Genomic DNA, 57,671 nt, shown 5'->3' with positions numbered 1-57,671 from the left:
TTCGGTGGTTTACAGGCGCAAACCCGCCTCAACCTGGATCTTACCAAAGGCGTGAACGTAAGTCCGAAGCTTTACGGGCTCATGACCGAGGAGATCAATCATTCCTATGATGGAGGTTTATATGCCGAACTGATCCGTAACCGGGTTTTTAAGGATAACCCCAACCAGCCCGATGGCTGGAGCGTTGTTCAGGATGGCGATAGCAAGGCATCGATACAACTGATTGGTGCCGATCCGGCCAATGTGCCTTTTGATCAGGGGCGCAATGCTATTAATGCAGCACTTACAACCTGCCTTAAGCTTACGGTTAGCCAGGCAAACGGTAACCGCGCGGGTATTGCCAACAATGGCTTTTGGGGTATTCCGGTTACACCGTCAACTACTTATCGCTGCTCGTTTTATATCAAAACCGGCACTGTCAATTTTCCGCGGGGTAACCGGCCCGACGCTGCTCCGCCTGCAACAGCAGTTACAGAAGATGGCCCCGGTATTATCAACATTAGTTTGGAAAGCACCGATGGCAAAACAACTTACGCAAGGGGCACAATCAACCTCGAAAAAAGCACGTACTGGAAAAAGCATGAGTTAACCGTCACAACTGCTGCAAATATCAAACCTACTGCCGACGCGCGTTTTGTTATTTCATCTAACCGCACAGGCACTTACTATTTTAACCTCGTTTCCTTATTTCCCCCAACGTATAAAAACAGGCCAAATGGCAATCGCATTGATTTAATGCAGATGATGGCCGATATGAAACCCACCTTTCTACGTTTTCCGGGCGGCAACTTTTTAGAGGGGCCATACCTGGGTGATGCCTTCCCATGGAAAACAACTTTAGGTCCGCTGGAGCAGCGCCCCGGCCATACAGGCAGCTGGGGTTACCGTGCAAGCGACGGCATGGGCCTATTGGAATTTTTAGAATGGTGTGAAGATTTAAAAATGGAACCGCTTTTAGCAGTCTTTGCCGGTTACTCATTACGTGGTGACCACATAGACGCGGGGCCTTTATTGGAGCCATATGTTAAAGACGCGCTGGATGAAATTGAATATTGTATTGGCGATACCAAAACTTACTGGGGTGCAAAACGGGCTGCCGTCGGTCATCCCGCCCCTTTTAAACTCACAGATATAGAGATAGGCAATGAGGACTGGTTCGACAGGTCGCATAGCTACGATGGGCGCTTTAAACAATTTCAGGCCGCCATTAAAGCCAAATACCCCCAGTTACGCTGCATCTCAACCATTGAAAGTTATAAGCCCGATAAGGTAACCAGTGTTAAACCCGAAATGGTTGATGAGCATTATTACCAATCGGCCTGGCAGATGGAAGAAGACGCGGCGAAGTATGATAGTTATAACCGTGCAACCAGCCCTAAAATATTTGTGGGCGAATGGGCCACCCGCGAAGGCGCGCCTACCACTAACCTGAACGCGGCCCTCGGAGATGCTGCCTGGATGACCGGGATGGAACGCAACAGCGACCTGGTGGAGCGCTCCTGCTATGCACCCTTATTTGTGAACGTAAACCAGGCAGGCAACGGCCAACCTAAAGCCTGGCAATGGGATTCTGACCTCATTGGTTATACAGCCCTTAAAAGTTATGGATCACCATCCTATTACGTACAAAAAATGTTCGGCAGCTACCTTGGCACTAAGGTGGTGCCAATAACAGCCGAAAATGCCCCCTTACGCAAACCGGCAGCCAAAGACACCGCCGGTATAAGCCATTGGCCGGCAAACGCGCGGCGCCCTAAAGCCGAGCGTCCGGCGTTATTTTTTGTTTGTACCCAGGATGCTAAAAATGTATACCTGAAGGTAGTGAATACCGATGATATGGCCCGGGAAATCACCATTAGCCTCAAAGGCGGAGATGTGTCTGCAAATGGCACCCTCGTTGTACTAAAGGGCGATAAACCGGAAGATACCAATACAATTGATGAGCCAACGAAAATCGTCCCGGTTACGTCGACCATAACGGGACTTGGCCGGTCATTCAAACACACCTTCCAGCCTTACTCTGTCAACGTCATCAGGCTGTCGAAGCGTAAATAGGTCATCGCGCTCAAGTTCAATTCAAATATATTATCAAATGCAAAAAGCCGGGCCTCCCGGCTTTTTGCATTTGATTTAAGTTTTCGGGCGAATGGGTTCGCCCCCCCACCCGCCCTGAACCAATAGTTAATTTGATCCGCGATGCATAAGGGACGGAGTTACCTTTGTATATCCATGGTTCCGGAGGGGGGTTAACAGGGTTAACACAATTTCAAAAATTGACTTATAAGTAACTGATAATCAATTAAATAAAATTAACCGGGGTTACACTATTTTTCAGCTAGAAAGCAGATTAACATCTAATACACTGACAATCAATACCATACACTAAACCGCGGGGTTAACACAGGTATTTTTGCTAAAAATATTAGTATATTCATAATAAATTTCCGATCTTTATTCAAAAGATTGCCAAACCTTATGGAACCTGAAAATACCTTATCAAATTTAACGCCTTCAAGAGAGAAGCTCGACCGTGTATTGGGCCTGCAAAAGATCACCTTAGCAGATATTGAAGATTTGAACGATGCTGAACGCAATTACATTGCCGAATTTAGTACCGAAATGCTGCACCGCTTAACGGATGAAGAACGGGACAAGTTTATAGATAAAATAGCGGAGATCATGCTGCCATGCACCAATGAGCAAATCTGGGAACAAAACCACTTACTGATTGGCCGGGCCATCGAAAAGCTGATTGCCCAAAATGGCTCCATGCCCCCTAAATTTGTAATAGCCCGGGAGTGCGGCCTGAGCCGGCAAACTGTTGCCAAACACCTTACAGGCTATAAAACACACCCACAATACCTTGCCGAAATGGAGCAGTTTAAATATATGGTCCCTAAAATACTGGCCAAGGTTTGTAAGCTTGCCTGCAACGGCGATGTAAAGGCCGCCCGGCTTTATTTTGAAACGGTTGGCGCTATAAATAAACGCCGGCCCAACACCGTTATCAACGAACAAAATAACTACCTGCAAATAAACAACACCATATTAAGCCAGGAAAACCTGAAACAGTTGAGTAAGGAACAGCTGAACCAAATTGAGTTGATTGTTAGCGGGATTGGGAGGAAGTGAGGTTTGGGGTTGATGTGGTGGTTGAGTTTTGGAGTGTCAGATATTACTTTAAAATATAAATGATGAAATGTTTATATTTTTGTTTAATCGCATTCAAAAAGTATGTAATATCTGTCTTATCTTGCCGCAGATAGAAACTGAAATTTTTTACCTAATCTTAATCAATTGGCTATTTCTCTAACTGAATTTGTTAAATTTTATCCATTACGAGCAAAAGGGCTGGCTTGGTTATTTGGCGCTGGAAGTTCAGTATCTGCCGGTGTTCCATCGGCCTATGATCTTACTTGGGATTTTAAACGAAGAATATATTGCGCTGAACAATCGTACCCCTTGCATTTATTTAACAATTTAACCGATCACGGTATCAGGGAACAAATCCAAAGTTATTTTGATGCACAAGGTAGCTGCCCACCTCTAAATAGTTCAGAAGAATACTCTTACTATTTTGAACGAGCTTTTTCATCTGCAAGAGATAGAAGCGAATACATAGCTCAACAAACTACAGGGATGCAGTTAACCTATGGCCACAAAATCATGGGTATATTATTAAAAAATCAGTATATAAATCTCATTTTCACTACAAATTTTGACAAAGCTTTTGAAAATATAGCAAGTAATCAGTTTCAAAAACTTGAACACTGGTATTCAGCAGATCTGGATAATGGAGACAATGGAATTAAATATTTCCAATCAGGTAAAAGACCATTAATTGTGAAACTACATGGTGACTACTTTTCCGACAATATAAAAAACACTTCTCAAGAATTACAAAGCCAAGATGAACGGTTAAGAGATATTCTCTCAGTCTCTTTAGATACAAACGGGTTATGCGTCATGGGTTACAGTGGAAGAGATAAATCCATCATGAATGTACTTAATGAAGCTGTCAAAAAATCGACTACTTTTTCTAATGGGTTGTTTTGGTTTAGTAGAGCCGGAAGTACCCCCTTGCCAGAGGTGTTACAACTTGTAGAAAATGCTAAAGCAAATGGAAAACAAGCCGAAGTGGTTGAAATTGAAACATTTGATACGGCTTGGGGCGATATAATTAAAGGGTTCGACAATCTGCCGGCTGAAGACTTAGAAAAATTAAATGAAAGCTATCTAAGGATAAGTAACCAACCATTGCCGGCCCCGGGAAAGAAATTTCCGCTTATTAGATTAAATGCGATACCAATATTAGAATATCCTGCGACAGCGCGATTATACAGATGTAGTGCAGGAAATACACGTGAAATAAAAGACCTTATTAATAAGTCAAAAGTATCTCTTTTTGCAATTAGAAAACAGTCAGGGATTATTGGATTTGGATCTGATGAAGATTTTAAAGTCGCATTTGAAAACTATGGAAGCTATGAGCTTGATTTAGTTCAAATCACAGAGCGGGATTTAATTTACGACGATTCGTCGATGAAGGGATTGATTACGACAGTTTTACTTCAATCCTTAATTGAGGGAAGACCTTTTAGATCGTCCAGGCGTAGAGAAAAACATATTTTGTTTCCTAATCCAAAAAAAATCAATGACCCAATATTCGATTCATTTAAAAAAATATTTGGTAACATTTCAGGCAACATTGCAAAGACAAAAATCACTTGGGTAATTGCTCTTGAAATAAATGTGCAATATGTTTTATCACAACCCTTTATATTATTATCACCAACATTAATCGCTTCAAAGGCATCCGAACGAACCGAAAACTCTTTAGTTGCTCCATTTATAAAAGAATTTACAGCAAGATGGTATAACCAAAAGTATGATGAGATCTTAAATACATGGTTAAATCTTATATTTAATGATAAAAAGGAAATAAAAATTAGTGCATTCACAAACCTTTCAAGTGGGGTAAATGCTTCATTTAAATTATCTCGAACAACCGCATTTACTCGGACAAACTGATTACAATATGGAATTTCCTGCTTATCAAACAATCGCCGAACCTAAGCTAACTTTTGAAGCATTTTCTAATGCTCAAAGCATTCATCCGTTAAAAGGATTAAAAAACTTTAGTCCATATTCAAGTAAATTGAACCCCTTAAAAAAAATAAGGATAGCTGCAATTTATCCCGAAGGAACTTACCAGATACTCGAAAACCTTATTCGGGAATTACATCAAAATCACTTACCAAAAGAACGTCTTAATTATTTAGAAGAATTTACAGGAATTGAAAGTATATTCAAAGTCAAGGCTGAATTAATAGATAAGGATACTTCAATATCATTACGTACAGAAAACATATTTAAATCAGGAATTGAACCCCATATATCGTTAAGTGAAGCTATTAGTGGTGCAATTCGTGAGATGTCAAAAAGGAAACTGGATTACGATATACTGGTGATTTATCTTCCGGAATCGTGGTCGGCAGGATTTGAAAACCATCTAAGCAATTTTGACCTACATGATTTTATAAAGGCCACCACCGCTATGCGTAATATTGCAAGCCAAGTTTTAAGAGAAGGTAGCGCAATAAAGTATAAATGCCGATGCAGTGTAATGTGGCGATTGTCAATAGCTTTATATGTAAAAGCTGGAGGGATACCCTGGAAATTGACATCAATTGATCAAAATACAGCGTTCATAGGGATAAGTTATGCAACAAGATTAAATCCCAACACTAACCAATTTGATTTTACGACCTGCTGTAGCCAAGTATTTGATGCTGATGGAACAGGTTTAGAGTTTGTGGCATATGACGCAACTGAAATCGAGGCGAGAGTCGGAAGTAATCCTTTTTTATCAAGAGGCGAAATGATGAAATTGATGTCTAAAAGTCTGGAACTATATCAAAGGAAACACGCTGGGAGAAGGCCAACAAGATTAATAGTTCACAAAACAACCCATTTCACAAAGAGTGAAATTGATGGAGCTTTTGATGCTATTCCGGGTAATATAAATTTGGAATTGTTGCAAATTGTTCAAGATACAAATTGGAAGGGTATTAGTTATGCTGATCGAAATGGAATTAAAGCCCCTGACTTTTTTCCACTTAATCGTGGCTCATATCTTCAAATAGGGCCACAAGAAATTCTATTATGGACACAGGGTAACGTGGCTCTTAATAACAAAAATTACTTTAAAGAAGGGAAAAACATTCCTTCGCCATTACTTATAAGGAGATTTGCCGGAAATGGCGGTTGGGACGGAAACTGTCAGGCAATATTAGGATTGACAAAAATGAATTGGAATCATGATGCGTTATATGACCGATTGCCTGTAACGCTCGGCTATGCACATTCTTTAGCGACAACCATTAAAAGGATGAATAAACTAATTAATAAACCATACGAGTTTAGGTATTTTATGTAGTTATTTTTTAAAAAAAACTATTTTTAGTTAGTATATTTATTTATTGTAATTACTAAACCTATCAAACAATCGTAATGCAAGAAATAAAGCATTCATCATTAAGAGAAGCAATTCTAACATCCATCGGCGAATTTCTTTATGATGAAGACTTCCAAAAAGATCCTATTACTAAAGAAGGGATTTTAGAGATTTTAAATCTTATTTCGGACTATCATGAAGAAGGACAACCGTTATTTCCGGAAGTTCTAATTACCAATAGCTTGGATTTTTTCAAATCAATACCGAATAAGGAATTAGTTCTCAATGAATCTGTATTATCTGTTGAAGAATTTAAAAATGCTATAAAATTATGTGCCCCCCTTGCAATAAATAACTGGATTATATTTATTGAAGTTAAAGCTGATAAAATAAAATATGGTTTGGTGAGCGCAGAAATGACTGAAACAAGTCCATCAATATACAATCAAACAGTTGGAAAACTAAAAATTGATTTTCCTAATACAACAATAGCCTTTATTAAAAACTGGGGCCAAAAAACCGTTGAACTTTCTGGTTTAAAAAAACGACTGGTAGTATCGCTAAATCTGGAAAAACCTAAAGAGTACACTTCTAACGAACTTAACTTATTGACCGCCTGCATAGCGGAAAAGTGTAATGAAAAAATCAGAGTGAACATAAATACATTCTTTGAAAAAGCAATTGACGAAGCCCTTAAGGCAGGACACGGTAACCTAATTGGTATAATAGAAGACGACGAAGCGGTTATTAATATTCTTAAAGAGAAGTTAAAAGTCAATAGCGGCATCTATCTTCCCAGTCCCATAGATTTTGAAGGATTAATTGTAGATTCTGAAAGTAACAAAGACAGTGAATCATCAATCAATTTAAAAGCCTATGCGTCTATTCTTAAAGCGATGATAAATCATGATGGGATAACTATTATGACAAATAGAGGCAGAGTAATTGGTTATCATTTATTAATTGACCCATATATTAATGATGGCGATGTTTTAAGAGGAGGTGCCAGGTCAAAGGCATATTTATCAATGCAAAACTGCGGGCATTTTAAGTGCTGTTTTTACAAATCTCAGGATGGTAATTTAAAAATTTGGAAAAATGAGTAACATTCAAATATGGCAAGGTCCAAATGGAATTAATTTACCTGTTTCAGCAAAAGAAGCAAAAGAAATCATGCCTCTTGCCGCTTATCTAAGCGAAAAACAAAAGAACCAAATTATTTCTGCTTTTCAAGTAGAAGCATACGATATGGCTGCAGAATATGCTTGGAAAAAGGCGATGGTGAAATTAAAGGAAACTATTGCTACGTTGGGATTAAGATTTATTGGTGAAATGCTAAACAGAGATGACATTGATGAATATACATCGATTGATTCTGTGCTTACAGATTATTCCGCCATACAATTAGCTGAACAGTTGGGCGTAATTGGAAATACGGCTGCATTAAAATTGCGACATTGCAACGAATTAATAACCCATTATTTTTCTAAAAATGCTGAAGAAGAATTGGATTATAATACCGCTTTCTCAATTGTTAAATCAAGTGTCCAGTACATCTTAGGTGAAAGTGATGTTTCTATTGCTCTTGAATTCTCTCAGTTCAGACAAAGATTATTAAATGAATCATTACGGACAGATGACGATCAAGTTGATCAAATAGTAAATTCACCCCTATTTTATTTAAGAACCGTAATGACGATTTTATTGGCATCGGTTAAAAATGATATTGGGGCAAAATTGGAACATGCTATCGCCAATTTAAATCTTTTAATTTCGCCAGTTTGGAAAAAATTGGGTGAAAATGATAAGTGGAATATTGGTACAGCTTATAGAGATGTGACCGCAGCAGGCAACACAGTTGCGGCATCTGGTTTAAAAACGGCTCTTTTAAAAGTCGGGGGATTTGATTATGTTCCCGAGAACTTGCGTTCAATCACATTTATAAAAGCTGCTCAACAAGTCTTGGAAACACATTTTGCATTTAATAATTTTTACAATGAACCGGCGGCGATTAGTAAACTGGCAAATTTAGGATCAACAATTCCATCCCCCGCGTTAATTGAATGTATGCAAGCATACTTAGCTGTTTACTTAGGAAACAATTATGGCGTCTCTAACGGGGCAGCATCAATAGCATATAGGCAACTTTCAAATATATCAGAAGAAAGATGGAATTACTACTTTGAGAAAGTTCTACAAAATGACGATGTTATATTATCCAAAATGAATGATGGTCAAGTAAATAGATTTAGGACTTTCCTGATGGAAAATAATTTCGTGAATTTTACTGGTCTTCCAAAGAAAAACCAGCAACTGTATGATGCAATATTGGCATACAATGTGAGAAAAGCCAGGCTGGTCGCTACCGAATTGTATGAATCTATTAAAAAATAATTTCAGATACGATTATATTCATTAATTGGGTCAAAGAACATTAAATAAATCACTTTTATTTACAACTTAAAACAAAAAAGTGATTTTCCCCCGGCTGCCGCAAGTGTCCTCACTTGTGGCCCGCGTTCAGGCCGAAAGGAAGCAAGGATTTATTTACATAAATATGCGCGACTGCTGGATCACAACACAAGATGTGGAACAAAACAATCAGCATGCCGGTAGTGCATCTTTATGAAAAGGGGTAACAACAGATTTTCTTAAAAAAATTAAAAGTGACTCAAAACATCTTTTAAACGACACTCCGGGCCCTTTTTTGCATTCAGCATTTAAATAATTGTTAAATATTTTGACGAAAAGTAAAATACACCAATAATTATAGTTATATTGCACACTTATTAATAACAATATAATGCAACAAGGAACAGTAAAATTTTTTAATGAAGCCAAAGGTTTCGGATTTATCACACCAAGTAATGGTGGCAGCGAAATCTTCGTTCATTCAACAGGTCTGATTGACAATGTTCGTGAGAACAACACCGTTAGTTATGACGTTGAAGAAGGCCGTAAAGGTCCGAATGCAGTAAATGTAAAAATAGCTTAATCACTATATCATCATTTTAAAAGCATCCTCCCACCCGGGGGGATGCTTTTTTGTTACACTTAATTAAAAATATGGGTAGATCCACCGAAACATTTAACAAGAAAGAGCGCGAAAAGAAAAAGCTCAAAAAACAACAGGACAAAAAAGAAAAGGCCGAAGATCGTAAAGCCAACGCTGTTAAAGGACAGGGTTTTGAAGATATGCTGGCCTATGTTGACGCAAACGGCAACATTACCTCCGTGCCACAAGACCCCGGTAACCGTAAAAAGGTATTGGCGCAGGACATCCGCATCGGTACGCCAAAACAGGAGGAAGTTGAAGTGGAAATTGTAAGGAAAGGCACAGTAACATTCTTTAATGAATCTAAAGGGTTCGGTTTCATCAAAGACCTGCAAACCCAGGAAAGCATCTTTGTTCATGTCAACGCGGCTTCTTTTGCCATCAAAGAAAATGACAAAGTTACCTTTGAAATAGAGCCGGGGCAAAAAGGGCCCACCGCTGTTAAAGTAGCCAAAGCGGGCTAAGGCTTAATTAACCCCTTCAACAATAAACAAGATAAATCCTCATACAATAAATATCAGAATGACCGATAAACAAACAGCACACTACAAAGCCAGCGAATATATTTATGACCTGGGTAATACCGCTTTGGAGAATGGTTTTAAACCCGACGAGCATTGGGAGGTACAAATGGCTACCGCCGCTGAGAAAAAAGCTTTTGAGAAACAGTACTATCCTACAGTAGCGACAAGCGTACTGCCCGAACTGTTAAAAGCGACTTTTGCCCTGGTAAAAACGCGATTAAACCAGGTGATGAAGGCACAAACCCTGATATCGTCAGATCGTTTCGCCCCCGAGCCGGTGTACGAATACCTGGTTGCCTTTAATTTAAACCGCGTAAGGCGTTAACACTGATAGTTTCCCAAACTGGCGCGGGTATGCAGGGCTCGGTTGAGATGCGGCATATTCGTGACTTTCAAAGTAAAAAAGTGATTTTCACCCATATTTTCGCACTTTAAATTGCAAACATCTACCTCAGCCTGATTATCTTACGGGATTATTAGGATTGACTGAATGACCCGTACACTTTTACTCTTTCTACTGGCCCTGTTACCCCTGGGCGGCTTTGCGCAGCAGTTTACGCTGATAGTTGTTAAAGAAAATGCCCAGCCCGCCGATGGCGCTACTGTTAAACTGATGCAGGCCAACCGGCAGGTCAGCATGATCATAACTAACGCCCGCGGCCAGGCCAGGTTTCAGAACATTGCGCAGGGAACATTCAGCTTCTCCGTAACTTATACGGGATATCAGCCACTAACCACCCGCAGCTATACCATTGCGGAGAATATAAAGCAGGATACCATCCGCATACAAGCCCTTAGCACCGCACTGAAAGAGGTGAACATCACCGCCAAAACGCCGCCGGTTGAAGTGAAGCAGGGAAAGGTGATCGTAAACGTGGATGCTTCGGTTACGAATGTGGGGGCCACGGTACTGGAGGTATTGGAGAAATCGCCGGGCGTAATGGTCGACCGTAACGGCGGCATTTCTTTACAGGGCAAGCCCGGGGTGCTGGTGATGATAGACGGCAAACCAACCTACCTCTCCGGTGCCGATCTGAACAACCTGCTCAGCAGTATGAGCTCCACCCAGGTAGCGCAGATTGAGCTGATTGCCAACCCTACGGCCAGGTATGATGCCAGCGGCAATGCGGGGATCATCAACATTAAAACCAAAAAGAACCGGCAAAAGGGTTTCAACGGGTCGGTTACGGCTACGGCGGCGCAGGGTGTTTACTTCAAAACCAATAACACACTCACGCTCAATTACCGCGCCGGCCGCGTCAGCACTTTCTTTAATTACAATATCAGCCGGCAAAAATACCTTACCAACTTGTACGCGCTGCGTAAATACACCGGCGCCGACGGGGCGACCACCGCAACGCTGGACCAGCCATCGCACTTCACCGGCACGCTGCTGAACAATACGGCCAAAGCGGGGCTGGATTATGAAGTTTCGCCTAAAACAACGGTTGGTATTGTGCTTGGCGGAACCATGATCCACCGCGAGGGTAACAATACGGCTTCGGCGCGCTGGCTCAACTCCAGTGGTGCGGCAGACTCCGTGATTGCTACCGATAACGCCAACAACAGCCGGTTTAAAAACGGCCAGCTGAGCCTGAGCCTCCGTCATACCATCAGCAAAACCCAGGACATCAGCGCTGATGCCGACTGGCTGCACTACAACATTACCAGCGACCAAAATTTCAACAACCGCCTGCAAACCACCGGCGGTTATAACGAATCAACCCGCGCCAACATCCCCACCGGCATCAACATATTCACTGGCAAAGCCGACTATACGCTTAAAACCGATAGTGATGGCCAATTTCAAGCGGGCTGGAAATCGGCCCACAGCAGTACCGATAATTCCGCCGGTTATCAAAACCTCAATGCTGACCAATGGACGGACGACCTGACCCGCAGCAACCATTTCCTTTACAGCGAGAACATCCACGCAGTTTACACGCAATGGGAGCGCAAGCGTAAGGCTATTTCCTACCAGTTAGGTTTGCGTTATGAGCATACCGATTATCATGCCCATCAACTGGGTAATGTGCTGCAAAAAGATTCGGCTTTTTCGCGCAACTATGGCAGCTTTTTTCCCAGCGGCTATTTCAGTTACCAGGCTGATACCGCCAACAGCTTTACTTTAACAGTAAGCCGCCGAATTGACCGCCCGGTTTACCAAACGCTTAACCCCTTCTATTTCATCATCAATAAGTACACCTATCAAACCGGCAACCCTTACATTTTACCCCAATACAGCTGGAACCTGGAACTGAGCCATCAATACAAAAACCTGCTCACCACCACCCTGTCTTACAGTAATATCAACAACTACTTTTCGCAGATCTTTTTGAGCGATCCTACCCTTGCGGGTATTCTGCTATACACGCAGGGCAACGTGGGGCGAACGTACATTATCGGCGTATCCGAGGCCATCACGGCATCCCCCACCAACTGGTGGACGCTAACAGCACAGGCGCTGTACAATTACAAAAAGCTGAGCGGTTTTAACGGCAATCATTACACATCAGATATTAACCAGCTTAACCTCAACGCCAGCAACCAGTTCACCATTGGCAAACGTTTTACAGGCGAGCTATCGGGCTTTTACACCACCCGCGCCCGCAACGATGTGCAGGAACGGCTATACCCTACCGGGCAACTATCGGCAGGGCTGGGCATGTCGGTACTTAAAAAGAAGGCCACCCTGAAGTTGAGCATGCGCGATATATTCTATACCAACGCTATGGAGGGCTTAACGCAGTTCCCTAACGCTACCGAATATTTTAAAATTAAGCGCGATAGCCGCGTAGTGGTGCTTGCGTTCACCTATCGTTTCGGCAAAACCTTCAAAACGGCCAAGCGCGACAATGGTGTCACCGATGAAATGCAGCGTGTAGGGAATGGGTAAAAGCCCCACCCAAACCCTCCCCGGAAGGGAGAGCTTAAAAAATGCAGATCAAAAAAGTCTCCCCTTCCGGAGGAGATTTAGCGGGAACTTATTGCTTTAAACTTGCGCTCGTTTACAAACAAGCGCTTAATATGGCTTGGCGATTGCATCGCCTTTGCGTTATAAACGCAAACCCGGGTTACGCACTCGTTACAAACAAGCGCGAGATGATATTAGTAGCAGAAATCAAAAATACGTTTTCCGTCAGCAGGTAAGCTTCGGACGGAAACGGGCAGAACAATGGTGGCCATGAGCGTAGGAAAGGGCATAGCAAGTTTTTGCAGAAGCTTTGGGAATTGTGTGTGAGGGGGCAAAATAATTGCAGCCCGTGGTTCTGACTGTTTTGCAGGGCAAAGGCCGGTGCGAAGGCTACGGGGGGGGTGGCTGAGCGCAAAGAAGCCTCCCTGCTGACTTGATTTTTTGGGTACTTTTGTATCAAGACAAAAGTACCTGGCCCCGCGCGGCCAAGAGCGCGACGATGTAAGTTCAATACCAATAAAGCCCATTACGTGCCTGATGGGGATTCCTTCGTGCCTTATAGTGACGTGATTGGAAGTGGTTGATTATTAAAGGTAGTTTCCGTTTTTAATTACAGTATGGGCGTTGCCTCCGGCCCGGGCTATTCGCTGCAAGTCCTCGCCTTACCTACCCTCAATCCCACCCGCGCTGTGGGCTTTCCGCTGCTATCCCTAACGCTGGCCCACGCACCATAGCTAAATATACAAAGCCGGACATGTCATTACAATTTTTTCAGGAGTTCTACTGATGGTTACTCACAATTCACTTGAGAGATAAAGCTTTAAAGAAATGTAACCTGCTGGCCTGATTGGGCCCATGCGTCAATCCCTCCTACCAAGGGCCGGATGCGCTTCAGGCCAACTTTACGCAATTTCTCAGCATATCTTGCAGCGGTTATTTCATTCGGGCACGAACAGTAAATAACAATCTCCTTATGCCCGGCATATCGGTCGGCAATATCATTAAAACTGCTTTCATCTATGGGAACTGAGCCCGGTATAAATCCATTTCTTGTGCGCTGATCTATCGGACGCGCATCAAGTATCACAGGATTCGATTCTCCATCAATCAGCTCTATCAAATCATTCACAGTTAACCTATCCGTTTCAAACTGCCTGATAAGGCGATACCGCCGAAGCCATTTGAACAAAAGGTATAAACCGAACAGCACAACGACAAATAAACCGCCCATCGTGCCATAATGACTTAATGCAGCGATCAAACCATCAACCTGGTGCCGAAAAACTGCACCCAGCGTCACCGCCGCACCGAGATAGATAAGTGCTGCGACAGATGAAAAAAACACAAATAATGTCACCCGCATTGCATAAACTCCGGCAACAACAGGCGCCAGTGTTGACAGCCCCGGAATAAATTTAACAATGGTTAACGCCGGGGCGCCGTAGCGTTCAAAAATATCGCCGGTGCTGCGAACACAGGTATCCGGTGACATAGAAATTTTACATAATTTCCCAAGGATCCCCGTTCCGTATCTCTTCCCGGCAAAATATAATATGAGGTCGCCTGCTAAGGTACCCAGTGATCCGGTTAAAATGAGTATGATGATATTAGTTTCGGTTGCTGGCGTTACAGCGGTAGTAACAATCAATACTGCAAATGCAGGCAGCGGCAATCCAACACTCTGTAAAAGAGTGATCAAAAATACCAGCCAGAGCCCATAGGTTTGTATTAAATCAACTAATGTGTTCATACTTCAGTTGCAGCTAAGATAAGACACTTATTTTTATTGACCGGCCCGATTTTGCCGATTAACAATTATTTGACATCAGGTTGAGAGTAGTTTATTATTTTATGGATTTGGGTTAAGCTGACGATAATTTGCCTGATGCTTTCAAATTATTTTCGCCGGTATTAACACAATTCAATCGCTTGATATTCAATACACTTACACGTTAAAACAAACTGCCGTCAGTAGCAAGCAGACAGTCTTAACATAAAATTGATTTGGATTAATCAATTTTATTCCTTTAGCTTTACTGCAACTTTAGGGGTGTCCTGACGGACTGAGATAATACCCTTTGAACCTGATCCGGGTAATGCTGGCGAAGGGAAAAGTGACGACGACACTATTGGTGTTGTTTTTTCTTTCCTAATACGGGGACATTCCTACAGTTGAAATTTTTATGCAACGTAATGGAAGTAACCGTTAATCAACAAAATTTTATTGTGCCTGATAACTGCAATGTGCAGGCTTTGCTCGCTGATGTATTGCAGCACCCTGACCGGGGGCTGGCCATTGCCATCAACGAAGCTATTGTTCCCAAAACCCAATGGGAAAACCACAAGCTCAATCAGGGCGATAAGGTCGTCATTATTAAAGCCACCCAGGGAGGATAAACACCCAATAGCCTTTTATGAAAACAGAAAAAACACCTACAGCACAAGCCATCACGCAAACACCGTTTCCGGCGTCGCGTAAGATTTACGTTAAAGGGCAATTGCACGACATTGACGTGGCCATGCGCGAAATAAGCCTGAACGATACCAAACTACATGGCCGTTTTGGCGAAACCGAGCCCAACGCCCCGGTAACTGTTTACGATACCAGCGGCCCTTACACCGATCCCAACATAGTCATCGATGTTAAAAAAGGGTTGCCCCGCCTGCGCGAAAAATGGATCACTTCGCGTGGTGATGTTGAGTTGCTGGATAGCATATCGTCAGCATATGGCCGCGAACGTTTAAACAGTAAAGAGCTTGATCATTTACGTTTTGGTTACCACAGTAAACCTTTACGTGCCAAAGCGGGCATGAATGTGTCGCAACTGCATTACGCTAAAAAGGGCACCATTACACCCGAAATGGAGTACATTGCCATACGCGAAAACCAACGCATCGATTTGCTGAAACAACAGTTGAACGGGCAATATGATGTAATGAGCCAACAGCATCAGGGCCATAGCTTTGGCGCCAACACGCCTAAAGGTTACATTACGCCCGAATTTGTACGACAAGAGGTAGCCGCCGGTCGGGCTGTTATCCCATCAAATATCAATCACCCCGAAAGTGAACCGATGATCATTGGCCGTAATTTTTTGGTTAAGATCAATGCCAATATTGGCAACTCGGCAGTTACCTCGAGTATTGAAGAAGAAGTAGAAAAAGCCGTTTGGGCATGCCGTTGGGGCGCAGATACCATTATGGACCTGTCGACTGGTAAAAACATTCACGAAACCCGCGAATGGATCATCCGCAACACACCTGTGCCCATAGGTACCGTGCCTATTTACCAGGCGCTCGAAAAGGTGAACGGCAAAGCCGAAGACCTGACCTGGGAACTGTTCAGGGATACGCTGATAGAACAGGCAGAGCAGGGTGTTGATTATTTCACTATCCATGCGGGCGTGTTATTGCGCTATGTGCCTTTAACGGCCAAACGTATTACGGGCATCGTATCGCGCGGTGGTTCTATCATGGCCAAATGGTGCCTGGCCCATCATAAAGAAAATTTCCTGTATACGCATTTTGAAGAGATCTGCGAGATCATGAAAGCATATGATGTCGCCTTCTCGTTAGGCGATGGCTTGCGCCCAGGCTGTATTGCCGATGCTAACGATGCCGCGCAGTTTGGCGAGCTGGAAACCCTGGGCGAACTGACCAAAATAGCCTGGAAGCACGATGTGCAAACCATTATTGAAGGCCCCGGCCACGTACCCATGCACCTCATCAAAGAGAACATGGAGAAACAACTGAAACATTGTTCGGAAGCGCCTTTTTACACTTTGGGCCCGTTAACTACCGATATCGCTCCGGGTTATGATCATATTACTTCGGCCATTGGCGCTGCCATGATCGGTTGGTTCGGTACGGCTATGCTGTGCTATGTAACCCCTAAAGAACACCTGGGTTTGCCCAACAAAAAAGATGTTAAAGATGGCGTGATCACCTATAAGATAGCCGCCCATGCTGCCGATCTGGCCAAAGGTCATCCCGGTGCGCAATATCGCGACAATGCGTTGAGCAAAGCACGGTTCGAGTTCAGGTGGGAAGATCAGTTTAACCTGTCGTTAGATCCGGATACGGCTAAAGAATTTCATGATGAAACCCTGCCTGCTGAAGGAGCCAAGATCGCGCACTTTTGCTCGATGTGCGGACCGAACTTCTGCTCGATGAAAATAACCCAGGATGTGCGCGACTTTGCCAAAGAGAACGGTGTTAACGAAGTCGACGCGCTAACCAGGGGCATGGAACAAAAATCGAAGGAGTTTGCCGAAAAAGGCAGCGAAATATACCTGTAATGGAATTGATCGTGATATCGGCCCCGGATACTGTGACGGATGAAGCACAAATAATCAACCGCTTGTTCGGGGCCGGTTTACAGCGTTTCCACCTGCGCAAACCGGATTGGGATCTCGATCAATGTACCAATCTGATTACGAAGATTGACCAGGCCTATCATCATGCTGTAGTTTGTCATCAGCATCATGGGCTGGCCAAAGTTTTTGAGATGCACTATTTACATTATCCCGAAAAGGATCGTATCAAAAGCAACCAGCTGAAGTTAAACATTCAGCTTAAAGAGGGCTACCGGTTGAGTACTTCGATACATGATGTCAGCGCCACATCTTCACTAAATCATTTTGAATACGCGTTTTTAAGCCCGGTGTTTAATAGCATATCAAAACCGGGTTATCAAAGCATGCTGCCTGCCGGTTTTTGTTTAGACAGTAATAAGCCCGGACCAAAAGTAATAGCGCTTGGCGGCGTGGATGCATCCAATCTAAACCTGCTAAAAAAAATGAATTTTGACGGGGCAGCGATTTTGGGTGCTATCTGGCAAGATCCCAAGCAGGCTGTTTCCAATTTTATAAGCATTAAAAAACAAACCGAACAATTAAATCCATGATTGATAAACTGCATTATATCTCTCAACAGCCGCAAAACGGCACTCATGCCGGCGCTATCAAAGCCGCTTTGGATGCCGGTTGTAAATGGGTACAGCTAAGGGTTAAAGATCAACCGGAAGATATCATTCTGCAATATGCCATCGAGGCCGTTAAACTTTGTGAAGGGTACGGCGCCAGATTAATAGTGAACGACCATCCTGAAATTGCAAAAAAGGCGGGCGCGCATGGGCTGCACCTGGGTTTACAGGATATGCCCATACAACAGGCCCGTCAGATTGTTGGCCCTGATATGATCATCGGTGGTACGGCCAATACATTTGCGCATGTAAACCAGCGCGTTACCGAGGGCGCCGACTATATCGGCCTTGGCCCCTACCGTTTTACAACTACCAAACAAAAGCTGAGCCCTATTTTGGGGCTGGACGGTTATCGGGATATTATGGATCAGATGCGTCTTGCAAATATGAGTATCCCGGTAATTGCTATCGGCGGCATTGTGCCGGCCTATATACCGCTGATCATACAAAGCGGCGTATATGGTGTTGCGCTGTCCGGCGCCATCACCCACGCTACCAACGCCAGGCAAGTGGTTTCGGAATTATACCATCATTTAAATCAACCTTCGTTTAACGAAGCTTAAAAATAACATCTATGTTAACCATCGCTGATAAAACTTTTCAGTCGCGCTTATTTACGGGCACCGGCAAATTTAACTCACCTGCCATGATGGAGGAGGCTTTACTGGCCTCAGGCTCCGAGCTGGTAACCGTTGCCCTGAAACGTGTTGATGTAAAAAACAACGACAACGACGATCTGTTGCTGCGTTTAAAATATCCGCATATTAACCTGCTGCCTAATACCTCAGGTGTACGGAATGCTAAAGAGGCGGTATTTGCCGCCCAACTCGCCCGCGAAGCACTGGAAACCAACTGGATAAAACTGGAGATCCATCCCGATCCCAAATACCTGATGCCCGACCCTATAGAAACCCTAAAAGCTACCGAAGAACTGGCGAAACTAGGTTTTACAGTATTGCCCTATATCCATGCCGACCCCGTATTATGCAAAAGGCTTGAAGAAGCCGGTACTGCGGCTGTGATGCCTTTAGGATCGCCGATAGGTAGTAATAAGGGGCTTAAAACCATCGATTTTTTAGAGATCATCATCAGCCAAAGCAGCGTACCAGTTATTGTTGATGCGGGTATAGGTGCTCCGTCTGATGCAGCCAAAGCGCTTGAAATAGGCGCCGACGCCGTACTGGTAAACACCGCCATCGCGGTATCAAGTAATCCTGTACAAATGGCCGAAGCATTTAAACTGGCCGTTGAAGCCGGCCGGATGGCTTTTGAAGCAAAACTGGCTCAACCAGTATCACATGCTATGGCAAGTAGTCCACTAACTTCTTTTTTAGATGAGTAGTTTTAACGACATTTTTGAAACCTATAACTGGGATGATACCAGGGCCAGTATCTACGCTAAAACCAGCGCGGATGTTGAACGCGCCCTGGCCGCCGATAAACGAACTTTGGAGGATTTTAAGGCCCTGGTATCGCCGGCTGCAGCGCCCTACCTGGAGCAAATGGCGCAGATCAGTCAGCGCCTGACCCTGAAACGTTTTGGCAAGGTGCTGCAGATGTATGTACCGCTTTATCTATCCAACGAATGCAGTAATATCTGTACCTATTGCGGCTTTAGTTACGATAACAAGGTAAAACGCAAAACGCTTTCGCCAATGGAAATTATGCAGGAAGTGGCCGTTATTAAAGAGATGGGCTACGAGCATGTTTTACTGGTAACCGGCGAGGACAACGTGAATGTGCATGTTGATTATTTTAAAAAAGTGCTCGAGCTGATCAGGCCGCATTTTGCCCATATCTCGATGGAGGTGCAACCGATGGACCTGGAAGACTATCAGCAGCTAACGCCTTATGGCCTTAACACCGTACTGGTATACCAGGAAACTTATCATAAAGAGGATTACAAAAAGCACCACCCCAAAGGCAAAAAATCAAACTTTAAATACCGGGTGGAAACGCCCGACAGGTTGGGCCAGGCCGGGATCCATAAAATGGGACTGGGCGTTTTAATTGGTTTGGAAGACTGGCGCACTGATTGTTTTTTCACCGCGATGCACCTTAACTACCTTGAGAAAAAATACTGGCAAACTAAATATAGTCTTTCGTTCCCGAGGTTGAGACCTTTTAGCGGCGGCCTTGAGCCAAAGGTAGAAATGAATGACCGCGAACTGGTACAACTGATCTGCGCTTATCGTTTGTTTAACGAAGAGGTTGAACTTTCGATATCTACGCGCGAATCGGCTAACTTTCGTAATAATATCATCAAGCTGGGTATTACCTCTATAAGCGCCGGTTCAAAAACCAATCCGGGCGGGTACGCGGTAGAGCCTGAGTCGCTGGAGCAGTTCGAAATTTCAGACGAGCGCAGTCCTGCCGAAATTGCAGAGATCATTGCCCAACAGGGTTACGAAGCGGTTTGGAAAGATTGGGATAGCTGTTTAAACTAAGGATATGCTGGAACGTGAAGAACTGAAAAGATACAACCGGCAAATGATATTGCCCGAGCTGGGCCTGCACGGACAGGAAAAACTAAAAACCGCCCGGGTGTTGATGATAGGTGCCGGCGGCTTAGGTTGCCCGGTTTTGCAGTACCTGGTAGCAGCCGGTGTGGGCACCATTGGTATTGTGGATGATGACATGGTTGATGTCAGCAACCTGCACCGGCAAATATTATATGCTCCCGCTGATATTGACCAGCCAAAGGCTTTGATAGCCAAACAAAAACTAAACCAGCTTAACCCCTTTGTGGAGCTGATAGCTTATACCGAAAGGATTATTGCTGCCAATGCGCAACAACTGATAAGCAATTTTGATGTGGTGATAGATGGCTCTGATAACTTTACCACCCGCTACCTGGTGAATGATACTTGTGCGGCGCTCAACAAACCGCTGGTGTTTGGATCGATATTTAAATTTGAGGGACAGGTATCGGTGTTTAACCATCAGGGCGGCCCCGGCTATCGTGACCTATTTCCTGAAGCGCCACCCGAAAATGAAGTGCCCAACTGTGCCGAAATTGGTGTTATTGGCGTGTTACCCGGTATAATAGGTACTTATATGGCCAACGAAACCATTAAGTTGATTTGCGGTATTGGGGAGCTATTATCTGGAAAACTATTAACCCTGAATGCGCTTGACAACAGCATCAGTGTTTTCAAAATTTCTGCCGCAACGCCCTCACTCCCGGTTAACACCTCTCAGCCGGTTGAAAGTGATAGGGTAGCCAATGAAATCGACGCCGACACCTTCAAAAAATGGCACGCGGAAACACCCGACGAAATTTACCTGGTTGATGTACGTGAAACTTATGAATTTGACGATGAAAATATAGGAGGAATAAATATCCCGCTTTATGAGCTGGAAGAACACGCTAATATTTTTCCAGGCGGTAAAAAACTGGTATTTATCTGCCAAACCGGGCAACGCAGTAAAATTGCTGCTCAGCAAACCAGGTCTTTTTCGGGGATAGCGGCCTTCAGTTTAAAAGGGGCATTAACGCCTTTAATTTTTAAAACGAAATGATGCAGTATTATCAATATTGTTCGGTATTAACCATCGCCGGCTCCGATAGCGGCGGCGGTGCGGGCATTCAGGCCGACCTGAAGACCTTTGCCGCCCTGGGTTGTTACGGCACCTCAGCCATTACCGCCATTACCGCGCAAAATACCCTGGGGGTAACTAATATTCACGTTGTACCACCGGCAATGGTGCAAAATCAGATCAGCGCAGTAATGAGCGATATCCGGCCTTTGGCGGTGAAAATCGGGATGCTGCCAAATGCGGAAACTGTGCAGGCGGTAACCGATGCTTTAAAAAAATACGAACCGCTACCCATCATCCTCGACCCAGTTATCAGCTCAAGCAGCGGAAAACAACTGGCAAATAACGAAGCATTGCTTGCCATGAAGGAGCTACTTTTTCCAATGGTAACCCTGCTCACGCCAAACCTGAATGAAACAACTCAACTAACGGGCAAACATGCCGGCAATGTTGATGATATGATAAACGCGGCAGAAGCATTGTTAGATTTGGGTAGCCAGGCCGTTCTTGTAAAAGGCGGCCACTTAGAAGGACTTGAACTCTACAACGTATATGCTGATCGGCAAGGTGTAAGAAAAACTTTCGCCTACCCTTTTATAAACTCCTTAAACACACACGGAACAGGTTGTACACTGGCTTCAGCTATCGCAGCTTATATAGCACGAGGGCAATCCATAACCGAAGCCATTGCTTCGGCCGGGGTTTACGTTAACATAGCCATCAAAGAAGGGCAGAATGTAAAAACCGGCGAGGGATCCGGGCCTCTGAATCATTTTTTCAAGCCCCGTAAGTTGGCGAAGCTCGATTTCTGAAGGCATATATATCAGGTTGTTAAAGAATCGGCAATGGTCCGTAATTAAAAGCTACGCTTTGCCTCCACGGTATTTCTAATTTTCATCAGCACGGGCTATTTATATCCTATTAGCTCAACCGATTTAACAACCACATAAAGAGCATTGCTCTGTTTATGTGGTTGTTTCTGTTTCAGGATATGCCTTTTCAATTCAGAAAGATTTTTATGGAGCATTAACAATGAATTAGGTTTAAACTCCAAAAAACAGGTATTAATAAAGTGTAATGGTACATTCCTTACTTCAATTGTTTTGCCTGGAAAAAATGTATGCAACATGGCCGAATGCAAATCTTTTTAAATTTTATCTTTGCCGATGAAATCAAATACTACAAAAGATGAGTGAACTTGCCCCTGCCCAATATGTAAATCTCCCTATGCTTATGAAATGGATAACCTGCTCATATGTCCGGAATGCGGACACGAATGGAACCCGCAAGATAATCCTGTAAGTTCAGATCTGTTTGTGGTGAAAGATAGCAATGGAAATATTCTCCAGAATGGGATACTGTTGTTACCATAAAGAACCTGCCGGTACGTGGTTCCTCTCAAAGTATAAAAGCCGGGACCAAGGTTAAAAACATCCGTTTGGTTGACAGCGATCATAACATCGATTGTAAAATTGATGGGTTTGGCGCTATGGCATTAAAATCAGAGTTTGTTAAGAAAGCATAATTTTTTAAACATACAACCCAAAGCGGGGAAACGCACTTATTTAATGGAAGGAGACCGGCTTTTACGGTATTCTTTGGGGCCGTATCCCATGGTTCTGTTAAACAATCTTGAAAAATAAAGAGGGTCGTCGATGCCAATGCGAAAAGCTATTTCACGGATCCTCAATTCCGTGAACTGCAAGTACTGACAGGCTTTTTGTATTTTAAGATGATTAAAATAATCTATAGGCGAAAATCCTGTGGTTTTCTTAAATAATGCAGAATAATGACTCACCGATAGGTTTACCGAGGCCGCAAGCTCAGCTAAACTTAGGGTCTTATCCAGATTCTTCTGCATGAATAAAATAGATCTGTCCTGCGGCTGGGAGTGTGTGTTTAAATTCGTTTTATAATATTTGTCCCTAAACAAAAAAGAACTTAAATATTGCAGCAGCAGTAAATTGACGTAAGTGAGGTTTTCTGTGCTGTAACCCTGTTCTAAAAATACGTAAAGCTTGTCAAAAAGGGCGATCCGATCACCGTCAAATTCGATGCTGTACCGGAAACTCTGATCCCTTACATAAATTTGCTCTGTTATAGCATCCGCTTGCGGACCTTTAAAGTGGCACCAGTAAATTGTCCAGGGGCTGGTTTCATTTGTTTCATAAAAGTGCTTAACACCATGAGGAATAACAAAAAAGTCGCCGGGCTTGATCTCATAAGTATGGGTGCCTATCTTAACCATCCCTTTTCCGTCAACGCAATAAATCAGGATATTTTGCCCCGCACCTGTATATCGCTCCCTGCGATGGAATTTTGCCTTGGGATAGTATCCAATATCCGTTATAAATGCTCCTTGTATAGCCGCATTTCCCTCACAAAACCGCTGTAATATAGTTTTGGGTATCACGATCGCTCGCTGACCTTCAAATCCATCTTTTTTGTAACTTGCTGAATATGTATTCATTTGATTTATTTAAATCCTATCGCGGGTTACACATGTTCGCGAATGCAGACATGCTGTGTTAAAAGGCGAATAGATACTGTTTTGCCACAGCCGTTATCAATGCCGGATACTGACATTAAAAGTAAAATTTCTGAACGGCTGAATTTCATAAATCCATTAAATTATTATCTTTTAAAATACTGCCCTGCCCCATTTTTTAGGATATGGACAGGATTTGATATTCATTGATGTCAATCTGTAATTGTTAGTCGGTCAACATTGATATTCACAAAAATATTTAATAACAGGGCATTCTATATAGATGAAAAAATTAAAAACATGGACTATATAACTATCGCCGGATCGCTAAAACACTTTACGTTCATTGCGAAAATAAGGTCAGGCTTTTATAGGAAACAAGCCTGATGAGTGCCCGTGATTCGGCTATTTATGGCAAACTTTTATGCTTTTTATCAAACAGAACGAACCGAAATCATTTAACATTTGTTTCATTCCCTTCAATTTTCTCCTTCCTATAATTTAATGCGCCACTACGCATTCATTTTAATCAGCAATGTCACATTCGAAAGGCTCTGACATACCCTATAATTAAATAGTAAAATTATCCATATAGAACAACCAACCTCATGAATGCCCTCCTTCCGTTTTTTAATTAAAAGAATAAAATAACACCCTATGGCTCCAAATGGCAGAAAAAAGGCATAGGTTTTTATTATCCAATAAGCAGCAAAACAGCTAAATACAATAACAATCAGAATATTATCCATGTATTACATCATATCGTCTATACTCAACGATCCGATTGCCATTAGATTTGTCATCCTTAATAACCCAAAATAACCCAATTATGAGAACAAAATTTACACTAACATTAGTGTTATTGTTACCACTTTGCAGCCTGGTTTTCGCCCAAACCAAAGCCGTAAAAGGACGTGTAACAGATAACACGCATCAAACGCTTATTGGCGTAAGCATTTTGCTTAAGGGCACAAAAACCGGTTCTGTAACCGACGCAGCGGGTCAGTTCCAGATCAGAGCAAGCAAAGGTGACATACTGGTATTCTCTTACCTTGGTTTCCAGGCCAAAGAGGTTCCGGTGGATGACAGAGAAACTTATGAGGTAACACTTAGCCCTGCCGACAATCAGCTTAATGAGGCTGTGGTAATTGGATACCAAACCATTACCCGCAAAAGCGTAACTACAGCGGTGTCCTCTGTCGGGACTAAAGACATTGCCCCTACCACCACCAGTAATGTTGCAGATGCTATTCAAGGTAAAGTACCAGGCCTGCAGGTATTTCAGGGGGGCGGCAATCCCGGCGCGCAACCGAAGCTGCTGATCAGGGGCTTCTCCACCATCACAGGGTCCAGCGATCCGCTCATTGTTGTTGACGGCGTGATCACCTCATTCGGCGGCCTTAATGACATCAACCCCTCAGATATTGATAAGATCGACGTGCTGAAAGATGCGGCAGCTACCGCTATTTATGGTTCCCGTGGCGGGGCCGGTGTTTTGTTGGTTACAACAAAAAGAGGGAAAGAGAAAACGCAGATCAATTTTAACGGAACTTCGGGCATGAACTATTGGGTAAATCCGAAACTTGCACAGACAGACGAGTTTGTAAGCCATTACCGCCAGATCTATGCCAATAACAACCAGACCCTTCCGGCCAATGGAGCGGTGACAGGAGTTAATACTGATTGGTGGAATGAGGCAACCAAAAAAGCTTACACACATAACTATAATGTCAGCGCATCCGGATCAAAAAACGGGCTCACCTTTTATGGAAGCGCCGGGTATTTTGATCAAACCAGCAACTTTGCGGCACAGCGTGGTACTGCTGACTATCAAAAAATCACTACCAGGTTTAACATCGATTACGAAATTTCAAAGGTATTCAAATTTGGTGTTAGCCTTGCACCGCGGATGGAGCGATATGGCGACGGTGGCGGCACAAGCCTGTTCAACATCATGTCTATTGCACCTAACGTAGCAGCAACCAGGTCTGCTGCCGAGACGCAAACGGCTGTTAACGCCTATGCAGCAACCAATCCCAGCTGGAGCTTCACTGCCTATAACCCGGTTTACAGTCAGTTTACGCGTTCCAATTTTAATAATATCAATAATCCCCTGGCTGCCGTGGCCCGTGATTTTAACCAATCACGATTATTCGGCACACAGGGTTCCTCCTATCTTGAAATCAAACCAATTAAAGGCCTGACGTTGAGAAGCAGTATTTCCGGCTTTTATAACTCGATAAACCAGACTAATTACCAACCTAAATACTACATCGATCCGCAAGATCGCAGTGATATATCAGGCGCATCCCAAAACTCGGTGATCAACTACCGCTGGCAATTGGATAATACGATCAATTATATCGGAAGTATCAACAAGCATCATTACAATGTTTTGATAGGCCAGTCTGCCGACAATTACACATATAATAACACTTACGTGTACCGCCAGGATATTCCTTATGATGCGGAGCCTTATCACTATATTTCTGCCGGCGCAACGCTTGCCGACGGATCCGGCTCTCATCAACCCGGCGCGGCCCCTTCGGTAAAATGAGCTCTTACTTTGCCCGCGTATCTTATGATTTTAATGAAACCTATTTCATTGCCGGCTCTTTCCGGGCAGATGGTTCATCAATGTTATCACCCGCCAATCGCTGGGTTATTTCCCAACTGTTTCGGGTGCTTATGTAATTTCAAACGAATCATTTATGAAGAACATCAAATGGCTGAACTACCTCAAATTGCGCGGATCATTTGGCCGTGTGGGAGGCAATTTGCCAGGCTCGCCGGGCGCATACGAAAGTACTCTGGGCTTATCAGATTATATCAATGGCGCAAACAGCCGGGTTTATGGTTATGTTCCCTCTAATGTACCAGACCCAAATATCAAATGGGAAACAACACAGGACGTGACCATCGGCTTTGATGCGGACTTCTTCAATAATAAATTATCCATAACTGCTGATAAATACTGGCGCTCGCCTAAAGATATGTTGCTTTACCTCCCGGTACAACCCTCGCTGGGCTATCCGCAGGGATATATCCCAACAGTTTATACTAACGTAGGAACCATGCGTACCAGCGGTTGGGAAGCAGCCATCAATTATAAAGACAAAATCGGTGGTGTTTCTTTCGGTGTTGGTCTTACAGTACAGCATTTCATTTCCAAAGCGGTTGACTTGAAGGGACAGATCCTGTATGACGAAATATCCAACGACGTATTTCAGTCTACCCGGAGGACCAAAACCGCTGCCGGTGATATTTTAGGCGGCTATTACGGTTATAAGGTACTCGGTGTTTTCCAAACAGCCCAGGACGTTCAGAACTATAAAAGCCCTAACGGCACTGTATTGCAACCTAATGCAAGGCCCGGCGATTTTATGTATGCGAACGTTAACGGCGATAATACCATTGACTTAAACGACCGGACGTCGATCGGAAATCCATATCCTAAATTATCATCGGGCTTAAACCTTCAGGCTTCTTACCATGGCTTTGATTTCCGTATGGAATTTTATGGGTCCTTTGGCAATAAGGTAGCTGATGATTACCTGGTAAGGATGAACCCCATCTACGGGTATAACTTCATCAGCGGTAAAGAAAATAAATTTTGGACAGGTCCGGGCAGCACAAACAGTTATCCTGTGCTGAGTTTGAGTGATCCAAACGGCAATTTCTCTAAAAACTCCAGTTTCTTTATCAAAGATGGCACCTATGTACGCAATAAGTTATTGCAACTGGGTTACACCGTGCCTGAAAAAGCGTTGGGTGGCCGGGCAAAAGTGCGGGTTTACGTATCTGCTCAAAACCTCTTCACCATTACCAAATATGACGGACTAAACCCTGAAGTACCATTTGCGGGTGTACTGAGGTATGGCATTGACAACGGACAGAACCCGATCCCCAAATTCTTCAATATCGGATTTAACGCGAATTTTTAAGACTTAGCAGTAAACAACAATGAAACACTTGAAATATATATTGCTCGTACTGGTTATTGCCGGCATGAGCGCTTGCAAAAAGACTTTCCTGGATCAGGAACCTTATGGTAACGCTATACAGGCCAATACTTTTTATAATACAGTTGATGAAGCCAGTGGCGCAACGATTGCATGCTACAAATACATTGACTTTGACGACTGGTGGCAGACGCAATGGTGGAAGCAAGTAGGTGGCGAGGCCGCCTCCGACAATGAGTGGATCGGTATCAACGGTGGGCAAGGCACGGCAGTACAGGCTGCTCATTACACATTAAATGCCGAAAATGATCGTATTGAGGCACACTGGATCGAGATCTACAAAAGCATTTATATTTTCAATGCTACCATTGAAGGCATTCAGAAATCGCAGATTGACGACGCTACCAAACAGAAGCTTATCGCCGAGATCAAGTTTCTGCGGGCTTTCCAATATTTTGAGCTGGTAAGGAACTGGGGTGCTATTCCACTCATCACTAAAACATTAGGCCCTCAGGAAAATACCTACAGCAGGACCAGCGCCGCCGATGTGTACAATTTCATTAAACAAGATCTTAATAGTGCTATTGGCATTTTACCGAATAAATCACAGTATAGCGCCACAGATAAGTTCCGCGTATCAAAGGGAGCAGCGCAAGCACTGCTGGCCAAGATTGACCTGTATACGGAAGATTGGGCAGGAGCTCAAAATCTGACCAGCCAGATCATCAGCTCTGGTGAATACAACCTGGAAACGTTTTTTGGCAATATATGGCAAACAACTAATCATAACGGACCTGAGTCTATTTTTGAAATACAGTACCAGTATTCTACCCAATATCCAAACCTGGGCAACATTTTTCCTACAACCTCCATGCCTGGGACCGAAGGCGGATGGGGATATTTTACGCCAACCAGCGATCTTGAAAATGCCTTTAAATCTCAGGCAGACAGTGTAAGGTTAAACTGGACGATCATGCGCCAGGGCTTCCCGGTTGCCGGCGATCCGGCCAATACCTCTTTCAATGCCAATCCGGCACAATGTAAATCTGCCAGGTACAACCGAAAAGTTTATGTACCTCGCGGTGAAAGAACACCGAACGGCCGTTTTTCAAAAGATCATATTTACCTGAGGCTGGCAGACGTTTACCTGATGAATGCTGAAGCTGCCGCTATGCAGCAGCAGTCGGCCCAGGCTTTACAGTCAATGCGTGCGGTTAGGAACCGCGTTGGCCTCACTACCGATATGACACTTACCGGCTGGAACCTTATCAACGCTGTGCGATTGGAGCGCAGGCTCGAAATGGCCCTGGAAGGAGATCGTTTGTATGACATCAGGCGATGGAAAGATCAAAGCGGACAACCGGTGATCAACAGCATTTTAGGGCCGAACGGAAGTTTTGTTAAATACAATATGCAACAAAGCAAAGACCCATATGAAACTAAGAACCTGAACGAGCCTCAAAATAAGGGTGCTAATTTTATTGCAGGAACACATAATCTATGGCCTATCCCATCAAAGGAAATTATTGCCTCGAACGGAAAGATCACACAAAACCCGGGATATTAGCAAATAGCCGCCGGCACGCCGGCGGCTTTAAATAACTATTATGAAAATAAATTTGCGATCAGCACTGCTGTTCATGGTAATGCTGGGGGTATCAAACTCATTCAGCTGCGCTAAAAAAACAGGAATTAAAAAAGGAGACGACGGTTGCATCGTTAATGGCGTTAATACATGCAACACCGGCCCGGCCCGCATCACTATCAATTTGGGAAATGAGCAGCAAACGATGCAAAGCTTTGGTGCCTCTGATTGCTGGACAACCAAATTCATCGGAAAGTGGAATGATGTTACCAAAAAGAATCAGATTGCTGATTACCTGTTCAGCATGGAAGCCGACCAGCAGGGCAATCCCAAAGGTATTGGCCTTACGCTTTGGCGCTTCAACATCGGCGCCGGGAGCTATGAACAAGGTTCGGATAGCGGAATACCGGATGAGTTTCGCCGGGAAGAATGCTTTCTGGATGCAAATAATAATTATAACTGGAACAAACAAGCAGGCCAGCAATGGTTCCTGTCGGCAGCGAAAGCACGCGGTGTAAAAAACTTCCTGGCATTTTCTGTTTCGCCACCGGTACAGTTCACGCAAAATAATAAAGCTTATGGTTTGGCTAACAGTCATCTGAACCTGACAGAAAGCAAGAAGAATGCTTTTGCAGATTTTCTGGTTAGCGTTTTAAAGCATTTTGAATCAAGCAGTACCCCTTTTAATTATCTCAGCCCCTTTAATGAACCTCAGTGGAACTGGGGAGAAAATCCATCGCAGGAAGGCACTGGTGCTACCAATGCTGAAATTGCAGACTTTATACGCCTGTTGGGCCCGAAGATGAAAGCTGCCGGCTTAGCAACTACGATATGTCTTGGTGAAGCCAATCAATGGAATTCGCTGGACGCTAACAACAGCGATGGTCGCGGCGATCAGCTCAATCAGTTCTTTAACAAAAGCTCCGCTAATTATATAGGCGATGTCCCTTCGATGGAACACTTACTATCAGCACACAGTTATTTTACTACCTGTCCGGGCGCCGATTTGATCAGTTACCGGCAACACGCAGCAGATAAGCAAAAGACTGTTGACCCAAGTCTTCATCTTTGGCAGTCAGAGTTTGGTATATTAGGCGATATTTGTGGTCAGTTAAATGCGTACCCGAAAAATACCGGTATTGATTACGGCTTGTATGTGGCCAAAGTTATTCATCATGACCTTACGGTGGCCAATGTAACTTCATGGCAGTGGTGGCTTGCCGTTGATACTTATAATTATAGTGACGGGCTTGTATACATTAACGACCCATCTGGTGGATATGACCTGAACAGCATGAAAACAAATGGCCTGGTTAGTGATTCAAAACAATTGTGGTGTTTGGGAAATTATTCACGGTTTATCAGACCGGGGATGATCCGCGTAAATGCAGCATTAAGTGATGTTACCGATCCCGTGCTGGCAACAGGAACACAAATGGTTTCCGCATACAAAGATCCCGCTTCAAAACAATTGGTTATTGTGCTGATAAATATGAGTACCGAAAGCAAACAATACATGGTTGATCCGGGTGGTTCACAATTGGCCGGAAATACATTTGATATGTACACCACAACAGCTCTCAAAAATCTTAAAAAATCAACAACTCCTGTCGGGACAATAACACTTGAGCCCCGCTCTGTTACTACTTTAACCGCTCACTATCAATGATGCAGTATTCTTTAAAAAAAAAATTTTTCTTGCTCGCGGCACTGGTAGCAAGTTCTACCATTTCGGCGCAGGTTAAACCAATCCCGGTTGCCGGCAAATGGCAGTACAGGCTCGATTCGCTTGACAAAGGTTTGGATCAGAAATGGCAGCAACAGCAATTTACTAATAGCATATGGCTGCCTGGCACCTTAGATGACGCCGGTATCGGGGCGCCTGTAAAGGTGGATACAACTGTGCTGAGCAAGGACATCATGCTGCATCTGTCCAGAAAACACAGGTACACCGGTGCCGTTTGGTACCAACGCAGCATAAATCTAACCAGTCGGATGGCCAACGCCCTGCTGTCGCTTGAACGGGTGATCTGGAAAACCTATTGTTGGATAGATGGCAAACCAGCCGGGACACAGGAAAGCCTGATTGCACCACAAGTTTTCAAATTAGGCCCTCTGGCAGCAGGCAAACATGTGATCACCATTCGTGTAGACAATCGCAAGCAGCATGATATCAGCGTAAATGACTTTGCCCATGCCTACACCGACGGTACACAGATCATTTGGAACGGCGTTATCGGAAAGATACAGCTGATCGACATAGGCAAACAAGTTATTAACCAGGTACAGGTATACCCCTCGCTGGCCAATCACAGCGTAAAGGCAGCTATCAGCCTGGGCGGTTCCCATCGTGGCGATACTTATCTGCGGGCTTCCCTCCTTTCCGGAAAAAAGTTGTTAAACAAACCAGCCCAACTGTTATTCAACATAATCAGGAGGAAATTAACCTCCAGGTTCCGGAGGTGCAATCATGGGACGAATTTCACCCGCGCCTATACAGTCTTCGCACGGAAGTAATTGACAGCAAGGGACAAGTTTTGGATGCCAGGACTCAAAGTTTTGGCTTCAGGGATATTAACGCGACCGGGAACGAGCTTCGTATTAATGGTCGTCCGCTTTTTCTGCGCGGTACGCTTGAATGCAATATTTTTCCGCTGGAAGGCCATCCACCAATGAATACAGCCGGCTGGCTGAAGGTGTTTAAGACCGCTAAAGCTTACGGGCTGAACCATCTTCGCTTTCATTCATGGTGCCCGCCCGAAGCAGCATTTCAGGTAGCCGACTCGCTGGGTTTTTACCTGCATGTTGAGCTCCCGCTATGGGCACTAACTGTGGGAAAAGACCCAAAAACATTGACTTACCTGGAACAGGAAGCCGAAAATATCATCCGGAATTATGGCAACCATCCTTCATTTTGTTTTTGGAGCATGGGCAATGAGCTGGAGGGGGATTTTGGATGGCTGGAGAAGCTGGTGCGTAAGTTAAAGCAGGAAGACAACCGGCATTTATACACCACAACCACCTTCAGCTTTCAAAAAGGGCATGGCAAAAATCCGGATCCTGCCGATGATTATTTTATTACCCAGTACACGGAAAAAGGATGGGTACGGGACAGGGTATTTTCAACACTAATCCGCCCGATTTTAAGACAGATTACAGTAAAGCGCTGGAAGGGACAACAGTTCCTCTTATTATTCACGAAGTGGGCCAGTATTCTGTTTATCCGGATCTTGAAGAAATAAAAAAGTATACAGGGGTTCTGCGGCCATCTAACTTTGAGGCGGTACGGAACAACCTCCGCAAAAAAGGAATGCTTGGATTAGCCCCCGATTATCTTAAAGCCAGCGGAACACTGGCTGTTCAGCTTTACAAAGAAGAAATTGAACGCGCGTTGAAAACCAAAGGTGTTGGCGGGTTTCAATTGCTTGACCTTCATGATTTTCCGGGACAGGGAACAGCACTCGTTGGGATTTTAAATGCTTTCTGGGATAGTAAAGGATTGGTTTCGCCGACTGATTTTAGCAAATTCTGTGGGCCGGTGGTGCCATTGATCCGTTTTGAAAAAGCTGCCTACAGCAATAATGAGCATTTTAATGCCGCTGCCGAAATTGCCAACTATAGCGACCAGCAAATAAATGGCGAAGTTCTCTGGTCGGTAATTTCAGCAGATAAGCACTTCAATCTCCGTGGTTCGCTTGGCCGGCAGTCCATTGCCATTGGCAACGCTTCTGCGGGAAGTTTCTCGATTGATCTCAGCAAAATCGACCGGGCTTGTGAATTACAGATCACTGTGAGCATTGCCAATACCGGTTACACTAATCACTGGAAAATTTGGGTTTACCCAGATAAAAAGCCGGAATCTTTTAGTAACGTTATCTTTACTACATCCATCGACAGCGCCCTTAGTTATCTGCAAGCGGGGCGAAAAGTATTGCTTAATCCGGATACTGCCAACGTTAAAGGTATCGACGGCCGTTTCGCTCCTGTTTTCTGGAGCCCGGTCCACTTCCCCGATCAACCAGGCAGTATGGGCCTGCTCATCGACAAGAAAAGTAACGCGCTGGCTGATTTCCCTACTGACTTTTATACGGATTGGCAATGGTGGGACCTGGTGACCCGTTCCCGGTCGCTGATACTTGATAAATTGGGAGCTCCTGCAACGCCGATAGTCCGGGTGATCGATAACTTTTTCAGGAACCGTAACCTGGCAACGCTGGTTGAATTCAAGGTTGGTTCGGGGAGCTTAATTCTTTGTACAATGGATCTTCATAGTCAATTAACGGAACGGGCAGCGGCAAGGCAGCTCCGATACAGCTTGTTACATTATGCAGCCGGGAATACATTTCGGCCGGTACAGGAGATCAGTGCGGGCGATCTGCGCAGGTTATTAAATAACTAAAACCGAACCTGGAATATCGAAAAAGGTTAATAACAAACAGGCGGCCCCCTCCGCCTGTTTTGTTATTCGTTAAATGCTCTTAGTTCCCCGAAGGCACTCCCTGAACATCATCATTACTGATACTCCGTTTGTTTTTCTTAACCGGTTCTTTCAGCTTGCCGAAGCGGTAATTAAGGCTGGCATTCGCCAGGCTTGGTTAACCAAACCGGTAAACCGACCTTGTAATTATCCATCGTACTGGCTTGACCGTGTAGATCTCGTTGTTGATTGGGATTGATTATAAAGCTGAGAATCCAACTAACATTTTGGGCTTAGCAGAAGCGATCACTTCTATTTTATGCATAAAAATGCCCCCAAATGGTACCTAACTTTTTGGGGGCAGTAAATTTAAAACAGGCCCTTCACCGGGCAGTTACTATTGTCTTTTATGGTAATGAGAATACAACAACCCGTAATGAAGGTGTTATTCCCCTTTCAAACTTTTTACCGGATTTGTTAATGCAGCCTTGATTGCCTGGTAGCTTACTGTCAAAACAGAAATCAGCAATGTCAGCGCGGCGGCGATTACAAATACCCAGATATTAATGGAAATCCGGTAACTGTATCCTTTCAACCATTGGAACATTAAATACCACGCTATTGGCGCAGCAATGCAAAATGAGATTATGACCAGCTTCAGAAAATCCCTGGAAAGCAATGTGGTCACGCTGGCAACAGATGCGCCAAGCACTTTTCTGATGCCGATTTCTTTGATACGGTTTTGCGCCATGTAAGCCGCCAGGCCAAAAAGTCCGAGACAGGATATAACGATTGTCAATCCGGCAAACAGGCTGGCCAAAGTCCCGATACGCTGCTCATCGCCAAACTTCTTGGCGTACTCCTGGTCAACAAAACTATATTCAAACGGGTAATCCGGGTTGTATTTCTTAAATATAGCTTCAGCGCGACGCAGGTTTTCTTTTGTCGAATTAGCGTTATTAAGCTTGTAGTGAATGATATTGAACCAGGAACTGGGGCCTTCAATCAGCATATGTTGTACAGGTTCATAAGGCGAGCTGATAATAAAGTCTTTGATAACTCCAACAATATGCCATGTTTTGATGTCTTTACCCTCGCCCTGGGTAACTAATTTACCAACCGGATCTTTCAGGTTCATGATCTTCACCGAAGCCTCATTCACCAGCATGGCGGTTGAATCTGTCGGGTAGTTTACCGGGTCGATATCCCTGCCTGCAACAAGCTTAAGGCCCATGGTTTTAATAAGGTTTCCGTCCGAAGTGTAAATAATAAAATCAACCTTGTTCTTGGGCTGTGAACCTGGCCAGTTAAAACCCCAGCTATCACTGTATCGCTGGGTTATGGGCGAATTTGTTCTGGACACAGAAGTTGCAGCACCACTGGAAAGCAATTCATTTCTGATGGATTGATAGTGCTTCGAGATCTCGCCGGACATAAATGTGTAAACAAGGTTATCTTTCTTATACCCCGTATCCCTGTCCTGGGCGTATTGTAATTGCTGGCGGATAATGATGGTACAAATGATCAATACCACCGCAAAAGTAAACTGAATGACCACCAGCAATTTACGCGGTGTAACCAAAGCATTTGCCGCCTTAAAAGTACCTTTCAGTACAGCTACAGGCTTGAATGACGACAGGTACAATGCAGGGTAACTTCCTGAAATTATACCGGTTACCAGTATAAATCCAATTGCGGTGAGCCAAAAGTAGGGATTACTATATGGTATATATAATTGCTTTTGGGTAAGCTGGTTGAAACCCGACATACTGATTTGTACGATGACGATGGCAAAAATGCCGGCAATAAGTGCGATCAAAACAGATTCACCTAAAAACTGCCAGATTAACGAGCCCCTTAATGCGCCTACAGTTTTACGGATGCCTACTTCCCTTGCACGGGTCTCGCTCCTGGCCGTACTTAAATTCATGAAATTTATACAAGCAATAACGAGGATCAGTACAGCGATCAGTGAAAATACCCTTACACGTTCAATTCTCCCACCAACTATCACCCCATCCTTAAACTGCGAATACAGGTGCCATTTGGTTGCGGGGTGCAAAAACTGCTGAATATCCTTGGTATCGGAATGGTTCCTGGTAAAGTTCAATACAGCGGCATCAGCATGAGCTTCCGTTACACCGGCTTTTAAAAGAACAAACGTTTGAATGGAGTTATTGCCCCAGTATTCATCATCCTGCCCTATCTTTTTTAGATATGACCAGGGAATAAGGTATTCAAAATCAAACCGGGTATTATTCGGGAGGTCTTTCATCACACCCGTCACTTTAAAATAAGCGTTACTATCTATTTTAACTGTTTTGCCGAGCGCATTTTCCTCTCCGAAAAGTTTCTTTGAAAACTTTTCAGTGATAACTATGCTATGAAGGTCGTTCAAAGCGGTTTTGGGATCTCCATTAATTAATGGAAAACTAAACATGGAAAGAAAATCCGGATCAGTAAAATCGCCTGTTGCAGTCAAACGTTTGTCGCCAATGCTAAACAAAAAACTGGCATCAGTTACCCTGGCTACTTTTTCCAGTTGGGGCAACTCCGCTTTCATCACCTTACCCATGATTTTAGGCGTGGTTTCCCAGCTCCATAATTTACCGTCAAATTTAGAGCGGTTATATACAGAGTAAAGACGTTCCCGTTTTTCATGGAACTGATCATAGCTAACCTCATTCTGGATCCACAACAAAATCAGCGCTGCGCTGGCCATGCCTATGGTCAATCCAAGGATATTGATCAGGGAGAATGTTTTTTGACGTAAGAGGTTGCGCCAGGTAATCTTTAAGTAGTTTTTTAACATATGATCAGGCTTTAATAACCATAAGACGCAGGCATTAAGATTTTAGTTGCACTGTTTTTCTTTTTTCTGCTAAAAACAAAAATTGCGTTATCGCACAACGCGGTAATACACTGTTTATACTTTTACATCAGAAATTGTAAACCGGCCTATCTTTGATAAATAATACATCCCCATTAATTTTCCGATTAATTTAGGATCTTTACCACTACGCAATAATTAATGCCGGTAACGGATCGAACTATGTATTGATAAAAGTCCGATGTACCAATTACGTTTATTGCAAAAAACTAATACCAATGACAACTTTAACAGAATTTAAAGCATCATTAAATTTAAAACAGCCTGTTAACGGGCTCTCTGCACAGCTAAAAAGCCTTTGGTTTGATGGTAAAGGCGACTGGCATCAGGCACATGCACAGGTTGATCATCTGACAGATCAGGCATCGGCTTGGGTACATGCCTATTTGCACCGTAAAGAAGGTGATATTGGAAATGCTGATTACTGGTATAGCAAAGCGCGGCAAGTACGCCCCAACCTTTCTTTGGAAGAGGAATGGGAGCAATTGGTATTGCAATTCCTTTGATCGGATAAACCTTACCATATCCCTTTTACAGGCATAGTAAGACAATTATAAACTGCCTTTCGAGTTTATTAAAAGCCTTATTAATGATACGCTCTTCATCAATGAAAATTCCTGCCCTTATGAAAAGCACTCTTATTGGGGATATTTCGCGGATCAGGTGAAGGCATCGAGGTTTCATCCCCCCTGGACAGGCTCAGCAAAGCAGGCTGTTCATCAGGTACAGCCGTTAGTTTACCCAATAAAGAATTGAGATTATAACAACGGCGTACCACCACATGGATCACTTCGCCCTCAACCTGTAAATGCCCATCTACCAGGAGCAGTTGCGACTGAACGATCTCTTTGCGGTATTTGTCAAAAAACTTACCCCAAACCACAAGATTGGCAAAGCCGGTTTCATCTTTGATGGTTACGAATACCACGCCTTTGGCCGTCCCCGGCCGCTGCCGCACGGTGATCATCCCGGCAACACGAATTTTTTCGCCATTCTTCAACGATTGGATCCGGTTGAGCGGCATAACCTGCAGCCGGTTTAAATCCTCCCGCACAAAACTTACCGGATGCGCTTTAATGGATAAGCCGGTAGAAGCGAAATCCTGTACCACGTGCTCACCCGCGGTCATTAGCGGTAATTCAATTTGCTCACCTGCGCTGGCCGAAGGCAAACTTTCCAGCAAAGCCACGGGGCGGTCACCTAAAGCGGCTACTTCCCAAAGCGCCTGTCTGCGGTCGAGGCCGATAGAGTGGAATGCATCCGCATCAGCCAGTTTCTCCAAAGCTGCCTGCGAAATACCGACATTTGACAAATCGATAATATGTTGATAAGGTGCATTCTCAACCAGGATATTCATTTCTTCTTCTTTTAACCCCTTCACCAACCGGAAACCTAAGCGTAATATCTTATATTTTCCGGCCTGTTCTTCCAGCGAATGATCCCAGGCCGAGTAGTTAATATCCACGCCACGAACAAAAACGCCATGCCCTCGCGCATCGTCCACGATCTCAGCGGGCTGATAAAAGCCCATCGGCTGGCTATTGAGCAAAGCAGCAGCAAAAGCATCCGGATAATAATACTTCAGCCAGGAAGATATATAAACCAGCAGCGCAAAAGAAGCGGCATGGCTCTCGGGGAAACCATACCCCTCAAAACCTTGTAACTGCTTAAACACCCGCCTCGAAAAATCTTCCTCGTAACCACGCGCCACCATACCCTCCACCAGTTTCTTTTCGTACAGGTATAACTTGCCATTCGCTTTAAAAGTCGCCATGCTCCGGCGCAGTTCATCAGCCTCGGCCGGTGTAAAGCCTGCGGCAACAATAGCGATCTCCATCGCTTGTTCCTGAAAAAGCGGAACACCTAAAGTCCGGCCTAAAATATCTTCCAGTTCCGTGGATGGATACACTACCTGTTCTTCGCCATTACGCCTGCGCAGGTAAGGATGCACCATATCACCCTGTATGGGGCCGGGCCGCACAATAGCCACCTCGATCACGAGGTCATAAAAACATTGGGGCCTCAGTCTTGGCAGCATAGACATTTGCGCCCGGCTCTCAATCTGGAATACCCCAAGTGTATCCGCATGACCTATCATTTCATAAACTTTGGGGTCGTCCTGCGGGATATTGGCTAAGGTAAGTTTTCGGCCATAATGTTGTTTTATCAGGTCAAATGCTTTGCGGATCATGGTGAGCATACCCAATCCTAAAACATCCACTTTCAAAATGCCCAACGCTTCCAGGTCATCTTTGTTCCATTCCAGTTGGGTTCGGTTCTCCATGCGGGCATTGAGCACAGGGCACAGGTCGGATAGTTTGTTATCGGTAATAACAAAGCCACCGGTATGCTGACCCAATTGCCGCGGGAAACCCATCAGCAGTGTCGTCAACTCCAGTACTTTGTATATCAATGGATCGCCCGGGTTAAGCCCCTGTTCCTGTAAACGCTTTTCATCAAAACCTTCTTCACTGAAATCCCATATCGTACCACCGATACGTTTAATCGTATCTTCAGATAAGCCCATCGCTTTGCCCACATCACGAATTGCTCCTTTATGCCGCTCCTGCGTAACGGTAGCTACAATAGCCGCGTGTTCCCGGCCATAATCCTCATAAATATACTGGATGATTTCCTCGCGGCGTTCATGCTCGAAATCCACATCGATGTCAGGCCATTCCTCGCGTGCATCTGACATAAAACGGGAAAAAAGCAAACGTGACTTCATCGGGTCGACTGCCGTAATGCGCAAACAATAACATACCGTTGAATTGGCCGCAGAACCCCTGCCCTGGTGCAAGATTTCGAGTTCTTCTGCTTTCCGGGTGTATTTATATACGCGGAGAAAATAAGGCGCCAGCCTGCGCTTTTCGATAAAGGCCAGTTCAAAATCAATCTGCTTACCTATTTTAGGCGGTATATGCTCACCATAACGTTCATGTGCACCTTCCCACGTGTATTTTTTTAACCTTTCCTGTGGTGTTAATCCGTCAAGAATCTTTTCTTCCGGCTCGATGTATTTTAAGTCGTCCAGCGAAAAACTACAGGCTTCGGCAATAGCAAGCGCATTTTCAATAGCTTCCGGATATTGCCTGAAGATCCGGTGTATTTCTTCAATAGGTTTCAGGTAGCGTTCCGCATTCTGATGCAGCCGGTACCCTGCGTTGTTGATAGTGCATTTCTCCCGGATACAGGTCAATACATCCTGTAGTTCCCTCCTGTTCGGTTCATGATAATGCACATCACCGGCAGCAGCCAAAGGTATACCCATGCCGGCTAACCTGTGCAGCCGTTTGGCATCATCGCCGCTGTAAGAACGTAGGGCAGCCATGTATAAGGCATTCCCGAAAGCTTGTTTATATTCTGCTACTGCTGTTTTAAACTCACCGGTAAAATCAAATCGCGCGTTGAGCTCATCGGGCGGAATTATGATAAAAAGGATGCCTTCCCGGTGTTCATACACATCTGCTTTATATAAATGGCATTCACCTTTTTCAGCACGCAGATTACCCCTGGTGAGCAAGGCCGAAAGCCGGCCGTAAGCAGCAATGTCAGTAGGATAAGCCAGCAGGCCCGGCCCATCCAGCAAGTCCAGGCGACAAGCGGGAATAAATTGTACAGGTAGTTTTTTTGCGGCAATATGCGCCCGGACAATACCGGCCAGGCTATTCCGGTCGGTAACCGCTATGGCCGTATAACCATGAACAACAGCCTGCTCAACCAGTTCCTCCGGGTGAGATCCACCGCGCAGGAAGCTGAAATTGGAGGTACAATATAATTCCGCGTATTTCATCATCAGGCAAAAAATCCGTGTAAATACCATTGGGCACCTCCACTATCATAGTGCCCTGAACGGAACAGCCAATAACGGCCTCCATCCTCATCTTCCACCATATAATAGTCGCGGTGCTCACCTTTGTCCAGCCACCATTCCCGTTCAATACGTTCCGGTCCGTCTGCTTTATCCACAACATGGCGCTTACCCTTATAGATAAATATTTTTGGCGGATAATCCGGCAATAAAGCCATAACTTCAATGGCTTCCGGTTTGCTGAGCAAGCGTATTGGTCTTGGCTTGTCAGCCCGCCAGCTGGCCAGCGCGATATCTTTGAGTGAAAGAGCGGGCCGGATGGAACGTTCGGGCCAGTAATGCTCGGCAGGCAGGTAACGCATAATCCTTTCGGGGCCGATCTTTCCGGCAATCCGGTCAAGCAGCTCGGCCAGTGCGGTATCCTGCAAGCCCGGATCCCCTATCCATAGCTTTTCCTGTAAGGGGTCGATATCTTCTACTTTTTGTGCTTCCAGCAGAAACAGCTCAATACCCAAAGCAGGTTCAATCTTGCTGATCTGCAAACCAAAGAGCTTGAATAAATGGGAAACACTATGTGAGCCGCGCGTGGTCGTTATCCCCGCTTGTACCATTTTACCATCAATCCGGAAACATTTCAGCACGGCCTTACGCACACCTTTGCCTTCACCTTGCAAGCGGCTACATAGGCCTTGCAACAGTTTTTCAATGCCAATTTCTATGGCTTTATCCGTTCGTACCGGCTCCAGGCAGGGCAGCCGCTCAACATAAGGTACGGGCGGGATAATCGGGGCCAGGTATTCATCAGTAGTACCCAAAGCCTGGGCAAGCCTTAACAAAAAGCCTTCACCAAAACGCCTGCGCAGCACGGTACGTGGCATGGTCATAAAACTTTTAACATACCGGAAGCCGAGTTTATACAGTTTGTCCAGTATTTCCGGTTCCAACCGGAGGGCGGCCGGAGAAAGACCGGCAATGGCTTCCGCCTGCCCGCCGCTTTCAATAATGGGCCTGATCTTGCCATACCGGGCAATGGCCCAGGCTGCGCCAACAGTATCGGCAATAGCGGCACGAGCATCGTAGCCCATACCCCTTAATTTAAGTACAACGGTTTTTAAATATCCTTTTTCACCACCCCATAGGTGTGCACAGCCGGAAATATCAAGGGTCAAACCATCGGGCAGGTCAATAGCCACAACCGGCGTATAGCGGATGCACCATAAACCCAAATGCCGGAGCAGCTTACTTTCCTGGCCCAACGGAAAATCAATAACCTGTAAATTAGTGGTAATCGCTTTGGCATCTGCTGCCGGCATCCCTGTACGAACACCTTGTGCTTCGGCTTCGGGGTTAGCTGCCCTGACAATCATACGGTTATGTTCGGGCACAACCAGCACAAAGGGCTGATCTTTTAATTCCGGCTGCCGGAGTGTCAGCCAGTCTGTCACCAGGTGACGAAACCAAATAGCCATATACCTGTGCTGCATAACTCACCCCGCTTTCCGTTTAAATGGTTTAGCTGTTTGCTCTTTTTCCACCTGTTTGAATTTACCTTCTGCCCATTCTATGATCCAGGTACCCGGATGCCCGTTACGGACACGTAGTAGTTCTACCTCCCAGCGCGGAAAACCAAGACCAGGCAAATCGTCTACCGGCTCGCTCGGCAAAGATTTCACCTGCCACCGGGCAGCGCAAGCCGTTGAACCGATCTTTTTAACGGCATTACGCAGCACAAACCCGGTAACGTGACTTTGCTCAACAGCCAGTTGAAGCCTGCGCGATTGTTTAAAATCCAGTTCCCGCACTTCTGCCACAACCGCGGCAAGCCCTGCGCATTTCAGCGCTTCTTCCATCACCCATAAGGCTTCCTGGTCTTTGGTTACCCGGATAAAGATCAAACGGCTGGGTTCTATACCAAAGCCGCTTAACGCCGGTGGGAAGATGTTTCCGGTGAGGCTGATCCATAAACAAGCCCCGCCATTTTGCATAAACACCGAGAGCAGGCCGCTAATCAATCCGCTGGAAGCAGTAGCCTGTTCGGTGGTACTGCAAACCAGTTCATGCACTGTACCTAAAGGAAAAACGCCGTTGGGGAAAGCCATTTCCACTGCCCCCAGGCCTACCAGCCCCTGCGTACCTGCAGGCGGCGGCCTATAGCCCTCCCATTGCAAAATATTCTTTTGCAGGCTGTTAATCAGTGTTTTTCGGTCATTTGCCGTTTCCATCGTGTTTGTACCAAATAGGGAGTACAAATTTAATGCTAAAAATATTAGTATTTTATATATCTTTGAGAAAAAATTTCAAATGCAGGAATTGTTGGTCAAAACGTATTTAAAAAGCGAGGTTAAAGCCTGGCTTAAATACCGCGATGGTTCACGGGAAGTGGTGAAAATTGTACCAAATACAGGGCAAAAGCACGCTGTACAATGCTATGAGATCTATACGGCTTATGATCAGCCGCCCGTTTACATGGGCCGTATTTTATTTGACGCGAAGGGTTACTGGATCTACGACGGCGATGTACTGCAACCAGGAGAACAGGAACAATTGGCCCATTTTATAACGACTTATGTGGAAAGGATTTAGTGATGGAACAATTGACATTATTTGCCGAAACCGGGCAAAGTAAAGGATTGCCTAAGGATTTGCTGGAATACCAGCCCGGTTTAATTGATCCGACAACGGGTGACTGGCTGTTAGAAAAACTGATCAGGGAAACACCCTGGAAACAAACAACACAAAAACTTTGGGATAAGGAATACCTGACACCAAGGCTCACCTGCTGGTATGGAGACACCGACCGGATCGCAGGAACTCTCCCCTGGACACCGGAACTGCAAACTATCCGGGGCATGGTAGAACCTTTAGCGGGTATTACTTTCAACAGCGTATTACTGAACTATTATCGTGATGGAAATGATTCCGTAACCTGGCATAGTGACAAAGAAAGCATTATGGGCAGTCAGCCAATTATTGCTTCGGTAAGTCTTGGGCAGGTGCGCAGTTTTGACATCCGCAATAAAGTTAATCACAAAGAACATTACTCCGTCAGGCTCGGGCATGGTTCATTCCTGCTGATGAAATCAGGATTGCAGGAATATTGGGAACACCGGATTGCCAAGTCTAACAAATTAATGAAGGCGAGGGTAAACCTCACCTTTCGTTTGGTGATTTAGCCCGCTGATATATTTAATGCAGGAGCAGCGCCTGCGACGAACCTGGCGGCGGTAAGCAAAACAAAATAAAGAAATACTTTTAGCCATGCCGGGAGATTACAAATGATGGTTTTCATGTTTTTTTAGGCAAATAGCATAAAAAGTCACCTATAAGGAAAAAATATCGACCAGGTAGTTCTTTTTTTCGGCAAATGCTACATTTCTGGCAACCAACGACACCTGGACTTTTTCTGAATTGATTTACCGGCTGGTGATATAATTTAGTGAAAGCAACTTAGCATCAGTGCTGATAATTGTCGGATCAAGTAATGCTATTACACTTTATATGACCGAATACCTAAGGAATAAGCCCGGATACTACACTCCCGGGCCTTATTCCTTAAAAACTGTTGACCGGGCGAATGAACTTACGTAGCATCAGATCGAACATTCCATGGATCGTTGTTACAAATAACCAATTTTATGGCTGCTTTTTATTAACCGTCCATTCAGCCATCTGGAAGTCACGACTGCCATTATTGGTCTTAATGCTTATCCTATAAAATTTATAAGCTACATTGTTATTAAAGTGATATAGGATGCGCTGAAAGCGGTTCGCAAAAACTTCGTTGTTCTTGCTGTGCAGGTTTATCCAGCGTATACCGTCCTCAGAACCCTGGAGGATCCATCCTTTTGGGTCACGATCAGGTGAGTCATTTGCCGATGTCATGGTATATGCTCCTGCAACAACGGGAGTTTTAAGCTCATATTTCATTACCAGGTCGCCGGAGAACCCTGATTGAAAAAACTTGGTATTCGGATCGCCGTCAACCACTTTTAGTGACCCCTCGTTTGCATTTGGGCCGCCGCCATTATCGCGTGATACAGTCAATGTACCGCCTATGGTAGCAAAGTAACTTTCACCAACCTTGGTACGGTCAAAATTAGGGTCGGCAACGTTCAATATTATTTCCCGGGCAGCTGAATATCCCTGTGAATTTCTGGCCGTTAATGTTACGTGATATAAGCCATCAAAGGCATACCTGTGCTTCGGTGCTTTTTCTGCCGACGTGCTATCGTCGCCAAATTGCCACAGGATATCTTTATAATTAATGGATGTACTGGTGAACTGGTAGCTTAAAAAATCAACACTATCTGTTCGTGCCACTGTGAAACCTGCGATGGGTTTGGGCTCATCCGGTTCGGGTTGGGGCGCTGGCTTGTCTTTTTTACACCCGGCAAACAACAGGGCTACCGTTGAAAATACCGAGATAATATGCAATGTTTTTTTCATGTCCTTAATTTTCATTGATCAATTAGCGTAGCTGGCTTAAGGGGCGGGGAATAATTGGCTTTGTGGTACTATTCTTCTACCGTTGATGCCGGCCGACGGAACTTCAAAAGTTAAACGGGCGCGCTGGCCACCCACGTTTTCGCGATGATCGGCTTCTATTTTATAGCGTTTACCCCGTTCCAGAAATATTTTGGCGGTACGGCTATCCTTATCCCACTCGGTAGTGAAATCATTAATAATGGCCTTGCCGTCTATATATAATCTTGATCCGTCGTCCCATTCGTTCTGCCAGAACACGTACTCACCCCGAACGGGTGCAAGGAACTCGCCAGTCCACCTGGTCGAAAAATTATCATGACTTATACCTGGTATAGCGGCTTGCCAAACCCCGTCATTAGGCCAATCAATAGTTGGTTCTATTTGTACCAGATCGGGCTTCCTGCCATCAAAATCAAGCAATTGATTGTTTGAAAAGTATTCCGCTTTTAAGCCCGTTCCGTTTCCGGTTATGTAAGAGTTATTATCAAGGTTAACCTCTGGCTCTACCAAAACGATCAACTTGCTTTTTGTTGGATGCAGTATATGTTTTGACGGATTAACCAAACTCACCACAAAGCCAAAACGTTTATTGGCAACTATATTGGCATCAAAAACAGGCCAGCCTATTGATAAACGTATCACCCCTGTACTTGCGTTGGATTTTACCCTAATCAGGGTATCAATAGAAAATTGATCGGGGTTAAGCGCTATAGTGTTATCGGGCAGCACTTTTTTATTTACCAAAGTGGCAATAGTATCCCTGTTCAATTTTACATGAACATTAAACGCACCGGCGGGTACACCTGCCAGGTTTACAGTTAACGGAATAGTGATACCTGCCGGTGATGTTGTATAGTTTTTTTGATAATCAACATCCATAATGCCACCGCCATTCAAAAGCGACACGTAATGAATATCACTTTCTTTAATAAGCTTTTTGGTATCAAGCACCACCAGGATATTTGATTGCGATCCTTTGATTTGATTGCCTTTACCCGGATTCGTAAGCTTAAATGCAAAAGCTACGTTTTTACCATAATTAGCCTCGATGGCCGATAACCTGACACTGGCAACGGCAGTTGCGGTATCTGACCCAAATGCTACGTTGATTACGCCGGGATAATCAATTGTACCCGCAGGTAATATTACCGTATTTTTAAGTGTACCATTTGCTATTAGTTTGGTTACCGTATCATTATTAAATGTTATACCAACCTGGAATGCTTTGGTTGCCGGTCCTGATAAGGATATTTTAAATGGAACTTTAACTATTTCGTTACCGGCAGTTGCATCACCAGTATTGGCTCCTGCGCCGGAAACGTTTCTGTCGGTGTTTTGAATTGGCTTCAGCTCATCAAGATCATTTTGCTTGCAGGCTCCCGCTATCAGGACAATTAACCCGATAAACAAGATATATCTGTATTTTTTCATCATCAAATAATTTAGTTTATAATGGTTAGCTTTTTACTGGTCAAGCCAAACGCGGCCGTCAAGCCCCCAGGCCTGCCTGTTAGGTATTCTGAACCAGTTTATTATTTGCGCCGGGATATCTGCCGTTTGCGGAACAAATATGGCCAGTGCCCCTGCCGGCGGCGGGCAGATCAGATCATTAAAATCTTCCCATTGATAAGGGCCTTTTAATTGAAAGTCGCGGGCTTGCGGGCCAACATCCCTGATCTTGTCGCCCTGGCCATCTGTGCCCGGCCAGTATGCTGCCAAAAAGGTATAATAAGGATGACCTTCGCTAATGGATGTTTCGCAGGCATAATTTCCGATCACGGCATCGGGTACGTCGACCTTGAAAAATCTGATATCGGTTACATACACATCAGGTGTACCATGCCCGGTACCATTTAAATAGCCTAACTTTAAAGGGCTACTGTTACTAAAACTTCCTGATGAGGTCACATCCAGCTCATTATTAAAAACCCCGTCGGTATACGTTCTGATATATCGTCTGCCTGCGCGTATTTCACATTTAACCGACAGGTTTTGCCATCTGCCCTTTTGTAAATCGCCGCCACGGCATTGATGATAATCGTTATCCTTAGTCCCCCGGTATTCAAAATACCAGTAAGCATCTTCCAGATAAATCACCCAGCCAACCCCCGGATGGCCTGCCGACCATTGCGCTCTTTTCCCGAGAATACTTGGCCAAAAGAATTTATCCTCATTCTTCTTAACTTTTAGCTCGATGGTGAACTTGGTAGTATCATCGATGTTAAAGATATCAGCTGTATCTATCTCGGCTCTCACCCCCGTATCTTTCAAACGTACTGTGCGCCCCAAATACCTGTTGCCGGTAAATGGTTTACCTATTATTCTTTGTTTATATTTTGGATTGTAATAGATAGTAAATGTATTGGCGGCGGTGTTACTGAAAACTGTATTATCGTTCTCGGTAACCGGGATATTGAATTTACCACCACCGCTCGACGCAATCACTACCAGCCAATCTTCATTGGCATAATTTTTCCTTTTTTTCAGGGCATTAACAATCTCACCTACATAACCGTCAAATTTTTCGATAGAAGCTTTGTACTGCGACGATGAATTGTCGAATCCATATTTGGCACCTGCTTCTTTAATATCGTTAAAATGGCCAACTATCAATTGTGCCGTGTCGGTATTGAGGTCATTAACTACAGCTGTTTTAATTTGCTCATCAGTACTATACAACTCGCTTACGGCAGCACCCTGTGTTAACTTATTTTTAAAAATAGCCGAGGAGGAAAAAGAAACGATTTTGGCATTTGGTCTTTCTTCTTTTATCCTTTCAAAAAACACAGGATAAGTTGCCAGGTTGTTGCCCGCAAAATCATCCGACAAGATCTTGTGCTTTTCTTTTTTTACGCCGGTTAGCATATTGGCCCAGTTGCTTACGTCGCGGGTCGAGTCCGGATCGCTCAATGCAACCCAACTGTAAATTGAACTGGGCAGTAATGCTTTAATATTAGGCACATTAGCGCTATTTACTGATGAGCCCCGTGCCCCGTCAACAATCAGGTACAAAACCTTACGTTCGCCGGATGTTGCTTTGGCTGTATCAGTATAATTTTTATCGGGCAGCGTGCGCACAAAATCCTTATTACATGATATTGTAGCAACAGCCAATGCACAAATAATTGAAAAAATGATCTGTTTGTATTTTTTCCTGTTCTGCATTTCTTTATAGATTATAAGTTCAATTAAAATTTATTCGATGGTAACGCGTATAATATTGCTAACCTGAATGTTATCAAAATGGTCAAAACCACCAATCAGCAATAACGCCCGCTTTCCATCAGTCGATTTGGTTTCAATGATATCAGACAATGTACCTGAAAATGGTCCGGTAGTATTGTAATTCCCGGCAAGTTCACCTTTGGTATTTAGTACCATAAAACCATTGCGGGTAACGTTATTATACTTTTTAAAGCTGCCACTAACTACTACCAGTCCATCATTAAGCTGGCGGGCAAAACCAGGATAGCCTCCCTCAAATGTTTTAGCTACGAAAGTTTGATCAAGACTACCATCCAAATTAATCAGCGCCATGCTGATGGCCGGTTTGCCATCGTATGTTCTGAAAATCCCTGTTATCAGGTATTTTTTGGTTACAGGGTTGTACGTTAAAGATGAGATGCTATTATCGGTACCTGTCCCGGTTTTAAATGAATCATCAATGGTGCCATTGGGGCTCAAACGAACCAGCCGCCCCGCTGTTTTTTGGTCAAACGTGGTAAAACTTCCAAACAGCACCAGTTTTTCCAGCTGGTCAGCGTCTGTATGCATGTACGAGTCAACAGGGCCATTTGCCGAAGGCAGGCCTTTGTTTGTCGCTATGTTAAAACGATAGGTTTTGTCAAGTGTTCCATCCAGGTTAAAACGGGCTATTTGCCGGATCTCCGTACTGTCAAGAATCACCGTGTCGCGTGTAAAATCATGATTATGTTCGGTATAAACCCGTCTTACATAATATCTGAAACTCCCTGTTGCCAGTATTTTGTTTTGATGCTTGTATATTTTAGATATATAGTCGTTAGTACCGCCGTTAAACTTCGGAAAATATTTGGTTGTATCTGTTTGGGATGGGCGCCTGTAGGTTTTTACGCCAATGGTATCAATACTGCCATCAACATTTAATGTGGTAATATTACTGATGTTTTCTGTGCGCTGATTGTAGCCGCTAAATCCTCCGGCTATCACATATTTTCCGCCGAGTTCTATTACTCTCGATAATGATCCGTTTGCTGCCTTACCCGTGCGGAAAGTGCGGTCAAACTCGCCATCTGCCGATGTTCTTACAATGCGGTTAAGCGGGGTGATAATCCCTTTATTATCATAATTGGTAAACCAACCCAGCACCAGGTTCCGGCCATCGGCAAGAGGATACACCTGGTTTACATTGCCATTTGCTCCGGCAGTTGCCCTGAAAGAAGGATCGATATTAATCAATCCGGATACCTTAAATACCGGCCCGAGCACTAACTGATCGTCAATTGCTATTGACGTAATACCTGTGCTGCCAAATGGTGGAACTTTTACCTTAATAGTTGATTCTGTTACCTCGGTAACCTGACCGGGTTCGCCGTTAAACATGAACTTTATTTTGCCTTTATAAGGAATAAGTCCGGTGGCTTTGAATGTTACCTCGGTACCCACCGTCCCATTTGCTGGTGCAGGTATTGCGTCACGGCTAAGGATGACCCCCAACGGTGGCTTTCCCTCTCCATAGGGGTCAGAATAAACTGTCTTATCCTTTTTGCAAGCTTCTATTATGAGCACCAGCAGGATAAACGTGATGATATAGTTAAGTCTTCTCATATTCAATTTATTATCATTGAAAGAATATTGTTAATAATGTTTTACTCAGAATGATGAAGGCCTGCAAAGTATATTTCCTCATAAAAGTCGTACCGGTTAAACCCAAAATAGGCTCCGTCATATTGCAGGGTATGTACTATCCCGTTCGTAGGTTTGATATCAGACGATGAAACCTTATTCCCGAAAACCACGTTTTGCGCATTATTGATGTCATAGATATAACTGATTACCAATGTACGCGGACCAATGTATTTGATGTTGTTCGCGTCGTCATATATCACACCAATGTTCACCACATCGCCGCTGTATGAATAATAAAGCGCTCCGGGATACTGATTTTGCAGGTTAAAATCTATTTGCGGATAATCTTTAAGCCGGTTGATCCCCTTGAACATATACCGTTGCAGATATTTTTTCCATATGGCCGAGTCGATGTCCGACAGCTTTTTCACGGTATCACGGCCGGCCTCGTACAAAAATTGATTTAAAGAGCCCCTGGTTTTGTAGTCACCTATCGTTCTTTTTATAACATCATCGTCTGGTGCAAAAAAGGTAAAATCACTTTTGCGGAATGTTTCTTCCATACCAGCCAGTTTTACGATCTGGGCAATGGTATCAAACGGTACTGCTTTATCCTGCAGGTATTGAAGCATATCGGCAGGGTAATCAGCCTTAGCTTTACCTCCGTCTTTATAATACTCATCGCGTTTACAGCCGGTAAGCACCAGTAAAAACCCGGCAAAAACAATAATTATATTTTTCATATTTCTTATCATTACTTTTTAGGAATAGGTTAATTACCTCCGTTAACCCAATACATGTTTAATGTCATGAAGGGGTTATTGGCCAGGGCGTTATTGCTGATTGGCCATGTCCAGGCACCACGGTTAAATTTGTCCAGCGTCAATACGTTATATGACCATTCACTGTTCATAATTCTGCGGGTACGTACCAGGTCAAAGTAATGGTGCCCCTCGCCCATCAGTTCCCGCGATCTCTCCAAGAAAATAAAATCCTTAAGGTCTTGCCCCCCGCCTCCGGTATAGCGCGAAGCTTCTGCCCTGTCCCTTACTTTATTCAGCAAAGCAATAGCCTGATCGTCCTGACCGAGTTCCGCCAGCGCTTCTGCACAGAGCAGTATTTCACCTGCGTACCTGAATATCATAAAGGTGTTGTCAGGATTGGCGTCCTCCTCCCCGGTTGCAAATGAATTTTGAGCAAATTTCAGCATCATGAACTTTCCGTTATCGGCGTAGATGTCTGAGTTAAACCAGGTTGTAGCGCGCTTGTCAGCCGTACCTGAGTATAGTTTTTGCATATACTCGGCCCTGAAATAGGCAAAGCTTATACGGTGCGTATATTCCGGCCTTTTATATGGATAATGCAGAAACATATCGCCAATAGGGGCAACATTGGTGTTCTGATCGCCATAGTTTATACTGCGATAAAACTCAAACAAACTCTCGTCCGACCGGCCTTTGATAACCGTGGCCCATTCATTGATGGGTAACAGCCTGTAAGCATTGCTCTTAATCAATTCCTGCCCAAGGTCTGCAGTCTCCTGGTAGTACTTGGTTGCATTGGGTTTGTCGAAACCGGCATTCCACATGTTCATGTTCATGATAAGCGCGATAACGCTGCCCCTGCTTGCACGTACCCCTTTTAAAGCAGGATCAGAATAAGTCCAAGGCAAACCGTCCTTATATTTTTTAAGGTCGGCGATGTTTTTGTTTAAAACAGATACCATGTTTTCGCGCGGTAAAGCTGTTGAATGGTAAGCATCGGTATAATAAGGTACGTCGCCATAAAGCCTTACCATAAAGAAGTATGCAAGCCCGCGTATAAAAGCCGCTTCGCCCTCAAACTGCTTTTTTTCGCTGTCTGATACGCCGGGCACGCCTGCTTCCAATTTCGAGATGAGGATGTTGGCACTTTGTATTACCTGGTAATAGCCTGTCCAGTCGGTAATGCGATAAAAGTTGTAAAAATTCCAGGGCGGATTGCCGTTGATAAGCCCAAGCAGGTCATTCCGGCCTAATACCTCTACATATGCACGTGCGGGCCCATTATCTGCCTGAGGTTCAGATAAAACCTCTCCCGAACGATATTCGCCCGTAGCACCAATAAAATGCGTTTCATTGATCTTGCCAAAAAATGTTCTTGACATATCATAAATATTAGCCACAACGTCATCTTTCGATTGGTAAAAGTTATTCCCTGTTAGTTTATCAATGGGTTGTACGTTCAGAAACTTTTTACAGGCTGGTAAACACAAGCTTGCTGCCGCTGCTAAAATGTATATAACACTTTTTTTCATGATCTTGAGTTTTATTTACTTGTATTGAGTTCAATATTTAAACCTAAATTATATGTGCGCGGTACCGGGTACCCGCTTGATATATCCCGGCCCAGAGAGGTCACGTTTTCGGGGTTGGGCCCATTATATCCCGAAAATGTGATCAGGTTGTTGGTTGAGAAATAAACCCTAACGTTATTGAACCCGAACCTTCGTACAAACTTTTTGTCAAACATGTAGGATAGTGTAACCGTGTTGATCTTCAGGTATGAACCTTCTTCCTGCCACAAATTTTGATCGGAACGAAGTGGCTTTATCTGATTGAACCTCGAAAACGAATAGGGATTAGGATACTTGGATTGATCACCCGGTTTTCGCCATATATCCAGATCGTCCAATGGAACTGCTGCCAGCAGGGCATAAGGATCCTTCATGATCGACAACCTGTCTGATAACGCGTTATTTAATATTGTTCTCTTGGCGGTATAGGAGGCATAAATATTTAATCCAAAATTTTTGTAGTTGATATTTGTCGATATACCACCCGTAATTAAAGGTTGTGAGTTACCGGTTATCTCATAATCCCGGTCATCAAGGATGTAGTCGCCGTTAACATCTTTAAACCTCGGGTCGCCGCCTTTAAAGGCAAGCCCGCCGGTTTGATATTTTTTTCCGGTTACAGGATCTACCGGTACGTCACCATCGGTTGAATAAACGCCCTGGTTAACCAGCAGGTAATTTGACAATGTATTCTTACCTACCCTGAAAACAATGTGCTGATAGTTATTATAATCAAATTTGATGTATTGTCCGTTGTATTCGGCAGGTAACCTCAATAGGTAATCGCGGTTAATGGCGCCGTTAAATGATACTGTCCAGTTAAAATCCTTGGCGGTTAAAGGCCTTACCGTTACCATCAGCTCATATCCATAATCGGCAATGGATACGTCATTGCTGGATTTTTTCTGAAAACCTGTACTATTAGGTAAAAACCGGTCAAAAAGTAAATTATCAACCTTTTTGTAATAAGTGTCAAAAGTCAGGTCGACTTTACCCTGCAAAATCGTCATGTCAAACCCAAGGTTGTACTGCGTAGTTGTAGTAGGCTTTAATGCCGGGTTAGGCACAAATTCATAATTGATGCCGATAGTTGGATTGTTGTTGAAATTGCCGTTCAGATTGTACAAACCATAAATACTTTGCAAACTGCCGGTTGGCACGATGTTTTGTCCCCAGGTTAACCTTAAACCTCCTGAAGTGAGCCAATCCCAATTTTTAAACCAGTTTTCCTTGTAGTAATTCCACCTGAAACCGGCTGCGGGATTTTTGGAATACGGATTCTCTAAGCCGTTTGAGGATGTACCATCTAAGCGGTATGATAACTCCAGTACATACTTCTTTTTATAATCGTAGTTAAAGGAGCCTGCAAATGAGGCGATGGTGGCATTTTTAAAGTTCGACAATACACCTCCGCCTCTTGAGTTATATGGGTCGGACCCTACCGGCCCCTGCAATTGATCATTAGGTATACGGTTTTGCCTGATGATACCGCTTTGGCCGCCTTGTTTATATATTTCATTAAACGTATTAATGAATATGGTATGGTCGGCGCTGAATGTTTTGGCATAGGTAAGTGCGTTACGGTTGTATAATGTGAAATTACGGCCCTCATAATCATATACCTGCGCAAACTGAGCATTTGCAGCTGCGGGCGTGAAGGTTGATTCGGCATCCGAGGTATAATCATAACTGATGCTTGAGGATAGCGCCAATCCCGGGATAAACTCATAACGACCATCAATATTGGTACGGATATTTCTGGTGCTGTTACTGTTTTGGGTTTGCAAAGCTGATGTTACGCCATCTGGTGAAAGATAAAACGAAGGAGGCGGCAGCAGTGTAGATGCCTGACCATTCGAGGCCACTCCTTGTTGCAGTAAGCCCACACCATTGCCCTTAGCCTGGCTTCCCAACGAGCCGAACAATGAACCAAAGAACCTGAATTTATCATTTGGCTTAAACTCCATGTTCATATTCAGGTTATACCTGTCGAAACCGGTGTTTTTGATCACGCCTTTTTCCGAATAAAGCCCCATGTTCACTTTGTAGTTAAAGCGGTCGTTGCCACCGTCTAAGGCTACGTTATGGCTTTGGTTATGTGTTGTGCCATAAAAAATGGACTGCCAGTTTGTCGAGTTGTTCCAATATGCGTTCAAACTATCAGCCAGGAAACCGGTTTGCCCCAATTTCCTTAACTCATCAATAATTGTTGCATTGGATAATATCTGCTGAATTTTTGCGCGGCGTTCGGAATTACCACCCAGTGTTGCGCGCAGCTGTGGGACGGCGTTAACGAAGAAGTTGCCGGTATACCTTACCCGGGGTACTTTAGAATTTCCTCGCTTGGTGGTTATAATGATTACGCCATAAGCCCCCCTTGATCCATACATGGAAGTTGCCTGCGCATCCTTCATGATCTGTATGCTTTGGATATCCTCTACCGGGATCAATGATAACGGGCTTACCCCCGGCCCCTGCGTTTGAAAACCAAACTCAGCAGCCTTATCCGCATCTAAAGGTACCCCATCAATAATATACAGGGGGGATGTAGGTTGCAGGAACGATTCACTGCCACTGCCCGATACACTCAGGGCTGATAAACCACGCACCTGAACGGAGCCCCTGAAACCTGGAGCACCGGTATTGTTCTGAACGTTTAAACCAGCTACTTTTCCTTGCAGCAGGTTTTCAACGTTTGATGCCGGCACATCCTGGATGTCCTTTTGAGTTAAGGTAACCGCAGCGCCTGGCGATGATTCTTTATTCCTGTTTTGGTAGGCCACAATAATTACTTCATTAAGGCCCTTTTTGTCTTCAGTCAGCGTTACAGTTATGTTTTTTTGCCCGGGTTCAAGTTTTACTTTTTCCGTAACAAAACCTACAAACGTAAAAGTAAGTGTGCTGTTAGCCGGTACAGAAACGGTAAACTTTCCCTTATAATCAGTTTGTGTCAGGCCTTTACTGCCCATATATATATTTACACCGGGTAAAATTTTATTGGTAGCTTTTTCAACCACCGTACCGGTAACCGTTATATTTTGTGCTTGTGCATGAACATCTGCGCAGAATAAGATCGTGCAAACAGCAAGCACTATATAAAATAGTATGTGTTTTCTCATGGTGATAAGTTTTAATTCGGTTATTCGTCTTCAAACTTTGGATTGTCCTTCAAAAAATGGAACACTATCTCCCAGTCGCCTTTTTTGTATATAGCGAAATCTATCCCGAAGCTTGCCACTACCCTGCTGCCGCCAAAACCAATTCGCGAATATTTAAATTCGGCATGGTCCCTGGTTCCTCCGGGAGCATATACAGTTGGTATTTCAACTAAAGGAATAGGATATGCAACATCGTATTGTACATATGTTGTAGTTTTTTGCATGTTGAAGCCATGCACTATTTTATCCCAGGTAGTTTCGTTAAACAGGGCCGGATTCATCTCTACTGAGTCTTTGTTCAGAAACTTGAACCTTAACGAATTTCCCGTACCGCCGGTAAACGGGCGGATATAAACCACCACATCCTTTTTATCGTCATTACTCTGCAGCGGAATGTCGGTTACCTGGCCTATTACCCCGTTTAAAAATGGCCTGATGTAGTTTCGGCTGGCCGGATTATAAGGCGTTTTGGGATGAGGCGCAGGCAGGCCGGAGTAAATGTTAAAGTCGTCAGAAGGCTCATAAGGACGCTCGCGGAATGGGCGTACCTGCAGGTCGCGAATTATAGTACTGCCACCCGTGTTGGTTATTTTTATGTCAAAATAGCGCGTATCCTGCGGAAAATTGGTACTATCAGACGGCCTGGGCTTGATCAGCTCATTATTGGAAGAAGCCCACATAATGAACTCGCCCGACGAGCGCACTTCAAATAAAGGGTGATCTTCCAGCTTGCGTTTTGCCTCTATCTCGGCCAGGCTCTTTTCAAGCCCGTTGTAGGGCGCTGTCCATACATAGGTTGGTCTTTTTTGAAAAAGATCTGTTACGGGTTTACCATCACCAAAACGCGCGTTGATGATCTCAAACTTTAATGGCTGGGTTGAGTTATCTCCATTAAACCCGCCCATTAAAGTGGTTCGACCTAAAATCGGTTCAAAAACTTTATTGCTGTAGTTTACATTCGAACTCAGATAATCTTTTTCATCGGGAATGTCATACATCTTCTTGCAACTACTGAGCGCGACTGCAGCAAATAGTAGAGCTACAGATCCCATTTTTATGAATGTTTGCATCTCTTTTCGTTTTTTTAATGTATTGATATTTTGATCTTCCATGCCTTATTTTACTTTATTGATGGTCCATTCGGCCAGTTGGAAAAGGCCCCCGTCACGCAGCTCGGAAATATCCACCCGGTAGAATTTATAAGCGGTGGTGTTAGGGCACCTGAAAACTTTGGTCTGGTATCGTTCTTCGAAGAAGAAGTTACTCCGGCGATCTAACTCCGTCCAGGTTTTGCCGTCATTTGAGCCTTCATAAGTCCAGGCCCTGGGGTCTCGTTCAGGTGCATCATTAGCAGATGTGAGCGTATACACCCCTGATACGGCAGGCTCATTTAGCTCAAACTGCATCCATAACCGTCCCTGAAGTTCGGCCAGGAACTTGGTATGATCGTCGCCGTCAATTACTTTTTTAGAGCCTTCGCCATTATCCGGACCGCCATTGTTATCTCTCAAAACGGTAAGCTTGCCACCTATCAGGGTCATCAGGTTCGGCGGTGGCGGAACAAAGGTTAATCGGGATACAAATTCATCAAAACCGAAAATATGATCGGGACTTACCACATGAACAATACCATTTTTGGTGCTGATATTATTGGAGCCGGTAGTAGTGGTTGACCAGTTTCTGATAAACTTGCTGCGTTTGGTATTGCTAAACTCAATAAGATCCGGGCCGCCACCGGTAAGGCCGGAAGCTGATATTTTGGAAACCTTGCCATGCATAGGATATCCGAAACGTACGCTGAAAAGATCAAGCCCGTCCTGCAGCAGCAGGGAATCAGTTGTACGTTTACCCCTGATAATATAATATGAAACCATGGTGTCCAACTGTACGCCATCAATTTTTGCCAAAAACAGCGGATCTTTGTCGCTTTGCCTTCTTAATGTATTCAGGTTATTAATTGCAAGCTGAAAACTTGGATTAGTAACCGCAAAAAGGGTAACATTGCTGTCCATGAGCGTTTGCTGCAGTCCCATCCTGTTGACTACCGCCAGTAATGAATCATATACACCGGGCTTGCTTTTTAAATACTCATAAGTATTACCCGCAAATTTTGAGTTGGTGCCTGTAGCGTCATGGTAGCCGCCATCCTTTTTGCAGGCAGTTTGCAACAGGGCTGCAATCAACACCGGCGTTAAGGCACTCATATATTTTTTTAACTTTTTCATATATGGTCAGTTTA

General features: G+C 44.2%; 47 protein-coding genes, 1 pseudogene and 1 riboswitch (2 of these 49 cut by a window edge). Of the genes and pseudogenes, 32 read left to right on the top strand and 16 right to left on the bottom strand.

Annotated elements, in window-relative coordinates; translation table 11 throughout:
- The 11 genes from DIU38_RS08265 to DIU38_RS33445 all read left to right on the top strand — a co-directional run.
- Positions 1-2,055: the 3' portion of an alpha-L-arabinofuranosidase C-terminal domain-containing protein gene (locus tag DIU38_RS08265; protein ID WP_112653765.1), read on the top strand. Its footprint begins 45 nt before the window's first position; 2,055 of the gene's 2,100 nt are visible here — the last part of the coding sequence; its start codon lies off the left edge, out of view; it ends in the stop codon at positions 2,053-2,055.
- A 420-nt stretch (positions 2,056-2,475) separates the two neighbouring features.
- Positions 2,476-3,132, top strand: coding sequence for a hypothetical protein (locus DIU38_RS08260; protein WP_112653766.1), 657 nt, complete (start codon positions 2,476-2,478; stop codon positions 3,130-3,132).
- A 165-nt stretch (positions 3,133-3,297) separates the two neighbouring features.
- On the top strand, positions 3,298-5,031 hold the full coding sequence (locus DIU38_RS08255) for an SIR2 family protein (RefSeq protein ID WP_112653767.1): 1,734 nt from the start codon (positions 3,298-3,300) through the stop codon (positions 5,029-5,031).
- Between the two features lie 7 nt (positions 5,032-5,038).
- Positions 5,039-6,439: an argonaute/piwi family protein gene (locus DIU38_RS08250; RefSeq protein ID WP_112653768.1), complete on the top strand. Its 1,401-nt coding sequence runs from the start codon at positions 5,039-5,041 to the stop codon at positions 6,437-6,439.
- A gap of 74 nt (positions 6,440-6,513) precedes the next feature.
- Entirely contained in the window at positions 6,514-7,563 is a 1,050-nt protein-coding gene (locus DIU38_RS08245; RefSeq protein ID WP_112653769.1) for a hypothetical protein, read from the top strand.
- Positions 7,556-8,851: a hypothetical protein gene (locus DIU38_RS08240; RefSeq protein WP_112653770.1), complete on the top strand. Its 1,296-nt coding sequence runs from the start codon at positions 7,556-7,558 to the stop codon at positions 8,849-8,851. The genes DIU38_RS08245 and DIU38_RS08240 overlap by 8 nt, the downstream gene beginning before the upstream one ends.
- A 409-nt stretch (positions 8,852-9,260) precedes the next feature.
- Positions 9,261-9,452, top strand: coding sequence for a cold-shock protein (locus DIU38_RS08235; RefSeq protein ID WP_112653771.1), 192 nt, complete (start codon positions 9,261-9,263; stop codon positions 9,450-9,452).
- Between the two features lie 71 nt (positions 9,453-9,523).
- Positions 9,524-9,976 (top strand): cold-shock protein, encoded by a 453-nt coding sequence (locus DIU38_RS08230; RefSeq protein WP_112653772.1) that lies wholly within the window; start codon positions 9,524-9,526, stop codon positions 9,974-9,976.
- Positions 9,977-10,034: 58 nt separating this feature from the next.
- Complete coding sequence (locus DIU38_RS08225; protein WP_112653773.1) at positions 10,035-10,361, top strand: hypothetical protein; 327 nt, start codon at positions 10,035-10,037, stop codon at positions 10,359-10,361.
- A 165-nt stretch (positions 10,362-10,526) separates the two neighbouring features.
- On the top strand, positions 10,527-12,932 hold the full coding sequence (locus DIU38_RS08220; protein WP_112653774.1) for an outer membrane beta-barrel protein: 2,406 nt from the start codon (positions 10,527-10,529) through the stop codon (positions 12,930-12,932).
- Positions 12,933-12,973: 41 nt separating this feature from the next.
- Positions 12,974-13,186, top strand: coding sequence for a hypothetical protein (locus tag DIU38_RS33445; protein ID WP_146750401.1), 213 nt, complete (start codon positions 12,974-12,976; stop codon positions 13,184-13,186).
- A 584-nt stretch (positions 13,187-13,770) separates the two neighbouring features.
- Here the strand turns inward: DIU38_RS33445 and DIU38_RS08215 are convergent.
- Positions 13,771-14,700: a rhodanese-like domain-containing protein gene (locus DIU38_RS08215; protein WP_112652927.1), complete on the bottom strand. Its 930-nt coding sequence runs from the start codon at positions 14,698-14,700 to the stop codon at positions 13,771-13,773.
- A gap of 286 nt (positions 14,701-14,986) precedes the next feature.
- A riboswitch (TPP riboswitch) is annotated at positions 14,987-15,078 on the top strand.
- Positions 15,079-15,143: 65 nt separating this feature from the next.
- Between DIU38_RS08215 and thiS the strand changes: the two genes are divergently transcribed.
- From thiS to DIU38_RS35050, 10 genes are all read left to right on the top strand, one after another.
- Positions 15,144-15,347, top strand: a complete 204-nt coding sequence (gene thiS, locus DIU38_RS08210; protein ID WP_112652928.1) for a sulfur carrier protein ThiS — start codon at positions 15,144-15,146, stop codon at positions 15,345-15,347.
- A gap of 17 nt (positions 15,348-15,364) precedes the next feature.
- Positions 15,365-17,248: a phosphomethylpyrimidine synthase ThiC gene (gene thiC, locus DIU38_RS08205; RefSeq protein WP_112652929.1), complete on the top strand. Its 1,884-nt coding sequence runs from the start codon at positions 15,365-15,367 to the stop codon at positions 17,246-17,248.
- Entirely contained in the window at positions 17,248-17,856 is a 609-nt protein-coding gene (locus tag DIU38_RS08200; protein WP_112652930.1) for a thiamine phosphate synthase, read from the top strand. The genes thiC and DIU38_RS08200 overlap by 1 nt, the downstream gene beginning before the upstream one ends.
- Entirely contained in the window at positions 17,853-18,497 is a 645-nt protein-coding gene (locus tag DIU38_RS08195; protein ID WP_112652931.1) for a thiamine phosphate synthase, read from the top strand. Before DIU38_RS08200 ends, DIU38_RS08195 begins: the two co-directional genes overlap by 4 nt.
- A gap of 11 nt (positions 18,498-18,508) precedes the next feature.
- On the top strand, positions 18,509-19,276 hold the full coding sequence (locus DIU38_RS08190; protein ID WP_112652932.1) for a thiazole synthase: 768 nt from the start codon (positions 18,509-18,511) through the stop codon (positions 19,274-19,276).
- The gene (gene thiH / locus DIU38_RS08185; RefSeq protein ID WP_112652933.1) at positions 19,269-20,381 is read left to right on the top strand and encodes a 2-iminoacetate synthase ThiH; all 1,113 of its coding nucleotides are present in this window, start codon (positions 19,269-19,271) and stop codon (positions 20,379-20,381) included. The genes DIU38_RS08190 and thiH overlap by 8 nt, the downstream gene beginning before the upstream one ends.
- Before the next feature lie 4 nt (positions 20,382-20,385).
- A complete protein-coding gene (gene moeB, locus DIU38_RS08180; protein ID WP_149354062.1) occupies positions 20,386-21,456 on the top strand; it encodes a HesA/MoeB/ThiF family protein in 1,071 nt (356 codons plus the stop codon).
- Positions 21,453-22,286, top strand: a complete 834-nt coding sequence (gene thiD, locus DIU38_RS08175) for a bifunctional hydroxymethylpyrimidine kinase/phosphomethylpyrimidine kinase (protein WP_243770783.1) — start codon at positions 21,453-21,455, stop codon at positions 22,284-22,286. The genes moeB and thiD overlap by 4 nt, the downstream gene beginning before the upstream one ends.
- Positions 22,287-22,712: 426 nt before the next feature.
- Entirely contained in the window at positions 22,713-22,847 is a 135-nt protein-coding gene (locus DIU38_RS35055) for a hypothetical protein (RefSeq protein WP_317132427.1), read from the top strand.
- Complete coding sequence (locus DIU38_RS35050; protein ID WP_317132446.1) at positions 22,844-22,999, top strand: alkylphosphonate utilization protein; 156 nt, start codon at positions 22,844-22,846, stop codon at positions 22,997-22,999. Before DIU38_RS35055 ends, DIU38_RS35050 begins: the two co-directional genes overlap by 4 nt.
- Before the next feature lie 36 nt (positions 23,000-23,035).
- Here the strand turns inward: DIU38_RS35050 and DIU38_RS08165 are convergent, their stop codons facing one another.
- On the bottom strand, positions 23,036-23,944 hold the full coding sequence (locus DIU38_RS08165; RefSeq protein WP_090527495.1) for an AraC family transcriptional regulator: 909 nt from the start codon (positions 23,942-23,944) through the stop codon (positions 23,036-23,038).
- A gap of 847 nt (positions 23,945-24,791) precedes the next feature.
- Here DIU38_RS08165 and DIU38_RS08160 point away from each other — a divergent pair.
- From DIU38_RS08160 to DIU38_RS08125, 8 genes and pseudogenes are all read left to right on the top strand, one after another.
- Positions 24,792-26,519 carry a SusC/RagA family TonB-linked outer membrane protein gene (locus DIU38_RS08160; RefSeq protein WP_149354061.1) on the top strand — a complete coding sequence of 576 codons (1,728 nt, stop codon included), beginning with the start codon at positions 24,792-24,794 and terminating at the stop codon, positions 26,517-26,519.
- Between the two features lie 154 nt (positions 26,520-26,673).
- Complete coding sequence (locus DIU38_RS08155) at positions 26,674-27,906, top strand: SusC/RagA family TonB-linked outer membrane protein (RefSeq protein ID WP_244311271.1); 1,233 nt, start codon at positions 26,674-26,676, stop codon at positions 27,904-27,906.
- 19 nt (positions 27,907-27,925) lie between these two features.
- Positions 27,926-29,491: a RagB/SusD family nutrient uptake outer membrane protein gene (locus tag DIU38_RS08150; protein ID WP_112652937.1), complete on the top strand. Its 1,566-nt coding sequence runs from the start codon at positions 27,926-27,928 to the stop codon at positions 29,489-29,491.
- A gap of 40 nt (positions 29,492-29,531) precedes the next feature.
- Complete coding sequence (locus tag DIU38_RS08145; RefSeq protein ID WP_243770784.1) at positions 29,532-31,178, top strand: glycoside hydrolase; 1,647 nt, start codon at positions 29,532-29,534, stop codon at positions 31,176-31,178.
- Positions 31,175-32,026, top strand: a complete 852-nt coding sequence (locus DIU38_RS08140; protein ID WP_112652938.1) for a sugar-binding domain-containing protein — start codon at positions 31,175-31,177, stop codon at positions 32,024-32,026. Before DIU38_RS08145 ends, DIU38_RS08140 begins: the two co-directional genes overlap by 4 nt.
- Positions 31,930-32,448: pseudogene (locus DIU38_RS33885) on the top strand (glycoside hydrolase family 2 TIM barrel-domain containing protein); the annotation flags it as partial. The gene DIU38_RS08140 and the pseudogene DIU38_RS33885, both read left to right, overlap by 97 nt.
- A gap of 161 nt (positions 32,449-32,609) precedes the next feature.
- On the top strand, positions 32,610-33,908 hold the full coding sequence (locus DIU38_RS33880) for a hypothetical protein (protein WP_244311270.1): 1,299 nt from the start codon (positions 32,610-32,612) through the stop codon (positions 33,906-33,908).
- Between the two features lie 73 nt (positions 33,909-33,981).
- Positions 33,982-34,185 (top strand): hypothetical protein, encoded by a 204-nt coding sequence (locus tag DIU38_RS08125; protein WP_112652940.1) that lies wholly within the window; start codon positions 33,982-33,984, stop codon positions 34,183-34,185.
- A 186-nt stretch (positions 34,186-34,371) separates the two neighbouring features.
- Here the strand turns inward: DIU38_RS08125 and DIU38_RS08120 are convergent, their stop codons facing one another.
- Positions 34,372-36,738, bottom strand: coding sequence for an ABC transporter permease (locus DIU38_RS08120; protein WP_112652941.1), 2,367 nt, complete (start codon positions 36,736-36,738; stop codon positions 34,372-34,374).
- A gap of 296 nt (positions 36,739-37,034) precedes the next feature.
- Here DIU38_RS08120 and DIU38_RS08115 point away from each other — a divergent pair, with 296 nt between their 5' ends.
- Positions 37,035-37,322 carry a hypothetical protein gene (locus tag DIU38_RS08115; RefSeq protein WP_091163992.1) on the top strand — a complete coding sequence of 96 codons (288 nt, stop codon included), beginning with the start codon at positions 37,035-37,037 and terminating at the stop codon, positions 37,320-37,322.
- Positions 37,323-37,420: 98 nt separating this feature from the next.
- Here the strand turns inward: DIU38_RS08115 and DIU38_RS08110 are convergent, their stop codons facing one another.
- From DIU38_RS08110 to DIU38_RS08100, 3 genes are read right to left on the bottom strand one after another with little or no spacing between them, the layout of a single operon-like run.
- Complete coding sequence (locus DIU38_RS08110) at positions 37,421-40,612, bottom strand: error-prone DNA polymerase (protein WP_317131830.1); 3,192 nt, start codon at positions 40,610-40,612, stop codon at positions 37,421-37,423.
- Entirely contained in the window at positions 40,612-42,111 is a 1,500-nt protein-coding gene (locus DIU38_RS08105) for a Y-family DNA polymerase (protein WP_112652943.1), read from the bottom strand. Before DIU38_RS08105 ends, DIU38_RS08110 begins: the two co-directional genes overlap by 1 nt.
- 3 nt (positions 42,112-42,114) lie before the next feature.
- Positions 42,115-42,849, bottom strand: a complete 735-nt coding sequence (locus DIU38_RS08100; protein WP_112652944.1) for an ImuA family protein — start codon at positions 42,847-42,849, stop codon at positions 42,115-42,117.
- 79 nt (positions 42,850-42,928) lie between these two features.
- Between DIU38_RS08100 and DIU38_RS08095 the strand changes: the two genes are divergently transcribed.
- Complete coding sequence (locus DIU38_RS08095; protein ID WP_143020710.1) at positions 42,929-43,210, top strand: hypothetical protein; 282 nt, start codon at positions 42,929-42,931, stop codon at positions 43,208-43,210.
- A gap of 2 nt (positions 43,211-43,212) precedes the next feature.
- The gene (locus DIU38_RS08090) at positions 43,213-43,800 is read left to right on the top strand and encodes an alpha-ketoglutarate-dependent dioxygenase AlkB family protein (RefSeq protein ID WP_112652945.1); all 588 of its coding nucleotides are present in this window, start codon (positions 43,213-43,215) and stop codon (positions 43,798-43,800) included.
- A gap of 460 nt (positions 43,801-44,260) precedes the next feature.
- On the opposite strand, the gene DIU38_RS08085 is transcribed toward DIU38_RS08090, so the two are convergent.
- The 10 genes in view from DIU38_RS08085 to DIU38_RS08040 are tightly spaced (at most 41 nt apart) and all read right to left on the bottom strand, a layout consistent with a single transcriptional unit that may run on beyond the window.
- The gene (locus DIU38_RS08085; RefSeq protein WP_167516114.1) at positions 44,261-45,073 is read right to left on the bottom strand and encodes a PKD domain-containing protein; all 813 of its coding nucleotides are present in this window, start codon (positions 45,071-45,073) and stop codon (positions 44,261-44,263) included.
- Positions 45,074-45,109: 36 nt separating this feature from the next.
- Entirely contained in the window at positions 45,110-46,543 is a 1,434-nt protein-coding gene (locus DIU38_RS08080; RefSeq protein WP_167516113.1) for a PA14 domain-containing protein, read from the bottom strand.
- 33 nt (positions 46,544-46,576) lie between these two features.
- Positions 46,577-48,277, bottom strand: a complete 1,701-nt coding sequence (locus DIU38_RS08075; RefSeq protein ID WP_112652948.1) for an alkaline phosphatase family protein — start codon at positions 48,275-48,277, stop codon at positions 46,577-46,579.
- A gap of 30 nt (positions 48,278-48,307) precedes the next feature.
- Positions 48,308-49,918, bottom strand: a complete 1,611-nt coding sequence (locus DIU38_RS08070; RefSeq protein WP_112652949.1) for a DUF5008 domain-containing protein — start codon at positions 49,916-49,918, stop codon at positions 48,308-48,310.
- Between the two features lie 41 nt (positions 49,919-49,959).
- Complete coding sequence (locus tag DIU38_RS08065; RefSeq protein WP_167516112.1) at positions 49,960-50,682, bottom strand: fasciclin domain-containing protein; 723 nt, start codon at positions 50,680-50,682, stop codon at positions 49,960-49,962.
- 29 nt (positions 50,683-50,711) lie between these two features.
- Complete coding sequence (locus DIU38_RS08060; protein ID WP_112652951.1) at positions 50,712-52,235, bottom strand: RagB/SusD family nutrient uptake outer membrane protein; 1,524 nt, start codon at positions 52,233-52,235, stop codon at positions 50,712-50,714.
- A gap of 11 nt (positions 52,236-52,246) precedes the next feature.
- A complete protein-coding gene (locus tag DIU38_RS08055) occupies positions 52,247-55,393 on the bottom strand; it encodes a SusC/RagA family TonB-linked outer membrane protein (protein WP_112652952.1) in 3,147 nt (1,048 codons plus the stop codon).
- A 20-nt stretch (positions 55,394-55,413) separates the two neighbouring features.
- Entirely contained in the window at positions 55,414-56,544 is a 1,131-nt protein-coding gene (locus DIU38_RS08050; protein ID WP_243771205.1) for a DUF5007 domain-containing protein, read from the bottom strand.
- Between the two features lie 3 nt (positions 56,545-56,547).
- Positions 56,548-57,657 carry a discoidin domain-containing protein gene (locus DIU38_RS08045; RefSeq protein ID WP_090527426.1) on the bottom strand — a complete coding sequence of 370 codons (1,110 nt, stop codon included), beginning with the start codon at positions 57,655-57,657 and terminating at the stop codon, positions 56,548-56,550.
- An 11-nt stretch (positions 57,658-57,668) separates the two neighbouring features.
- Positions 57,669-57,671, bottom strand: partial view of a RagB/SusD family nutrient uptake outer membrane protein gene (locus DIU38_RS08040; RefSeq protein ID WP_112652993.1) — the 3' portion only. 1,506 nt of this gene lie beyond the right edge of the window; 3 of the gene's 1,509 nt are visible here — the last part of the coding sequence; its start codon lies beyond the right edge, outside the window — the gene reads right to left on this strand; it ends in the stop codon at positions 57,669-57,671.

The organism is Mucilaginibacter metallidurans, assembly GCF_003286435.2.
Classification (GTDB): Bacteria; Bacteroidota; Bacteroidia; order Sphingobacteriales; family Sphingobacteriaceae; genus Mucilaginibacter; species Mucilaginibacter gossypii.
Note: the sequence above shows the minus strand (reverse complement) of the source record. Positions and strands in the feature narration are given on the sequence as shown.

What these genes read in the sequence shown, in the direction of transcription:
- DIU38_RS08220 (WP_112653774.1), top strand. Translation starts at nt 10,527, where the DNA reads ATGACCCGTACACTTTTACTCTTTCTACTGGCCCTGTTACCCCTGGGC.
- DIU38_RS08055 (WP_112652952.1), bottom strand. Translation starts at nt 55,393, where the DNA reads ATGAGAAAACACATACTATTTTATATAGTGCTTGCTGTTTGCACGATC.
- DIU38_RS08245 (WP_112653769.1), top strand. Translation starts at nt 6,514, where the DNA reads ATGCAAGAAATAAAGCATTCATCATTAAGAGAAGCAATTCTAACATCC.
- DIU38_RS08165 (WP_090527495.1), bottom strand. Translation starts at nt 23,944, where the DNA reads ATGAATACATATTCAGCAAGTTACAAAAAAGATGGATTTGAAGGTCAG.
- thiH (WP_112652933.1), top strand. Translation starts at nt 19,269, where the DNA reads ATGAGTAGTTTTAACGACATTTTTGAAACCTATAACTGGGATGATACC.
- DIU38_RS08060 (WP_112652951.1), bottom strand. Translation starts at nt 52,235, where the DNA reads ATGAAAAAAAGTGTTATATACATTTTAGCAGCGGCAGCAAGCTTGTGT.
- DIU38_RS08215 (WP_112652927.1), bottom strand. Translation starts at nt 14,700, where the DNA reads ATGAACACATTAGTTGATTTAATACAAACCTATGGGCTCTGGCTGGTA.
- moeB (WP_149354062.1), top strand. Translation starts at nt 20,386, where the DNA reads ATGCTGGAACGTGAAGAACTGAAAAGATACAACCGGCAAATGATATTG.
- DIU38_RS08085 (WP_167516114.1), bottom strand. Translation starts at nt 45,073, where the DNA reads ATGAAAAAAACATTGCATATTATCTCGGTATTTTCAACGGTAGCCCTG.
- DIU38_RS08065 (WP_167516112.1), bottom strand. Translation starts at nt 50,682, where the DNA reads ATGAAAAATATAATTATTGTTTTTGCCGGGTTTTTACTGGTGCTTACC.
- DIU38_RS08090 (WP_112652945.1), top strand. Translation starts at nt 43,213, where the DNA reads ATGGAACAATTGACATTATTTGCCGAAACCGGGCAAAGTAAAGGATTG.
- DIU38_RS33880 (WP_244311270.1), top strand. Translation starts at nt 32,610, where the DNA reads ATGGGTACGGGACAGGGTATTTTCAACACTAATCCGCCCGATTTTAAG.
- DIU38_RS08225 (WP_112653773.1), top strand. Translation starts at nt 10,035, where the DNA reads ATGACCGATAAACAAACAGCACACTACAAAGCCAGCGAATATATTTAT.
- thiS (WP_112652928.1), top strand. Translation starts at nt 15,144, where the DNA reads ATGGAAGTAACCGTTAATCAACAAAATTTTATTGTGCCTGATAACTGC.
- DIU38_RS33445 (WP_146750401.1), top strand. Translation starts at nt 12,974, where the DNA reads ATGCAGATCAAAAAAGTCTCCCCTTCCGGAGGAGATTTAGCGGGAACT.
- DIU38_RS08070 (WP_112652949.1), bottom strand. Translation starts at nt 49,918, where the DNA reads ATGAGAAGACTTAACTATATCATCACGTTTATCCTGCTGGTGCTCATA.
- DIU38_RS08195 (WP_112652931.1), top strand. Translation starts at nt 17,853, where the DNA reads ATGATTGATAAACTGCATTATATCTCTCAACAGCCGCAAAACGGCACT.
- DIU38_RS08080 (WP_167516113.1), bottom strand. Translation starts at nt 46,543, where the DNA reads ATGAAAAAATACAGATATATCTTGTTTATCGGGTTAATTGTCCTGATA.
- DIU38_RS08045 (WP_090527426.1), bottom strand. Translation starts at nt 57,657, where the DNA reads ATGAAAAAGTTAAAAAAATATATGAGTGCCTTAACGCCGGTGTTGATT.
- DIU38_RS08150 (WP_112652937.1), top strand. Translation starts at nt 27,926, where the DNA reads ATGAAACACTTGAAATATATATTGCTCGTACTGGTTATTGCCGGCATG.
- DIU38_RS08100 (WP_112652944.1), bottom strand. Translation starts at nt 42,849, where the DNA reads ATGGAAACGGCAAATGACCGAAAAACACTGATTAACAGCCTGCAAAAG.
- DIU38_RS08050 (WP_243771205.1), bottom strand. Translation starts at nt 56,544, where the DNA reads ATGGAAGATCAAAATATCAATACATTAAAAAAACGAAAAGAGATGCAA.
- DIU38_RS08075 (WP_112652948.1), bottom strand. Translation starts at nt 48,277, where the DNA reads ATGCAGAACAGGAAAAAATACAAACAGATCATTTTTTCAATTATTTGT.
- DIU38_RS08240 (WP_112653770.1), top strand. Translation starts at nt 7,556, where the DNA reads ATGAGTAACATTCAAATATGGCAAGGTCCAAATGGAATTAATTTACCT.
- DIU38_RS08235 (WP_112653771.1), top strand. Translation starts at nt 9,261, where the DNA reads ATGCAACAAGGAACAGTAAAATTTTTTAATGAAGCCAAAGGTTTCGGA.
- DIU38_RS08200 (WP_112652930.1), top strand. Translation starts at nt 17,248, where the DNA reads ATGGAATTGATCGTGATATCGGCCCCGGATACTGTGACGGATGAAGCA.
- DIU38_RS08160 (WP_149354061.1), top strand. Translation starts at nt 24,792, where the DNA reads ATGAGAACAAAATTTACACTAACATTAGTGTTATTGTTACCACTTTGC.
- thiC (WP_112652929.1), top strand. Translation starts at nt 15,365, where the DNA reads ATGAAAACAGAAAAAACACCTACAGCACAAGCCATCACGCAAACACCG.
- DIU38_RS08140 (WP_112652938.1), top strand. Translation starts at nt 31,175, where the DNA reads ATGATGCAGTATTCTTTAAAAAAAAAATTTTTCTTGCTCGCGGCACTG.
- DIU38_RS08095 (WP_143020710.1), top strand. Translation starts at nt 42,929, where the DNA reads ATGCAGGAATTGTTGGTCAAAACGTATTTAAAAAGCGAGGTTAAAGCC.
- DIU38_RS08260 (WP_112653766.1), top strand. Translation starts at nt 2,476, where the DNA reads ATGGAACCTGAAAATACCTTATCAAATTTAACGCCTTCAAGAGAGAAG.
- DIU38_RS08105 (WP_112652943.1), bottom strand. Translation starts at nt 42,111, where the DNA reads ATGCAGCACAGGTATATGGCTATTTGGTTTCGTCACCTGGTGACAGAC.
- DIU38_RS08115 (WP_091163992.1), top strand. Translation starts at nt 37,035, where the DNA reads ATGACAACTTTAACAGAATTTAAAGCATCATTAAATTTAAAACAGCCT.
- DIU38_RS08145 (WP_243770784.1), top strand. Translation starts at nt 29,532, where the DNA reads ATGAAAATAAATTTGCGATCAGCACTGCTGTTCATGGTAATGCTGGGG.
- DIU38_RS08125 (WP_112652940.1), top strand. Translation starts at nt 33,982, where the DNA reads ATGCTCTTAGTTCCCCGAAGGCACTCCCTGAACATCATCATTACTGAT.
- DIU38_RS35055 (WP_317132427.1), top strand. Translation starts at nt 22,713, where the DNA reads ATGGATAACCTGCTCATATGTCCGGAATGCGGACACGAATGGAACCCG.
- DIU38_RS08230 (WP_112653772.1), top strand. Translation starts at nt 9,524, where the DNA reads ATGGGTAGATCCACCGAAACATTTAACAAGAAAGAGCGCGAAAAGAAA.
- DIU38_RS08120 (WP_112652941.1), bottom strand. Translation starts at nt 36,738, where the DNA reads ATGTTAAAAAACTACTTAAAGATTACCTGGCGCAACCTCTTACGTCAA.
- DIU38_RS08155 (WP_244311271.1), top strand. Translation starts at nt 26,674, where the DNA reads ATGAAGAACATCAAATGGCTGAACTACCTCAAATTGCGCGGATCATTT.
- thiD (WP_243770783.1), top strand. Translation starts at nt 21,453, where the DNA reads ATGATGCAGTATTATCAATATTGTTCGGTATTAACCATCGCCGGCTCC.
- DIU38_RS08250 (WP_112653768.1), top strand. Translation starts at nt 5,039, where the DNA reads ATGGAATTTCCTGCTTATCAAACAATCGCCGAACCTAAGCTAACTTTT.
- DIU38_RS08190 (WP_112652932.1), top strand. Translation starts at nt 18,509, where the DNA reads ATGTTAACCATCGCTGATAAAACTTTTCAGTCGCGCTTATTTACGGGC.
- DIU38_RS08110 (WP_317131830.1), bottom strand. Translation starts at nt 40,612, where the DNA reads ATGATGAAATACGCGGAATTATATTGTACCTCCAATTTCAGCTTCCTG.